The sequence below is a fragment of the Acetobacter estunensis genome (assembly GCF_019083805.1).
GTDB lineage: Bacteria > Pseudomonadota > Alphaproteobacteria > Acetobacterales > Acetobacteraceae > Acetobacter > Acetobacter estunensis_A.
Genome location: NZ_JAHRDV010000008.1, coordinates 56,017 through 113,372, shown reverse-complemented (window position 1 = coordinate 113,372; position 57,356 = coordinate 56,017). Strand labels below are relative to the sequence as shown.

52 protein-coding genes and 1 tRNA gene (2 of these 53 only partly in view) are annotated in these 57,356 nt (G+C 56.5%); 24 read left to right on the top strand and 29 right to left on the bottom strand.

From position 1 onward, the window contains the following. Both KUA11_RS11515 and KUA11_RS17865 read right to left on the bottom strand, forming a co-directional pair. Positions 1–51: the 5' portion of an outer membrane beta-barrel protein gene (locus tag KUA11_RS11515; protein ID WP_302480892.1), read on the bottom strand. 1,314 nt of this gene lie to the left of the window's left edge; the window shows 51 of its 1,365 coding nt (coding positions 1–51); its start codon is at positions 49–51; the stop codon falls past the left edge of the window. Between the two features lie 17 nt (positions 52–68). Beyond that, entirely contained in the window at positions 69–1,559 is a 1,491-nt protein-coding gene (locus KUA11_RS17865; RefSeq protein WP_217410430.1) for an O-antigen ligase family protein, read from the bottom strand. Between the two features lie 236 nt (positions 1,560–1,795). On the opposite strand from KUA11_RS17865, the gene KUA11_RS11505 reads away from it, so the two are divergent. Continuing rightward, a complete protein-coding gene (locus tag KUA11_RS11505; RefSeq protein WP_217410429.1) occupies positions 1,796–2,668 on the top strand; it encodes a glycoside hydrolase family 16 protein in 873 nt (290 codons plus the stop codon). After that, positions 2,665–3,540 (top strand): glycosyltransferase family 2 protein, encoded by an 876-nt coding sequence (locus KUA11_RS11500; protein WP_217410428.1) that lies wholly within the window; start codon positions 2,665–2,667, stop codon positions 3,538–3,540. Before KUA11_RS11505 ends, KUA11_RS11500 begins: the two co-directional genes overlap by 4 nt. A gap of 230 nt (positions 3,541–3,770) precedes the next feature. Here KUA11_RS11500 and KUA11_RS11495 read toward each other — a convergent pair whose 3' ends face one another. Further along, positions 3,771–5,765, bottom strand: a complete 1,995-nt coding sequence (locus tag KUA11_RS11495) for an AfsR/SARP family transcriptional regulator (protein ID WP_217410427.1) — start codon at positions 5,763–5,765, stop codon at positions 3,771–3,773. A 654-nt stretch (positions 5,766–6,419) separates the two neighbouring features. Between KUA11_RS11495 and KUA11_RS11490 the strand changes: the two genes are divergently transcribed. From KUA11_RS11490 to KUA11_RS11460, 7 genes are read left to right on the top strand one after another with little or no spacing between them, the layout of a single operon-like run. Beyond that, positions 6,420–7,094, top strand: a complete 675-nt coding sequence (locus KUA11_RS11490) for a sugar transferase (protein ID WP_254454878.1) — start codon at positions 6,420–6,422, stop codon at positions 7,092–7,094. Between the two features lie 9 nt (positions 7,095–7,103). After that, on the top strand, positions 7,104–9,335 hold the full coding sequence (locus tag KUA11_RS11485) for a GumC family protein (protein WP_217410425.1): 2,232 nt from the start codon (positions 7,104–7,106) through the stop codon (positions 9,333–9,335). Then, positions 9,292–10,470: a glycosyltransferase family 4 protein gene (locus KUA11_RS11480; protein WP_368041006.1), complete on the top strand. Its 1,179-nt coding sequence runs from the start codon at positions 9,292–9,294 to the stop codon at positions 10,468–10,470. The genes KUA11_RS11485 and KUA11_RS11480 overlap by 44 nt, the downstream gene beginning before the upstream one ends. Continuing rightward, entirely contained in the window at positions 10,467–11,747 is a 1,281-nt protein-coding gene (locus tag KUA11_RS11475) for a glycosyltransferase (RefSeq protein WP_368041005.1), read from the top strand. The genes KUA11_RS11480 and KUA11_RS11475 overlap by 4 nt, the downstream gene beginning before the upstream one ends. Before the next feature lie 15 nt (positions 11,748–11,762). Then, complete coding sequence (locus KUA11_RS11470) at positions 11,763–12,956, top strand: glycosyltransferase family 4 protein (protein WP_217410423.1); 1,194 nt, start codon at positions 11,763–11,765, stop codon at positions 12,954–12,956. Continuing rightward, entirely contained in the window at positions 12,944–14,527 is a 1,584-nt protein-coding gene (locus tag KUA11_RS11465) for a lipopolysaccharide biosynthesis protein (RefSeq protein ID WP_217410422.1), read from the top strand. The genes KUA11_RS11470 and KUA11_RS11465 overlap by 13 nt, the downstream gene beginning before the upstream one ends. A gap of 53 nt (positions 14,528–14,580) precedes the next feature. Beyond that, positions 14,581–15,357: a glycosyltransferase family 25 protein gene (locus KUA11_RS11460; protein ID WP_217410421.1), complete on the top strand. Its 777-nt coding sequence runs from the start codon at positions 14,581–14,583 to the stop codon at positions 15,355–15,357. A 40-nt stretch (positions 15,358–15,397) separates the two neighbouring features. Here the strand turns inward: KUA11_RS11460 and KUA11_RS11455 are convergent, their stop codons facing one another. After that, on the bottom strand, positions 15,398–16,417 hold the full coding sequence (locus KUA11_RS11455; RefSeq protein ID WP_217410420.1) for a glycosyltransferase family 8 protein: 1,020 nt from the start codon (positions 16,415–16,417) through the stop codon (positions 15,398–15,400). 599 nt (positions 16,418–17,016) lie between these two features. On the opposite strand from KUA11_RS11455, the gene KUA11_RS11450 reads away from it, so the two are divergent. The 5 genes from KUA11_RS11450 to KUA11_RS11430 all read left to right on the top strand — a co-directional run bounded on the left by KUA11_RS11450 (position 17,017) and on the right by KUA11_RS11430 (position 22,104). Next, positions 17,017–18,072, top strand: coding sequence for an NAD-dependent epimerase/dehydratase family protein (locus KUA11_RS11450; protein ID WP_217410419.1), 1,056 nt, complete (start codon positions 17,017–17,019; stop codon positions 18,070–18,072). 73 nt (positions 18,073–18,145) lie between these two features. After that, entirely contained in the window at positions 18,146–18,925 is a 780-nt protein-coding gene (gene rfbF / locus KUA11_RS11445) for a glucose-1-phosphate cytidylyltransferase (RefSeq protein ID WP_217410418.1), read from the top strand. A gap of 93 nt (positions 18,926–19,018) precedes the next feature. Beyond that, entirely contained in the window at positions 19,019–20,377 is a 1,359-nt protein-coding gene (locus KUA11_RS11440) for an NAD(P)H-dependent oxidoreductase (RefSeq protein WP_217410417.1), read from the top strand. Positions 20,378–20,384: 7 nt separating this feature from the next. Further along, the gene (gene rfbC / locus KUA11_RS11435; RefSeq protein WP_254454877.1) at positions 20,385–20,888 is read left to right on the top strand and encodes a dTDP-4-dehydrorhamnose 3,5-epimerase; all 504 of its coding nucleotides are present in this window, start codon (positions 20,385–20,387) and stop codon (positions 20,886–20,888) included. Between the two features lie 178 nt (positions 20,889–21,066). Further along, positions 21,067–22,104 (top strand): DUF707 domain-containing protein, encoded by a 1,038-nt coding sequence (locus KUA11_RS11430; RefSeq protein ID WP_217410415.1) that lies wholly within the window; start codon positions 21,067–21,069, stop codon positions 22,102–22,104. 51 nt (positions 22,105–22,155) lie between these two features. Here KUA11_RS11430 and KUA11_RS11425 read toward each other — a convergent pair whose 3' ends face one another. Beyond that, on the bottom strand, positions 22,156–23,364 hold the full coding sequence (locus tag KUA11_RS11425; protein WP_254454876.1) for an alpha-hydroxy acid oxidase: 1,209 nt from the start codon (positions 23,362–23,364) through the stop codon (positions 22,156–22,158). Between the two features lie 226 nt (positions 23,365–23,590). On the opposite strand from KUA11_RS11425, the gene KUA11_RS11420 reads away from it, so the two are divergent. Then, positions 23,591–24,064 carry an IS5 family transposase gene (locus tag KUA11_RS11420; protein WP_217410414.1) on the top strand — a complete coding sequence of 158 codons (474 nt, stop codon included), beginning with the start codon at positions 23,591–23,593 and terminating at the stop codon, positions 24,062–24,064. Positions 24,065–24,094: 30 nt separating this feature from the next. Next, positions 24,095–24,373, top strand: a complete 279-nt coding sequence (locus KUA11_RS11415) for a transposase (protein WP_217410413.1) — start codon at positions 24,095–24,097, stop codon at positions 24,371–24,373. A 536-nt stretch (positions 24,374–24,909) separates the two neighbouring features. On the opposite strand, the gene KUA11_RS11410 is transcribed toward KUA11_RS11415, so the two are convergent. From KUA11_RS11410 to KUA11_RS11385, 6 genes are all read right to left on the bottom strand, one after another. Beyond that, positions 24,910–25,000: transfer RNA gene (locus KUA11_RS11410), tRNA-Ser, on the bottom strand. A 59-nt stretch (positions 25,001–25,059) separates the two neighbouring features. Continuing rightward, the gene (locus KUA11_RS11405; protein WP_217410412.1) at positions 25,060–25,692 is read right to left on the bottom strand and encodes a phosphoribosylanthranilate isomerase; all 633 of its coding nucleotides are present in this window, start codon (positions 25,690–25,692) and stop codon (positions 25,060–25,062) included. Next, positions 25,692–26,402 (bottom strand): orotidine-5'-phosphate decarboxylase, encoded by a 711-nt coding sequence (gene pyrF, locus KUA11_RS11400; protein ID WP_217410411.1) that lies wholly within the window; start codon positions 26,400–26,402, stop codon positions 25,692–25,694. Before pyrF ends, KUA11_RS11405 begins: the two co-directional genes overlap by 1 nt. Next, positions 26,399–26,767: a LapA family protein gene (locus KUA11_RS11395; protein WP_217410410.1), complete on the bottom strand. Its 369-nt coding sequence runs from the start codon at positions 26,765–26,767 to the stop codon at positions 26,399–26,401. The genes pyrF and KUA11_RS11395 overlap by 4 nt, the downstream gene beginning before the upstream one ends. A 128-nt stretch (positions 26,768–26,895) precedes the next feature. Continuing rightward, positions 26,896–28,275: a glycosyltransferase family 4 protein gene (locus tag KUA11_RS11390; RefSeq protein WP_217410409.1), complete on the bottom strand. Its 1,380-nt coding sequence runs from the start codon at positions 28,273–28,275 to the stop codon at positions 26,896–26,898. Between the two features lie 68 nt (positions 28,276–28,343). Continuing rightward, entirely contained in the window at positions 28,344–28,883 is a 540-nt protein-coding gene (locus KUA11_RS11385; RefSeq protein WP_217410408.1) for a hypothetical protein, read from the bottom strand. 184 nt (positions 28,884–29,067) lie between these two features. Here KUA11_RS11385 and KUA11_RS11380 point away from each other — a divergent pair, with 184 nt between their 5' ends. Then, positions 29,068–29,451 carry a hypothetical protein gene (locus KUA11_RS11380; protein ID WP_166314335.1) on the top strand — a complete coding sequence of 128 codons (384 nt, stop codon included), beginning with the start codon at positions 29,068–29,070 and terminating at the stop codon, positions 29,449–29,451. A 55-nt stretch (positions 29,452–29,506) separates the two neighbouring features. Here the strand turns inward: KUA11_RS11380 and KUA11_RS11375 are convergent, their stop codons facing one another. From KUA11_RS11375 to KUA11_RS11360, 4 genes are read right to left on the bottom strand one after another with little or no spacing between them, the layout of a single operon-like run. Continuing rightward, a complete protein-coding gene (locus KUA11_RS11375) occupies positions 29,507–30,040 on the bottom strand; it encodes a 6-pyruvoyl trahydropterin synthase family protein (protein ID WP_217410407.1) in 534 nt (177 codons plus the stop codon). After that, the gene (gene queC, locus KUA11_RS11370) at positions 30,033–30,764 is read right to left on the bottom strand and encodes a 7-cyano-7-deazaguanine synthase QueC (protein ID WP_217410406.1); all 732 of its coding nucleotides are present in this window, start codon (positions 30,762–30,764) and stop codon (positions 30,033–30,035) included. Before queC ends, KUA11_RS11375 begins: the two co-directional genes overlap by 8 nt. A 2-nt stretch (positions 30,765–30,766) precedes the next feature. Further along, positions 30,767–31,399, bottom strand: coding sequence for a 7-carboxy-7-deazaguanine synthase (gene queE / locus KUA11_RS11365; protein ID WP_217410405.1), 633 nt, complete (start codon positions 31,397–31,399; stop codon positions 30,767–30,769). A 52-nt stretch (positions 31,400–31,451) separates the two neighbouring features. Next, on the bottom strand, positions 31,452–31,775 hold the full coding sequence (locus tag KUA11_RS11360) for a YnfA family protein (protein WP_217410404.1): 324 nt from the start codon (positions 31,773–31,775) through the stop codon (positions 31,452–31,454). A 229-nt stretch (positions 31,776–32,004) separates the two neighbouring features. Here KUA11_RS11360 and KUA11_RS11355 point away from each other — a divergent pair, with 229 nt between their 5' ends. Continuing rightward, a complete protein-coding gene (locus tag KUA11_RS11355; RefSeq protein ID WP_217410403.1) occupies positions 32,005–32,421 on the top strand; it encodes a hypothetical protein in 417 nt (138 codons plus the stop codon). Positions 32,422–32,499: 78 nt separating this feature from the next. Here KUA11_RS11355 and KUA11_RS11350 read toward each other — a convergent pair whose 3' ends face one another. Continuing rightward, positions 32,500–32,856 carry a carboxymuconolactone decarboxylase family protein gene (locus KUA11_RS11350; RefSeq protein WP_217410402.1) on the bottom strand — a complete coding sequence of 119 codons (357 nt, stop codon included), beginning with the start codon at positions 32,854–32,856 and terminating at the stop codon, positions 32,500–32,502. A gap of 187 nt (positions 32,857–33,043) precedes the next feature. Here KUA11_RS11350 and zapE point away from each other — a divergent pair, with 187 nt between their 5' ends. From zapE to KUA11_RS11325, 5 genes are all read left to right on the top strand, one after another. Continuing rightward, positions 33,044–34,285 (top strand): cell division protein ZapE, encoded by a 1,242-nt coding sequence (gene zapE / locus KUA11_RS11345; RefSeq protein WP_408744190.1) that lies wholly within the window; start codon positions 33,044–33,046, stop codon positions 34,283–34,285. A 291-nt stretch (positions 34,286–34,576) separates the two neighbouring features. Continuing rightward, positions 34,577–37,444: a 2-oxoglutarate dehydrogenase E1 component gene (locus tag KUA11_RS11340; RefSeq protein WP_217410401.1), complete on the top strand. Its 2,868-nt coding sequence runs from the start codon at positions 34,577–34,579 to the stop codon at positions 37,442–37,444. Positions 37,445–37,646: 202 nt separating this feature from the next. After that, positions 37,647–38,882, top strand: a complete 1,236-nt coding sequence (odhB, locus tag KUA11_RS11335) for a 2-oxoglutarate dehydrogenase complex dihydrolipoyllysine-residue succinyltransferase (RefSeq protein ID WP_217410400.1) — start codon at positions 37,647–37,649, stop codon at positions 38,880–38,882. Positions 38,883–39,069: 187 nt separating this feature from the next. Further along, positions 39,070–40,794 carry a dihydrolipoyl dehydrogenase gene (gene lpdA, locus KUA11_RS11330; protein WP_217410399.1) on the top strand — a complete coding sequence of 575 codons (1,725 nt, stop codon included), beginning with the start codon at positions 39,070–39,072 and terminating at the stop codon, positions 40,792–40,794. Positions 40,795–41,068: 274 nt separating this feature from the next. Then, positions 41,069–41,881: a mechanosensitive ion channel family protein gene (locus KUA11_RS11325; protein WP_217410398.1), complete on the top strand. Its 813-nt coding sequence runs from the start codon at positions 41,069–41,071 to the stop codon at positions 41,879–41,881. A gap of 167 nt (positions 41,882–42,048) precedes the next feature. On the opposite strand, the gene KUA11_RS11320 is transcribed toward KUA11_RS11325, so the two are convergent. The 5 genes from KUA11_RS11320 to KUA11_RS11300 form a co-directional block, all read right to left on the bottom strand. Further along, on the bottom strand, positions 42,049–43,440 hold the full coding sequence (locus KUA11_RS11320; RefSeq protein ID WP_217410397.1) for an NAD-dependent succinate-semialdehyde dehydrogenase: 1,392 nt from the start codon (positions 43,438–43,440) through the stop codon (positions 42,049–42,051). 65 nt (positions 43,441–43,505) lie between these two features. Next, positions 43,506–44,534, bottom strand: a complete 1,029-nt coding sequence (gene adhP / locus KUA11_RS11315; RefSeq protein WP_048883801.1) for an alcohol dehydrogenase AdhP — start codon at positions 44,532–44,534, stop codon at positions 43,506–43,508. Positions 44,535–44,604: 70 nt separating this feature from the next. Continuing rightward, positions 44,605–46,029, bottom strand: a complete 1,425-nt coding sequence (locus tag KUA11_RS11310; protein ID WP_217410396.1) for an NAD(P)(+) transhydrogenase (Re/Si-specific) subunit beta — start codon at positions 46,027–46,029, stop codon at positions 44,605–44,607. Then, positions 46,026–46,358, bottom strand: coding sequence for an NAD(P) transhydrogenase subunit alpha part 2 (locus tag KUA11_RS11305; protein WP_217410395.1), 333 nt, complete (start codon positions 46,356–46,358; stop codon positions 46,026–46,028). The genes KUA11_RS11310 and KUA11_RS11305 overlap by 4 nt, the downstream gene beginning before the upstream one ends. Further along, the gene (locus KUA11_RS11300) at positions 46,355–47,551 is read right to left on the bottom strand and encodes an NAD(P) transhydrogenase subunit alpha (protein WP_217410394.1); all 1,197 of its coding nucleotides are present in this window, start codon (positions 47,549–47,551) and stop codon (positions 46,355–46,357) included. The genes KUA11_RS11305 and KUA11_RS11300 overlap by 4 nt, the downstream gene beginning before the upstream one ends. A gap of 503 nt (positions 47,552–48,054) precedes the next feature. Here KUA11_RS11300 and KUA11_RS11295 point away from each other — a divergent pair. Then, positions 48,055–48,318, top strand: a complete 264-nt coding sequence (locus KUA11_RS11295; RefSeq protein WP_217410393.1) for a DksA/TraR family C4-type zinc finger protein — start codon at positions 48,055–48,057, stop codon at positions 48,316–48,318. A 44-nt stretch (positions 48,319–48,362) separates the two neighbouring features. Here KUA11_RS11295 and KUA11_RS11290 read toward each other — a convergent pair whose 3' ends face one another. From KUA11_RS11290 to KUA11_RS11255, 8 genes are all read right to left on the bottom strand, one after another. After that, a complete protein-coding gene (locus KUA11_RS11290) occupies positions 48,363–50,600 on the bottom strand; it encodes a TonB-dependent receptor (protein WP_217410392.1) in 2,238 nt (745 codons plus the stop codon). A 249-nt stretch (positions 50,601–50,849) separates the two neighbouring features. Beyond that, complete coding sequence (locus KUA11_RS11285; protein WP_217410391.1) at positions 50,850–51,359, bottom strand: DUF934 domain-containing protein; 510 nt, start codon at positions 51,357–51,359, stop codon at positions 50,850–50,852. Next, on the bottom strand, positions 51,346–53,058 hold the full coding sequence (locus KUA11_RS11280) for a nitrite/sulfite reductase (protein ID WP_254454875.1): 1,713 nt from the start codon (positions 53,056–53,058) through the stop codon (positions 51,346–51,348). Before KUA11_RS11280 ends, KUA11_RS11285 begins: the two co-directional genes overlap by 14 nt. After that, positions 53,048–53,386, bottom strand: coding sequence for a DUF2849 domain-containing protein (locus tag KUA11_RS11275; protein ID WP_217410451.1), 339 nt, complete (start codon positions 53,384–53,386; stop codon positions 53,048–53,050). The genes KUA11_RS11280 and KUA11_RS11275 overlap by 11 nt, the downstream gene beginning before the upstream one ends. Before the next feature lie 132 nt (positions 53,387–53,518). Continuing rightward, complete coding sequence (locus tag KUA11_RS11270) at positions 53,519–54,583, bottom strand: sulfate/molybdate ABC transporter ATP-binding protein (RefSeq protein WP_217410390.1); 1,065 nt, start codon at positions 54,581–54,583, stop codon at positions 53,519–53,521. Continuing rightward, positions 54,580–55,404, bottom strand: coding sequence for a sulfate ABC transporter permease (locus KUA11_RS11265; protein WP_217410389.1), 825 nt, complete (start codon positions 55,402–55,404; stop codon positions 54,580–54,582). The genes KUA11_RS11270 and KUA11_RS11265 overlap by 4 nt, the downstream gene beginning before the upstream one ends. Next, the gene (gene cysT, locus KUA11_RS11260) at positions 55,401–56,276 is read right to left on the bottom strand and encodes a sulfate ABC transporter permease subunit CysT (RefSeq protein WP_217410388.1); all 876 of its coding nucleotides are present in this window, start codon (positions 56,274–56,276) and stop codon (positions 55,401–55,403) included. Before cysT ends, KUA11_RS11265 begins: the two co-directional genes overlap by 4 nt. A 262-nt stretch (positions 56,277–56,538) precedes the next feature. Next, positions 56,539–57,356: the 3' portion of an alpha/beta hydrolase family protein gene (locus KUA11_RS11255; protein WP_217410387.1), read on the bottom strand. It continues 139 nt past the right edge of the window; the window shows 818 of its 957 coding nt (coding positions 140–957); its start codon lies beyond the right edge, outside the window — the gene reads right to left on this strand; it ends in the stop codon at positions 56,539–56,541.

Genomic DNA, 57,356 nt, shown 5'->3' with positions numbered 1-57,356 from the left:
AAAGGCAATTGTCCTAACCGGTCTGCGTGGAGGTTTTCTTGATTGGAGCATAAGGGGAGATCGTATTGTCACGGTGTGATCGCCCATGAATGCTGGAGAGAACGGTCCCGCGCGCGCGCGTCTACGGTTTGATGGCGTCTGGCGGGCGGTGGAAGATGGGTGGAAGATTTGGACAAAAATATATTTTCCGCTCGAGCGATGCCGGAAATTATTAGAGCAAGAAAGATAAAGAATGTAGCAGTGGTGATCGTCGGTGCGGAAAGGCAGGCCGTTGTGAGATAGCCCATGATGGCGGCACTACTTCCCTTGATGACCTGAATATCCTCCAGCTTCCGGCCCATCCGTCGCAATGGCCTGACGTGGGACATGATGCGCCATCCGAACCAGACGAGCCCCAGCATGCCGGGAACGCCGATGGCGGCCAGAAGGCCTGGGATCAGGCTTGATGAACGATTGTTTCCCCACCCAACACCAAAGCCGAATGTATCCAGTGCCGCCTGCAGACTGTCGAGATCGGTGGAACTGCGTGCATTATAGGAATCGCTGTCCTGTTTGTTCGTTACACTGTCAATTATTGTTCCAAGACTGTTGAGAATGTCGGGAACCATGACGATCACGAGGACAGAAAGGATTATACTGACGATGAGAAACTGGAGAGCCCGTCGTTTGATGATGGGCAGGAAGCGTTTCGCATGAATTGTGAGACCCATGAGGACCACGATCAGCGCCCCAATTCCCAGAGAGACGACACCAGTTGCTGATGTGGACAGAAAGACGCCCATGATGGCGGTTCCCAAAGTGATTTTGGCAAAGATTCCCGGGAAATCATTGAGGATCAGCCATCCTGAACAAAAGGCGCCAGCCGCCATGTAGCCGCCAAACGCGGATGGTTCTGAAAAAGTTGCATTGATTCGTGGAAGAGAACCGATTGTCTGTTCGGTCAGGATCGACCATCCCGGGTTCGAATAAAGTAAGTCGGAAGGAAATGGGACATGCGCGAGATGGTTCGCGAGTTGCCATATGCCGAAACCAAAGGCGAGCAGAACACTGGCCAGATACGTACGTAGAATGATTATGGGTCGAAAGGGACGCCCAGGAGATCCTTGCCGTGTTGTGTATAGCGCGACCATGACGAAAATGGTGATGTTGAGGATGAGGTAAAGATTCTGGTTGAGATTGGCCGAACTGGGAGAAAGAAGGGTGATGACGAAAGGTGGCGTTGATTTCTGCGGCCATACATAGGCACGCCCTTCAAACAGCCGAGGGCTAAGCCATGACGTCAGGATTGCCCACCCGGCGACGGCAATAAGTGGAATAGCAAGCGGCCAGACCCGCGCACGACCGGGATAGCGGGCGCCCAGAAGAAACTGTCCACCTATATAAGAAACCATGGTCAGGGCGGGCAGTGTGTTTGGCGCGATCCCGAAACCGCCGATAGTGATGGCAGCGCTGGCTTCGAAGATTCCCGTAATGACCATGAGTTGCATCAGTCGTTCCGGCCGGTTCATCCATATGAGGCAGAGAGGTGCCAGAGCCAGGAAGAAAAGTGTGATCCCCACGAGACTTCCTTCCACCGCGTTCCTGCGGCGTTGCACATTGGATGTTCAGATAGGACGAATCGAAAAGATAGACCGAATGCGTTGGATGTATTAGCAATCATTGTCTGCGTTTCGAACGCGAATCAAGTTCTTTTCAGTTTGTATCTTCCTGTCGGAAATGGATGGGAAGGCGATCTCTGATTGGCGATAGGGGGATGCCAGTCAGCAAGAAGCCTTCACCACCCGGAGGGGACACCATGAGAACGTTTATTTCCGCGATTGTTGGAAGGCAGATGCCACGTATTACGTTATCCATAGCAAGGAACTTTCTTGTTCTTGGAACGCTTTGGCACGTCGGATTTTGTGCAATCGCACGTGGAACGTCACAAAGTGATGTTCTTGATCTGACGGGGCGCTCTCTGATCTTTAGTGAGGAATTCGACCATCTAAGTGTGTCGCCACATGGGCCGGACACGATCTGGAGCGCCCATACTCCATGGGGTGGAGATTTCGGTGATGCCACCTTTCGTGACAAGGAACCGGGTCTGCCGTTCAATGTTCGAGATGGCATCCTGCGGATCGAAATGCGCAGGGCAGCGGATGGGAAATGGCAATCCGGTCTGCTGTCGTCTTCTTCTGGTTATGGTCGTGGCTTTACTGCTCCTTACGGCTATTTTGAGATGCGTGCGCGCCTACCTGCAGGCGAAGGGGTATGGCCCGCTTTCTGGCTTGATGAACTGACGCAGGCAGGAACGGGGAAACATTCTTTGGAAGTTGATATCCTTGAGCATTATGGAAAATTTCCTGCGGCTTATAACGTGACCGTTACGGAGCGGAATCCAGAAAACAGCCGTGAAAACCATTCAGTCATGCATATTCAGACGGTTCCAAGTGGCAGCCTGTCGAAGGCGTTTCACACCTATGGGGCGGAGGTGACGCCGCAATGGGTGATTGCCTATTTTGATCGTCGGGAGATTTGGCGCACTCCTACTCCTCCACGGCCTCTTGCAGGGTTGGATATACTTGTCGATCTTGGTTTAGGTGGCGGTTGGCCGATCGACAAGACGCCGAGTCCATCAATCATGGAAGTTGATTATATCCGTGTTTATCAGGGCAGGACGGTGCCATGAAGATTGTCGTCGGTATTGCGACCGCTGGGCGGGCCGCTGTTCTTGTGGAAATGCTTTGTAATCTTGGGCGCCAGATCCGTCAGCCTGAGGAGGTGGTGGTCTGTGCCCCGTCCGAAGAGGATATTCTGGGAGTGGCAGGGGTATGTCCCAATTTACGCACGATTGTGGGTCCGCGCGGGTTAACGCGGCAGAGGAATGCCATCATTGCGGCTGTTCCTGATGCCGATATCGTCATGTTTTTCGATGATGATTTTTTAGCGGAGGCGTCTTACCTTCAGGCGGTTGAGGCACATATGAGCGTGAACAACCGCACAGTTATTGTGACAGGCAGGGTTCTTGCCGACGGGATCAAAGGGCCCGGTTTAGGCGTAGCAGAGGGGCAGGCACTTCTGGCTGCCGGTGAGCAAAGGAAAATGTCATCGGAACCAGAGCCTGTTTTTACCGGATATGGCTGTAACATGGCGCTGCGTCTGGCGCCTATGCGCGTTTTCGGTCTTTCGTTTGATGAGCGGTTGCCGCTTTATGGATGGCAGGAAGATGTGGATCTGTCGCGTCGGCTTGCTGCTCATGGTGACGTCATGCGTCTGCCGGATGCAAAAGGTGTTCATCTTGGCGTAAAACGTGGCCGGAGTTCCGGGATCAAGTTGGGATATTCGCAGATTGCCAACCCGCTTTATATCGCGGCAAAAGAGCAGGGCTATCCGCGAGTGCGGGCATGGGAGCATATTGTTCGTAATCTGCTTGCCAATATTGTAAGAACCCTTCGTCCCGAACCTTATATAGACAGACGAGGTCGTCTTTTCGGAAATATTCTTGCTTTCTTCGACCTTGTGCGTGGACGGATGAGGCCGGAACGGGTGGCGGATTTATGACATGCAGTTTGCTTCGGTCTCCTTTCCCTCTGAATGATCGTGTAGGCGCATGATCCAGACAATACTTGCGGCGATAGGTGCCTATATCACACTCAGTTTTCCGATTGCCCTGCTGATTGGCCGCTGGATCAGGATTTCACGCAAAAAATGATTGCGCGGACAGCAAGATTGTTAGTGATATTTTGAGGTGATCTTCTGAACTGACAGGTGACTGTCTGATGGTGTCTTGATTATTCGGGAAGACCTGTCAGTCGCAGTGCCGCGGCGAGCTTTGCATGGGCTTTTATTGGTAGATAGGGATGACTCGCCAGCACGCGCCGGGTCGTGAAGGTTGGGTCGAGTGCCAGAAGTCGGGCAAGAATGTCAGAGCGTTCGGGCGTGTTTCCCTCGGTTGTCAGTGCCACGAGGTGGTAGACGAGTGCAGATGGAAGTTGTGGATAGAAGGCCGTGAACATCCGTCCAATCCGGCTTGCTTCCTTGGGCATGTCAGCCAGAAAAAGATAAAGGATCACACAAGGATCCATCGCGAGGCTCAGCGGATGCCCGTTTCCGGACACGCAGTAATGTTTAAGAAGAGCGCGCGCCATTTTCTCTCGCTCATTCAGCAAGGCGAGGCGGGCTTGTAATATCCGATACGGGGCGAGCCAAGCCTGAAAAGGGCTTTCATCGGTGATTTGAAACGTGGAGAGCAAGGCATCAGCCGTTTCAGCGTAACCGGGAATGTGAGAATATACGAAAGCAAGTAAAAAGTTACGGCTGAGGTTGTGTTGTGAAAGAACGGCTACGTGCTGTGCTGCGATCAGGGTGCGCGTTATGCCGGTTTCGTAGTCGTTCGAAAGGAAAGCATCGGTGCGTGTTATTTCCAGTATAGTGCGGGCGATGGCGACGAGTGGTTGGTTCGGGCCGAGCCATTCTGCGAATTTAAGAAGAGTTTCGGCTTCTTGTAGGGCATGAGGGTGTGCTTGTAAAAGTATGACCAATGCTCTGGCCGCCATTTGGTTCGGAGTCAGTGTCTGGATGCTGACTTTGAGAGTGCTTCGGGCATGACGTAAAATGATAGTCCATTGAGCCGATAATGCCGCTTGGGAAAGCAGGGAGTCTGCGAGAGCCGGGTTTTGCCGGGTACCCATTGGCAGGCTCGTGCGTATTATCCAGATTATTTCGCCTTCATTCTGCACGTCGATCAGTCGTAGAAGTAAGGCCATGTGTTCCTGTGTGCTGTTCGCATCGGGATGCAGGCTACCAGTCCAGAGAAAATCAACGTTTTTTTGGCGAAGGGTCTCGATCCAGTCGGTCGTCGTGTTCAATTCCTCGTGGGAAGAGCGCGTGACAACCAGTCTGAAAGCATCGGAACCGACGAATAATGCATGCAGTTGGCTTCCCAGTTCATCTGCGAGAGCTGTCAAAGACGGGTCTTTTGTCTCAAGTGGCATAAAAGCAAGGATCAGAGGGCCATCTTTGTATAGAGAAGAAGATACGGATTCGTTTTCTGTGTTTTGTGAAGACGGTCTGATCTCGGATGCCTCGCATGAATATGAGGGTTCCAAGATGGAAACCCCGTTCTTCTGTGAAGGAAATCCCGTAAGGTGCGGTAAATTGTGGTCGTGAAACGGTTTGAGGCTAGCCCATGTAGGTGGAAAAAGGGAAGGAGAAGCCACATCGCCGGAAGCGGAATTGTGTTGATGTGAAGATGATGTCGGAATCGATATGCATATTGGATCGTTTTCGGCTGTCTGCGCAGATTTCATGAGATGTTGAAAATGACGGGAAAAACGCTCCCGGTGGGTGTGGAGCCAGAGATCGAAGGCAGGATCTATTCCGTACAGGTCGGCAAACAGCATCTCTTCTGGTTCGGCTGAGTTATCCAACATGCTGATGTTTCCGGCATAAATCTCTTCGATATCGACGGATGCGCAACCCGGTTTAAGCATGAGTGTATGACGTCCGCACTCGATAATCTCTGGGCCTGAAGGTTGGAGAAGATCAAGCAGGCGGCGGATTTCCTGCCGCAAGGAAGCACGTGCGAGGTCGGTTGGGCGTTTGCTCCATAGAAGTTCAGTCAAGCGCTGACGTGTTACGGGCTTACGGTTCGATAGGGCGAGAACGGCCAGTAATGCGCGTGTCCGTCGCGCACCTGCGGGAAGAATGTTCTTGCTTGTCGCGGTCATGGCAACCGTGTGCCCGATCAGTCGGATGTGCAGGATATTTGACTGCGTTGTCGGCACGTCATGTTAACTCCTCGTTCACAGAGCCTGTTGTATTTTGGTCTGTGTAAAAATGATCTTTAGGTGAAAAATCACGATAGGTTATTGTTAAACGACCGTATTTTCTAAACGGCATGAAACGTAACGCTCACCATCGTGAGAAGACGCACAAAAAACTGATATCCAACACTTTATAGAATTACCAAAATTCATCGTTTCCCGATGTAACGAAATATTGCGTGAAAAAATGGTATTTTTCCGTGATATCCACCTCGGTCTCCTGTTTTCGATTCGCATCTACTCTCCATAATTCTCGCATTTACGTGATCGAAGGCACGTGCGACGGAAGGGACGCTTCCGTGGTTTTGTGGAAAAAAGAATGATTCCATGGAGAAAATTATCTTTTCGCAGTTACCTGGCGATGAGATACAAACGCGAGCGCGTTCGAAGAAAGAGTAAAAATACAGTATAAGTTGCTTTTATTATTGCGCGTCTATCCTACATACACGCAACATCCTCGTCATGCGGTCATGCCAGAGAGGTAGTGATATCTCATCGAGATCACACCGCTTCAACTTGCCTGCCAGCTTCATTCTTCGCTGATGACGAGGTGCTCGTATGTCTGGTCTGCGACAAGAAACATACATAGGGACGGCCTTTATCGCGGACGATGCGATGGCTGTCATTTCCAATCCAGGACTTGTCAATGTGCAAGTCGCCGGGTCTGATATGGCCGTACCGATCCGAGATCCGCGTAAACGTGCGGTGGATATCGTGATTGCGATAACGATGTTGTTTCTCGCTCTCCCTGTCATGCTGATTATCGTCGCTCTGATCCGACGTGACGGAGGGGATGCACTGTTCGGTCATGAGCGCATTGGCGAGAATGGACGGACTTTTCGTTGTCTCAAATTCAGAAGCATGGTCATGAACGCGGATGAAGCGTTGAAGACCCTTTTGGAACGAGATGAAGCGGCCCGAGAGGAATGGGTCAGCACTCGAAAACTGCGTCATGATCCACGCATTACCCGTCTGGGGCGTTTCCTGCGGGAGAGTAGCCTCGATGAGCTTCCGCAATTACTGAATGTTCTGTTCGGTGACATGAGTCTGGTCGGGCCGCGCCCGATCGTCCGTGACGAGGTTGAACGCTATGGCGATAATATTGCCTATTATTATGCGACCCGCCCCGGTCTGACCGGTTTATGGCAGGTCAGTGGACGCAGCGATACCAGTTATGAACAGCGCGTGGCACTTGATAGTGCCTATGTCATGAACTGGACGTTTTCAAAAGATGTATTGATCCTCCTGAAAACCATCCCCGCCGTGCTGCGGCACGACGGCGCACATTAGGAGGCACCGATGACGATGTTGTCTCTTCGTGACGAAGCCTTCGTCGGTCCGTCACCACTGCCGCTTGCGACCACAGTGGCGGAGCATGTGCCGCTGAGTCAGGGGCTGGGTGTCCTGCGACGCAGGCGTTGGACCGTGGCGCTGATTACGGCCGGACTGTTCATTCCCCTTGCGGCAGTGATCCTTTCCATTCCGCGCTATTACGAAACCCAGTCTTCGCTTCTTGTGGATACTGGGAAGACGGAGTTTACGGATCTTCAGGCTCATGGTGGTGCCGTGACCGGCGACACGCTCATGATTCACAGCCAGACCGACATTCTCCTCTCGCGAGACATGGCGGGAAAGGTGGTGGATCGCATCGATCTTGTTCACCGGCCAGAACTTCAGCGGTTGATCCATCCTCCCGCGACTTCCACGGGCGTATGGGGAATAATTGACGATGTGCGGCATCGGTTGGGTTTTGATCGTGTCCGTCCACCACCGCTTACAGCGGCGGAGCAAAGACAACTCGCGGTCGACTGGTTGCTGGGGCATGTTTCGATCCGCAACGATGGTCGTTCGTATACGATTGCGATCATTGCCAAGACGAACGATACAGCGTTGAGCGCCAAGATCGCGAATGCCTATGCTTCTGTCTATCTGGATTTTATGCGCGATCTCAAAATCACGACGTTGGATCATGCCCATGCGTGGTTGAACGGACAGATCGGCGTGTTGCAATCCCGTGTGGCCGAGGCAGAAGGCCGTGTCGAGGAGTTCCGGCGCGCACACGGACTGATTCTGAGTCAGGAGGTCTCGCGCGATGGCGATCAGACCACGTTGACGGGGCGCCGGATGAGTCGTGTCGATATTGCACTGACGGAGGCATCCAACAAACTGGCCGAGCAGCAGAGCATCTATGATCAGGTACAGGCAGCGCGACATGGCGGTTCGCTCGGCGCTTTGCCGGCTGTGGTGGCATCACCGCTTGTTCAACGTCTTTCGGGTGAACTTGCAGAACTGGAAAAACAACGGGCAGGCCTAGAAGCAACCGATATGTCGGAAAGCCCGCGTCTGGTTCGGCTTGCCTCCTCGATTGCCGGTCTTCGCGCTCAAATCGGCGCGGAAGAGAGCCATATTGCCGGAAGCTTGCGCGCTCAACTCGAAGCGACCCGTGCAGAGGTGGCTACACTGGAAGGGCGTGTGCATGACCTCAAGGGGGCGGTGGCGGGCGAAAATGTCGCTGAAGTGCAGCTTCGTCAGCTCGTCAGTGAGGCGGAGGCCGCTCGCGCGGTCTATCGCGACTATCTCACCCGGTTCGAGCAGACGTCGGCACAGGCAGCGATGCAGGAGCCGGATGCCGTGCTTATTTCGTACGCGCAGACTCCTCTCGGGCCTTCAGGACCCCATCGTGGGCAGTTGATTGGCGCAGGGGGGCTCGTGTCGCTCGCGCTGGGATGCCTTGGTGCGATCATGCTTGAGAGGCGGAGGCCCGGTGTACGCACGCTGGAACAACTTGAGCAGAGAACAACGCTGTTTCCGCTTGGCGTTGTCCCTTTCGCGGGGAGAGAGCGCCGGCCACTTCTGGAATCGCGGGTCTCGTCCTACACGCTTTCTATCGATCATATCTGCAACATGTTGCGTCATGGCGACGACCGTTTTCGTGCGCAGGTCGTACTTGTGACCTCCGCATTGCCGGGTGAAGGCAAGACGTTTCTTTCCGTAGCGCTGGCCGCGAGCACCGCGCGGAACGACGGCCGGGCTCTCATCATCGATGCGGATATTCGCCGCAATCAGGTCGGTGTGTCGATCCGACCAAACTTCCGTCCGCCGCAAGAAGGGGCGACGGGTGCGCCCGGGCTGCCCGGACTCACGCGGGATATCTTGAGCAATGTCGATCTCATTACACTGCGTGGTACGCGGACCAGCGGAAATGGGCGGTATCTTCTCGATCTGAAAAAACTCGGCGCGATCATCGCGGAAGCGCGAACTCTCTACGATCTTATTCTTGTTGATATGCCACCGGCATTGGTCATTCCGGATGCTGCGGCCGCAGGGCGTTTAGTGGATGGTGCCGTCATCGCCGTGCGGTGGCAGCGAACGGAAATGGATGCCGTCCTGACCACCATGCGCCGGCTGCATGCATGTGGCGTACGGGTGCTGGGTGGCATTCTTACTCAGGCGGACATGAACGACCTTGGGCGGGACAGCGGGATGCATGCTTATCTGGCACAGGAGCCGTATGGTTATGACAACGCATGACGAGCGGGTGCTTCCTGTTTATCTAAACGGACGCTTCTTGCGACAGACGCTGAGTGGTGTTCAGCGTTTCGCCACTGAAATTTCTGCCGGACTTGTGCGCCAAGGGGTGATCTCAGAGGTCGTGGTTCCTCCTGCTCATAAGGAAGAAAGGAGAGATATCCGAAAAAGTTTCGGAAATATACCTGTCAAAGAAGCTGGGTTTGCGAGTGGACATGTTTGGGAGCAGACCTCTTTGCCATGGGCAAGCGCTGACGGTCTTCTGGTCAATCTCGGCAATACCGCGCCATTGTTGGCACGACGACAGATTGTCGTGATCCATGACTGCGGGTGGGCGAGTGTGCCGGAAGCCTATTCCGCGCGCTTTCGGACGATTTATCGCGTGATGCAGATGGCTCTGGTTGCGAGAGGTGTGAGGATCATCACGGTGTCGGAGTTTGCTCGGAGTGAGATCATGCGTCATCTCGGCGCACGTCCTGACCAGGTCTCCGTCATTCCGGAAGGCGGCGAGCATATAAGATCCGTTCCGGCTGATGCGACGGTTCTTGCTGCCAATGATCTGCGACCGGGTGGTTATGTGCTTGTCGTGGGGAACCTCGTTGCGCACAAGAACCTGCGGATTCTGGCAGGATTGGGCGAAAAGTTGGAGGCACGCGGCCTGACGCTCGCCATCGTGGGGGCCTCGCGGGACGGGATATTCCAGCAGCAGGGGGTAGATAGCATGCCTCGGGCGGCACGCTATCTCGGTCGGGTATCGGATGGCGCTCTGCGGGCGCTGTATGAGCATGCGGCCTGTTTCGTGTTTCCCTCCCGTTATGAAGGGTTCGGATTGCCAGCGGTCGAGGCGATGGCGTGCGCTTGTCCAGTTGTCGCAAGTGATATTCCGGTTCTGCGCGAAATCTGCGGAGATGCCGCTCTTTTCGCTGATCCATGCTCGCAGAACGATTTCACGCGCCAAGTTCTACGCGTTTTTGATGAGAGCGGAGTGGCGGAGCGACTCCGGAGGGCCGGAGCAGCACGTTTGCTGCACTACAACTGGACGCAGGCCAGTTCGGCCATGGCGGATATCATTGCTACGGCCCGATGTGGCGCTCCAGCATCTTCCTGTTCGTCTTTTGGCATGGAGGCATCTAGATGATGCACATTGCAAAGACCCTATCGGGACAACAGGGTGCCGGAAGTAAAAAACCGGGGCTGAAGGTTGCCGTAATCCATGAATGGTTGGAGAAACATGCTGGGTCGGAGCGTGTTCTGGAACAGATTCTGCTCTGCTATCCTTCGGCCGATGTCTTCGTTGTCGCGGATTTCATGGTGGAGAAGCATCGTGGATTTCTAAAGGGGCATAAAGTAAAATCGTCATTTGTTCAGAAACTTCCCTTTGCACGAAAACATTTCCGAAAATTTCTTGGTCTTATGCCGCTGGCGGTCGAACAATTCGATCTGACAGGATATGACCTTGTGATTTCCAGTCATCATGCGGTCGCAAAAGGCGTTATCACCGGACCAGACCAATTGCATGTCAGCTACGTTCATAGCCCGATGCGCTACGCTTGGGATCTTCAGACGCGGTATCTGGAAGAGCGAGGACTGCGTTGGGGAATAATGGGACTCTATACGCGATGGCTCCTTCATCGGTTGCGGAACTGGGATGCGCGGTCAGCGGCGGGGGTGGATCTGTTCGTCGCCAACTCGCACTATATTGCACGACGGGTGCAAAAGGTCTGGCGGCGAGAGGCGTTGATACTCAATCCGCCCGTTGCTGTCGATAAATTTTGTCTTTCTCCCGAAAAACAGGATTTTTATCTCGTTGTTTCGCGGTTTGTTCCTTATAAGCGTATTGATCTGATTGCCGCAGCGTTCAGTAAAATGCCCGATCGTCGGCTCGTCATCGTCGGTGAAGGAGAGGGAGAGTCTGCGGTCAGAGCCGCTGCCCTTGGCTGCGCCAATATCGAAATTCGCAAGCCAGTGAGAACTGATGAGTTGATCGCTCTTATGGGGCGGGCGCGTGCATTTGTTTTCGCTGCGGCAGAGGATTTTGGAATCGTGATGGCGGAAGCGCAGGCATGTGGCACGCCGGTCATTGCTTATGGTGTGGGTGGTGCATGCGATATCGTGATTGACGACGGTGTAACTGATTCGACCGGCGTGCTGTTTTCCGAACAGACAGCAGAAGCTATTGTTGCCGCCGTACAAAGATTCGAACAGAATTACCACCGTATTCATTCTGAAACTTGTCGTGCCAATGCCATGCGTTTCTCGGAGGAGACATTCCGCCGGCGATTTATGGAAATTGTCGATGACGCCATAACCGCGCGCGCCGTCCAGTCTTCCTATGCAGCAGCTCCGATGAGGAGGGGGCAGGATATGGAAGCCATTACGGCCGATCGTCCGAGCGCACTGCAATATCAAGTATGATTGAGGGCAGGTTATATGAACGATTTATCGCAACCGCGCAGGACAATAGTTCACCTGTCAAAGCATTGCGGTCGTGGGAATGGCAATGTGCATGTGGCGGTGGATCTTGCGTGTGAACAGGCAAGAGCTGGACACACCGTCTATTTCTGTAGCGGCGAAGGGACATTTGTTCCGCTGCTGGAGCGAGAAGGTGTTCACTATCGGTTTTTCGCGCAAGATCAGAAGAAGCCTGCTGCGCTGTTGGGCTCCATGGTGGCGTTGACGCGGCTCTGTCGTACAGCCAGCGTGGATATTCTCCATGCCCATATGATGGGCGGTGTTGTAGTCGGTGCTGTTGCCTCACGCCTTGCGAATGTTCCATTGGTGGCAACGGTCCATAATTCTTTCGATCGCCATTCGGTCCTGATGCGGCTGGGAGACAGGGTTGTCGCTGTTAGCGAGGCGGATCGCAAAGCACTTGTCGAGCGTGGTTTTTCACCGGATCGCACGCGGGTGGTGTGGAATGCTCCTGTTGCGTCGGTCAGGAATGCGCATTCAGAGGAAGATGTATCCAGATCTGTACCCAAGCTTTCTCATCCTAATATTGTAATGATCTGTGGTCTTCATGCTCGAAAAGGGGTGTTCGACGTTATTGAAGCGGCCACGATGCTTTTGCCTTCGATGCCTGAGTGGACGCTCTACATAGCCGGAGAAGGCCCTGATCGGGTCTATCTCGAGCAGAGAGTTATGGCTGCAGGGCTGACTGACCGGATTGTTTTTCTTGGTTATGTGGAACATCCGGAGGCTCTTTATAGCCAGACCGATATCTTTGTTCTGGCCTCCTATGCCGACCCAGGCAGTCTGACGATTGGAGAGGCGCGTGCAGCAGGATGCGCAATCGTTGCGACCTCGGTTGGCGGCACGCCAGAAATGCTGGAGTTCGGGGCGGCTGGCTGTCTGATCCCGCCGGGACGCTCCGATATTCTGGCGCGTGAACTTGGTGTGATTATGCGAGATCCATCCCGGCGTGAGACCATGAGAAAAGCGGCTCGTCGCGGAGCGGAAATTTTCGATGTGAAACGACTGGTGCCTGATTATATGCGCATCTACGAAGAAGTTATCAGGAGGCCCCGTATCAAAACAAAGCACCGGACTGCAGCTTCGGACACGAATATGGGCCGTGCGTTCAAGACAATGGCGGGGCAGCAGGAGGGCGCATGTCCGAAATAACGCAATCTGCCAATATTGGCGCGCGCGCGGCAACTGGTGCGGCGCTGATGGTCGTGGCGCGTCTGCTGACACGGGCGATTGATCTTGGCAGCATGCTGGTTCTGACCCGTATCTTGCTTCCTGCTGATTTTGGTCTGGTGGCGATTGCGGGCAGTCTCTGCGCCATGATGGAAACGATCCTGGAACTTCAGATCAATCAGGCGCTCTTGCGTTTACCGGTTGTCGGCCGTTCGTATTACGACACCGCTTTTACAATTGGCCTGATCCGCGGTGCGGTTCTTATGGCCATTCTCGTGCTCAGCGCAATTCCTCTTGCACGTTTCTATCATGACGTCCGTCTGTTGCCGCTTGTGTGCTTTCTTGGGCTAAGTCCAGTCATGCGAGGGATTATGAGTCCCCGCATGGTCGTGTTCCAAAAGAATCTTAGTTTCTACCGTGATTTTGCCATTGAGATTTCCGGAAAGAGCATCAGCTTCATTTTCGGTACCGCAATGGCGCTTCTCACGCATAGTTACTGGGCCATCGCACTGAATACGGTAATGTATTCTGGAGCCATGATGGTACAATCCTACTGTTTTGCACCTTACCGACCACGCTTGACGCTACGTGAATTTCACGTTTTTACGGGTTTTATAGGATGGCTGACGGTCGCACAGATTGTCAGTGCCCTTAACTGGCAGTTCGAACGTCTACTGCTGGGAAAGGTCATGAGTCGGTCTGGACTAGGTATGTTCTCGACTGCGGTCGATATTACGAATATCCCTTTTCTAGCCCTATTCGGACCGATGTCGCGGCCTTTGCTGGCGGCGTTCTCCCATCTTGCTGACAACAGGGAAAAATTGGCTGCCAGTTATCAGAAAACATCGATTGCAATGGCGACGGTGGGACTGCCTCTGTTGGTTGGGGAAAGTCTGGTTGCAGACAGCGCTGTTCGTGTGATTGTGGGGCCTGCCTGGATGGGAGCTGCTCCAATGGTCCGCTGGCTGGCTTTGAGCCTTACACCGGCAGTGTTCACACTAGCAACCTGGCCACTATTGCTGGCGTTTGGACGAACGCAAGCTCTTCTGCGACGCAATCTTTTGGAATTCGGTATCAAATTTCCATTGGCAGTTTGTGGTGTCCTGTGGATAGGATTTTCGGCTATCATTGCTGCACGTTTCGCGTCAGAACTCGCTTCCGATATTTTCGGCCTCTTTCTTGTTCGTAGTCTAACCGATCTCGGCGTATGGGAGCAGGTGCTGGGGTGGAAACGTAGTGCCGGTGCGGTCCTGTTTATGGCGATGGTGGTGGAAGGATTGAAATGGTTTCTGCCACCTGTCGATACACTGGCGCATGCTGTGATTGATCTCTTTTCTTGCAGTGTATGTGGGATAGTTGCTTATGTGGGAGGGCTTTATGCGCTCTGGTTTGCCGAGGGTCGCCCGAATAGCATCGAGAAACTGGTTTTTGATCGTTCTTGTATAATACTGTCTTCTTTGAAGGAACGAAGAAGTGTCATGTCACGCAAGAACGTATCATTTTCGATTGGGAAGCCTGCTGTGGAGCATGGTTCTCAAGATACTTTAAACTGAAAATCTGTTGATTTTCTTTTGTACCGAAAAATCTATTCATGATTGAGGAAACGATGACCAAGACTCTCATTCGTGTGATCAGTATTGCAGGTAGTGTCAGGCGCGACACGTTTCACTGTCCGCCAACCGGTGTGGAATGGGAGTTTTTTGATGCTTCACGAGGGCTTGAAGAAGGATTTGAATATAATACGGACGTTACCTGGGCGCATATAAAGCGTGGTCTCGCCCCTGGGGAGATTGGGTGTTATTGCAGCCATGTTCGGGCTTGGCGTTCATTTCTCTCTGACCCTACGGCAGATCAGATTCTGATCGTTGAGGATGATGTTTATGTCGATTGGCCCGTTACACTGCACCTCACGGAAGTGGACTGGGCATCGAAAGGGGTACATTTCTTGAAATTTTTTGGACGATTTCCAGCTAGACTTCATGTAGCAAAATGGAATTATCCAATATGGGATCGTCATGTAGTACAATATGAGACACAGCAATTCGGCACACAAATCTATCTTCTAACCCGTCATGCTGCAGAAGTCTTTGTGCAGAATTTCCAGCGGATCTCCCGACCGATTGATGTCGAGATGGAGCGTCCTTGGGCAACTGGCATCCCTGTTGCTGGGATCGTGCCACCTACCGCGCTTGAATTGTCGGTGCCGAGTTGCGTAATGAATAGGCACGCTGATCGACAGGCCACATATCTTGAAATGCTTCGTTATTATAGTAACCGTGTCTTCGAACGTATTCGTGGGGGGATGTATCGGACTCTTGGTCCTCGTGTGAAGATAAATGAGATAGACCTTTCTCGCTCAGTATTTGACTATCGAAACCAATAATATATCTTTCGAATTTTGAGAGGAAATCATTGAAGCATAACTAAATTTCGATGGTGTGTCGCCTATAGAATTTCGTCTGCTTCAGATCCTGTTCATACGCTAGAATACGGCGTCTTTTCGCGCCAAATCCCCATGTAATCATAGCGTGCACACGTTTGTATTGTTGTTGTAGGTGATAACGTATCCAAGTCGTTCGTTTCATGCTGCGCCAATAACGTGCTATCTCCGGGTATACTGATGCGACCTCACCATAGGCTGCTGAGACTTCAGCATTCCAAGGGGGAAAAGTGCCTTCCCATGGTTTCGGTCGCGACATGTAATGAATGATTCGTGGCTGAATTATAGATGCTACACGAATATTATTCATATATACGGGGAAGTTCCATGCCAGAGACATGGAGAGGCAATGTGGCAAGCCCACGAGATTCAAAACATCCTGATCAGGGAAGCGGGATTCCTTTGATTGATTGGAAAACATTTTCCACGCCTCGATGCCAATGCGTGCCCATCCCTTGCGTTCCGCATAGATTACACCGGAATTGAAATAGCGTGTTGCCTCACTGGATGAAAGGCCGAGTGACGTAAAGTGTGAGGTTATGGTGCGACTCAATCGATCCGTGTCATCACCCACGAATGTCATTGGATCAGGAGCGCCATAGAACATTCCTGGTGGAATCGGCATGTGTAGAAGATCATCCAGTGGGCCATGAATCTGGGTATCGCCGTCTACATAGAGAAAATAATCATAATTTTTCGGGAGAAGGTCCGCTAGAAACAGACGTGCCAACATGGCGGGCGCTCCGCCGATATCAGCCTCGCTTCGACTTAGGAACACAATATCGGCGCGTGCGCAGGCTTCAGAGAAAGCAGCTTCCGCACAGGGATCGATTCCAAATGCGAGAATGACGATATCAGCTAGACTGCGTGATGTGAATCGTCGTGCCTGTAAGGCACTTACAAAACTCGGAAAAAGATAAGACTGATCCGGAGTGTAACAGATGCAGATCTTCTTCTCGCTTCGATATATTTCTTCGATACAGGCTTGCGCTCTGCTCTGCATGGGATAGGCCTTTCTAAGGGTATTCAATTATATCTTCGAAGGAGACATCTTTTTTCTCTCGAAGTTTGCATTTAGACGCTAACGTATGCAAGGCAATTTGGATTCATAGAAATATAATAATTTCTCGTTGCAATAATGATATTTCATATTTTTGTTGCGTATGTTTCTGCATGAAATGCTTTCAATCGAAACGGGTTGATATGTCCTCGGAGTAGCTCGTTTGTGCTAGTTAAATGGGTAGCGGCTAAAGCGACAAGCGTTCATCGGAGCGGGTTCATTCCATAGGTGTCATCTTTGGATAATTGCCAGATAAATTTAAGCACACTTGGATTCGCAATATAGCGTAGTCGCCTGCCCATGGCATTGTGAATAATCGGAAATTTTTTTCTTTCAAGTAACGCAACTTTTTTCTTTCTTCTTCCTTAATATGATCGCTAGGATGCATGGAGAATTCATGAATTTTGTAACTGGAAATACGCAGTGAAGTGGGCGCAGTTGGATGCGGCTTTCCTCGCGTGTTATGGCGATGCTCCGTTACAAAAAACATATTCAGTACGTCGCAGATTGATAGCCTCAGTTCTGATAAGGAAAAGGTAGCGATGAAAATACTGATTTCTGGAAATTTGGGTTATGTTGGAGCGACTGTTTGTAAGTATCTAAGGCATGAGCATCCGCATGCTGTTCTACATGGCCTCGACAATGCTTATTTTGCTTATTGTCTTACCGGTGTTACGCGCTTGCCGGAGCAATATCTTAATGCGCAGTTTTATGGTGACGTACGCTCCATCACATCTGAACAGCTTGCCGGATATGATGCTGTTGTTCAGCTTGCTGCCGTTTCGAATGATCCAATGGGAGCTAAATTCGAGAAAGTTACTGAGGAAATCAACAGAGATTCAACGATTATGATGGCACGAATCGCTGCTAGCGCAGGTGTGAAAAATTTCGTTTTTGCATCGAGTTGCAGTATATATGGCATAGCGGACGGCGGTCCGCGTCAGGAGAGTGACCCGGTTAATCCCGTAACAGCCTACGCTCGTTCCAAAATCGGCGCTGAAATGGCGCTGTCACAGATGAATACGAATATGGTGATAACCAGCCTTCGTTTCGCCACTGCTTGCGGCATGTCCGATCGGTTGAGACTTGATCTCGTATTGAATGATTTCGTTGCTTCCGCGATGATTGCCCGTAAACTCAATGTAATTTCTGATGGAACTCCATGGCGACCGATGATCGACACTACCGATATGGCGCGTGCGATTGACTGGGCAGTAGATCGTTCAGCGGATGTCGGAGGACGTTATCTCACGGTCAACGTTGGCAGTGATGACCGTAATTATCAGGTGCGTCAGATCGCTGAAGCCGTTGCTGAGGCATTGCCCGGGACTGAAATTAGCATCAATACTGAGGCTCCGGTCGATAGTCGGTCTTATCAGGTCAATTTCGGACTCTACAAGTCGCTTGCGCCGGCTCATCAGCCGCAGGTGACTCTACGTGATTCAATTGGAGATTTGCGGAACGGATTGACGCGTATGATGTTTAAAGAACAAGATTTCCGAAATTCATCTTTGATACGGCTAAAAGTTTTGGAGAAACATATGGCAGCGGGACGCCTTAATTCGGCGCTAGTCTGGCAGAAAGCTGCCTCTGGATGAGGGGCACATTATTGTGCGCTTTATCTACTACAACATTAAATCGGCCGATAACAATAGCAGAGGAATCTGGTAAATGAAGGTCGCGATACTTGCTGGTGGCTTTGGAACCCGCCTAAGTGAAGAGACAATGATCCGTCCCAAGCCTATGGCAGAGATTGGTGGTAGGCCAATACTTTGGCATATCATGAAAATGTATGCTCATTATGGATTTTCAGATTTTGTTGTTCTTGGTGGATACCGAGTCGATTTTATACGCGATTACTTCATGCGTTATCGTGCATCATGTAATGACTTCGTTATAGATTTAGGTACTGGAGAAGTAAATTGGCTGCAAGCGCAAAATGAAAACTGGCGTGTGACAGTTCTGGATACCGGCAAAGAGTCTCTTACGGGTGGACGTATACGACGTGCACGGCAATATCTGGAAGATGAGACGTTTTGTCTGACGTATGGTGATGGTGTAAGCGACGTCAACATCAATGATCTTGTAGCATTTCATAAATCTCGCGACTCATGGTGCACATTGACGGCGGTGGTCCAACCCGGACGCTATGGCGCGCTTCAATTGAGTGACAATGGCGCTGCAGTAAGGGGGTTTGGCGAAAAGCGCGCGGGAGATGGAGGGTTGATCAATGGCGGCTTCTTCGTGTGTGAGCCTGAAATATTTGATTTGATCGATGACGATCTGACAACGTGGGAAGCAGAACCCATGGACCGATTGATTGAGCGCGATAAGCTTTCGAGTTTTGTCCATGATGGTTACTGGCAAAGCATGGACACATTGCGCGACAAGCAAGTTCTTGAAGCGGCATGGTCAACTCGGGCTGCACCGTGGAAAGTATGGCCTGACTGATTGTCGTCAAACAAGGTACAGGATGGATGTCAGAAAAGGTGTCTGACACGACGCAAGAATGTTGAACGCAATAAAATTGGCAGGATCTAGGATATGATCATCGTCGATGCAGCATTGAAAAAGCGTGAGGCAGTGGGGTGTCCCGTGACTGTCGCTATTGTTGGAGCGGGTACACAGGCAAAAGCCATTGCACGCACAATTGAAATCGCGACACCGGGTATGAGGGTTGTGGCGGTAGCCAATCGCACTCGTGCGAATGGTGAAGCAGTATTCACGGAACTTGGACTTGACCCGGTATGGTGTACAGATGCTCCCAGTCTTGAGACTGCTATCGCCTCTGGAGCTTGCGCGGTTACGAACGATCCGCAGCTTCTGGCGGAGGTGAGTGGTATTGATGCTGTAATCGAAGCGACCGGGTCGATGGAATATGCTGCCCGTGCGGCATTGGCTGCAATTGAGGGAGGCAAGCATCTGATTCAGGTGAATGCGGAACTCGATGGAACCATCGGGCCAATCCTGAAGATGAAGGCCGATAAAGCCCGTGTTGTTTATACCGCTGGTGACGGTGATCAGCCGGGCGTAATGATGAATCTCGTTCGTTTTATGGAGGGTATTGGTGTACGTCCCGTGCTCTGCGGCAGCATCAAGGGGCTTTACGACCCGTATCGTACACCAGACACACAGGTTGCTTTTGCGCAAAAGTGGGGACTAGACCCGGCCATGGCGGCTTCATTTGCCGATGGCACGAAAATCTCTTTTGAACAGACGGTTATTGCCAACGGAACCGGTATGAAAGTGGCAAGGCGTGGTATGATTGGTCCCGATTTTTCGGATGGTAATCCGTACGCGCCGCTGATTCCTTTGGAGGAAACCACCAGTGCTTTTGCCGCCCATCTTGATGCTCATCTTGCCGCGGGAGGACCTGGTATTGTCGATTATGTAATTGGTGCACGACCGGGACCAGGAGTTTTTGTTATTGGGACAATGGAAGATTCGCGCCAACGGCATTTTCTGAATTATTATAAAATGGGATCTGGTCCCTATTATTGCTTCTACACCCCTTTTCATCTGTGTCATTTCGAGGTTCCTGGATCGGTCGCGAGAGCGGTTCTGTTTGGTGACGCGACATTAACCCCGCGCGCAGGACCAAGCGTGGGCGTTATCGCGCTGGCTAAGAAAGATCTTGTGAGTGGGGATGTTATTGATTCTCTTGGTGGGTTTGAATGCTATGGAATGATTGAAAATATTGAGATAATACGGAAAAAAAATTTGATACCGTTAGGCCTCGCTGTTGGTGGTCGGGTGAAGAGATCGATTTCCAAGGATCAACCGCTCACATTTGCGGATGTTGAACTGCCTGAAAAGCGGACGATCGATCGTCTTTATGCCGAGCAGGAAGGTGTTTTTGGTGCCTCTCTGATGAGCGGAGATGCGGTTTATGATTTTTCATGAAACTAGCATGAAGGGTGCGGTACTGATTGATCCTGAACTTCGAGGAGATGATCGGGGTTTTTTTACCCGTATGATGTGCAGGAAAGAGTTCGCTGAGCACGGATTAATCACCGATTTTGTGCAGCATAACATGTCTTTTTCACGTAATAGGGGGACAATCCGTGGGTTGCATTTTCAGCGTGGTATTCATGCTGAGGCCAAACTTATGCGCTGTACGAAAGGAAAAATAATAGATATAATTGTTGATTTGCGTGAAGAATCACCAACGTATTTACAGTATGAAAAGTTTTTACTTTCCGACGAAAATCACCGTTTACTTTATGTGCCACCAGGATTTGCTCATGGATTTCAGACGCTGACTGACAATGTAGAAGTCTTTTATCCTGTTAGTGCCATGTATGCACCTGATGTGGAGGGGGGATTACGTTACGATGATCCAAGGATCGGGATTTCATGGCCTTTGGAAGTAAGTGATTTGTCAGAGAAGGATGCATCATGGCCTTTATTGTGATGTGCAATACCATTGATTTTTTGAATATCGCTTGACTGTGTAATACGTTCCCTAAAAAAGGGAGGTGTTTTTGTTTTATTATTATATATATTTATCTGAGTCATATTTTGTTCAAGATCGCTACCCGTTTTTCGCAGTCTAGATGAATCGTGAGTTTTGCGTTTAGGGAGCAATTCAGATGAAACAGGAGCCGGAATATCTTTCCAAGAATAGGCGTTTCCTGGTCCTTGCCCGTGTCGGTGATAATTCTCTGCATCATAGCTGGATCGCTGACAAAACGGTTACACGAACTTGGGATCTGCAACTGAATGCTTATGCTACAGATGTTTTGCGTTGTCAGGATGGAGATCTGCCGCCCGTATTCGATTATGGCACCAAATGGGACAGTATCGTACGCCATTTTATGGCGAATCCTGAATTGTTGGATCGTTACGAGTATATCATGCTTCCCGATGATGATCTGTTGATGGAGGTAAAGGATATTAACAGACTGTTTGCTATCGCTGTGCAATATGATTTGACGATGGCGCAACCTGCTATGACGGTCGAAAGCTACATGTCACATGCCATCGTTTTGCAGATGCCTGGTTTCCGTTTTCGTTACAGCACTTTTCTTGAATCTATGGCCTGTTGCATAAAATCATCATATCTACGGACGCTCTTGCCAATCTTCGAGCAGCATTTCACCGGGTGGGGCACGGACATGATCTGGGCTCTTCTGATGAAGGATCCCACCTACCGTGCTGCAATTGTGGATGAGGTGCCGATGACCCATACAAGACCACTCTACAGTGGGCCGATCTACAATACCTTCGCAAAAGACAAGATTGATCCACATGAAGAGGTGCGTGAGTTGATGTCTGCTTTCGAGAATCATCCTGGCAGCATGCAGGTTTATGGCGGATATTTGAGAAATGGCAGGAGAGTTAGTGCCTTTGAGGCGCGTATGCGCAATGCGATCGGATTGTTTGCAGTCGCAGGAAATTCGAAGCTTCCTTGGAATACTTTTCGCATGGGGTGTGCGATGCTGATTCGTGCATTTACTAAAATGAGATATCGCCCCGAACAACTTCGTCCCCTTACAGGGACGAAAATGGCTGCATTTGGAATGGGCGCTTCATCACCTGAAGTGGAAATAAGTCTGCCCACTGGGAATATTGTTACACAGATTTCGCCTGTGGTCGGTCAATCTTTCTCTGAAGGCGCAAGCGTCTAAAGGCCATTGTCTTACAGTACGTGGCTAAGGTGGATAGGAAGTCTGTATTCGTTATCTGTCAGGAATTTGCACGGCTGTGAATTTTCGCACATGAGCGGGGGAAAGTTCACTGATAGTGTTCACGCCCAGCATCGCCATGTCGCGCATGATTTCTGCCTGTATCAGTCGTAGTGCGTGACGCACGCCGATCCCGCCGGCTGCGACTGAGGCGTAGAGAAACGGCCGACCGATGAAGACAAAATCTGCCCCAAGCGCCAGAGCTTTGAGTACGTCGGTGCCTCGTCTTATGCCGCCATCAATCAACACAGCCATTTCGCCCGCTTCGCGCGTGACCTCCTGCAGTACGAGCAGGGGAGCAATTGCGGAGTCGAGTTGGCGTCCGCCATGGTTGGAGATCCAGACGCCGTCAGCACCTGCATTGCGGGCGAGTACGGTATCCTCGGAAGAAAGAATCCCCTTTATAATAAAGCGGCCTTTCCAGTTGTCGCGTATGAATTTGACATGTTCCCAACTGAGACGCTCACGTGTTCCAATATTACGCTCAGCGGTGCGCGAAAGAATTGCCGGACCTCGAAATGCGTCCATGTTTTCGAAATGTGGCATGCCGCTTGCTAAAGTGCGAAGAAAAGTTCCACAGGACCAGCGCGGGTGGCACACGCCATCCCACAAAAGACGCGGACTGGGTCGGAGAGGTATAGAAAAACCGTTGCGAATATTGTTCTCGCGGTTGGCCGGAACCTGTACATCCACGGTAAGGACAATCGTTTCGAACCCAGCATTGCCGACCCGGCGAAGCATCGCTGCGATGCGTTCCCGGTCACCGGGCAGATAGGCTTGAAACCACCGTGTTGCGCTATCGGCGGCCATTGTTTCAAGCGGAGTGAGGGACGTGGCGCTGGCCACCATTAGCGCACCTTCTTCAGCCGCAGCCCGTGCCAAGGCAATATCGCCCCGAAACGACGATAGGGCTGAGAGGCCCATGGGTGCGATTCCGACTGGCTGTGTAAAGGATTTACCGAAGAGAGAAGTCACCGTCGAACGAGCATGAGTATCAATAAGCACGCGTGGCATTAGGGCAAGTTCAGCATAGCTCTCTCGATTTGCTCGTAGGGAACGGCCGGTTTCTGCTGCACCAGAATAGTAGCCATAGAGTTGCCGAGGCAATCGACGGCGTGCGACAGTTTCGAAATCGTCGAGACATAGGAAACGATTAAGATAGCGGAGCATGAACGGCGTTGTCTGAAAAGGGGGAGACGTCATGATGTGCCTGACGATGAAGTTACATTTAGTCTTCTAAAATTATCAGATTTTGTATTGAAGTTCTCGGGGATTTTCTGAAGGGAGATGTTTTTGTGAGATCACGAGTTTGGCATGAAATGGTAAGGTCTATGCAGTGTGCTTAGGCCATGTTGACAAAAGATCTATACGGTCTGCCTGAGTTCTGCTTCACTTCCTGGCTGTGGGATAACGGGCAGAGAGAACAGGCATGACACGAGGCGATCTGACGGATCAGGAATGGGCGATGATTGGTCCGCTTCTGCCGCCTGAGCGTGGACGTTGGGCACGTCCATCTGGAGACAATCGCCAGTTTCTCAATGGTATGCTGCATGTTCTACGAACGGGTTGCCCCTGGCGGGACATGCATGAGCGCTACGGCAAGTGGAACTCGGTCTATGTCCGGTTCCGGCGTTGGGCTGAACAGGGTGTTTGGGATACTCTTTTACAGACCTTGGTAGATCTGGGGCTGACTGATAACTGGCAGCATATGATCGACAGCACCATAATCCGTGCCCATTCACAGACCACTGGGGCAAAAGGGGGGCTTATTCGGAGGCTTTTGGTCGGTCACGCGGCGGCTTTACGAGCAAAATCCATGCCCGATGTGACAATCAGGGACGCCCTCTCGGCTTTGTCCTTACCGGAGGCCAAGTCTCGGATTACAAAGCCACAGACGCCCTGATGAAGCTACCTGTCCCGAACCCCAAAGCCATTGCTGGCCGACCGGGGCTATGACAGTGACAGTTTCCGCCGGGAGCTGCTGGTCCACGGGATCCTGCCGGTCATTCCATCACGCAAAGGCCGTAGCGCTCCACAGAAAACAGACTGGCGGCGTTACAGGGATCGCAACTGCATAGAGAGGATGTTCAACAGGCTCAAGCAGATGCGCCGTATCGCGACCCGCTACGACAAGACCGCCTTATCCTTCAGGAGTTTCCTCAATATCGCAGCCGCAAGACTCTGGATTGAGTCTTTTGTCAACATGGCCTAAACAGGGCATGGCTCGTTGAAATGTCCTTGATGATTTCATGATCAGTGATGTTCCAAGGAAAAGCTTATTTGTCGTGCGGTGACGTTAGGCTCGCTTGCACAAGAAATGGTCAAGTTCAGTTTTCTTCGAGTGCTTGCCAATGCAAAGGGAGAGCGGTTGGGGTGCTGTTCCAAGGGAAGGGTGTCGAGAGGCTGTATCTTTATCTGGGAGATGAACTAATTCGTTTGTGGCGTTGTCTTGGGTCCTCCATCATTATTGGGAAGACCCGTGAAGGGATGTCTTGTAACAGGAAGGCTGTGTCAGTGATGCTGATGGAGTTCTGAACGGCACTATTAAAGGCGTCCTACGTCTTGTCAGCAGTTTTGGAGACGTTGAGGTGGCCTGAGTAGGTTTTGCCGCCTATGAGCTTCAACCCGGCAGGTCCGAGATGCCTTCTTGATCATTGAAGTGCGACCGACCGACTACTATCGCTGGGATAGCCGCGTGCCTCTTTATTTGGTGCGCAACTCATTGAATTGTAAGGGTTTTGCCATCTCTGGCGGAGAGAGTGGGATTCGAACCCACGGTACGCTATTAACGTACACACGCTTTCCAAGCGTGCGCCTTAAGCCGCTCGGCCATCTCTCCAGGCGCTGGAGGTCTTCATACCAGTATCGTGCGGGTGTTCAAGAGGAAAAACGCACCGATCACACGGCACGGGCAGCAGCGATGAAGCGGGCGATGGCGTCCGGGTCCTTGACGCCGGGCGCGCTTTCCACGCCAGATGCCACATCAACAGCGTTTGCCGCGCTTTCACGGACAGCCTGCGCTACGGTCTCGGGCCGCAGTCCACCTGCCAGCATCCATGACGCAGGAGCCTGCCAAGCGCGGGTAAGATACCACGGAAAGGCCCGTCCGTTGCCGCCGGGACGCGTGGCGCCTTCCGGGGGGCGTGATTCGATCACGAAGCGGTCTGCCAGAGCGGTTGTCGGAAGGTCGCCCTTCGTCGAGACAGCGACGGACAGCCATACCGGAAGACCGAATTTCTGGCGGATCACCTGAGCACGCTCAGGCGTGGTGTAGAGCTGGAGGATGTCGAGCGACACATTGTCCAGCGTTTCGGCAATCTGCTCATCGGTCGGGTTTACGAACAGGCCGACACGACCCGGTTGGACAGGAGCGGCTTCGATCCGTCGGATCAGCTGTGCCGCCTGCGTCGTTGTGACGTAGCGGGGAGAGCGGGCGAAGAAGTTGAATCCCACCCAGTCGGCCCCGTATTCCAGACAGGCATCAAGACCGGCTGGTTCCGTCAGCCCACATATCTTGGCGCCTACGCGCATCAGGGAGCGACGAGTTCGGCCGCAATTGCGGCGGCGGCGGCGGCGGGATCGGCGGCTTTTGTGATGGGACGTCCGACCACGATCCAGTCCGCGCCAGCCTGTCGGGCTTCGGTCGGGGTCATGATGCGTTTCTGGTCGCCTGCGTCCGCACCGCGGGGACGAATACCGGGAGTGACGAGCACCGGCCTCTCGCCAAACTCTTTCCTCAGCGCGGTCAGTTCATGCGCGGAACAGACCAGGCCGTCCGCGCCATTACGCAGCGCCAGTTCGGCCAGACGCAGCACCTGCGCGCGCGCGCCACCCGGCACGCCGGTTTCCGCAAGGGCTGCATCATCGAGGCTGGTAAGGACGGTTACGGCCAGCAGCAGCGGACGCTTGCCTTCGGGAAAGCTGTCGTCGCACGCTTGTCTTGCCGCCGCGACCATAGCGCTTCCGCCGCTGGCATGGATGGTCAGCATGGCGGGTGAAAGACGATTCAGGCTACCCACAGCCGCCCCGACGGTGTTGGGAATGTCGTGCAGTTTAAGGTCGAGAAACAGTTCGCGTCCCTCTGCTACCTTCGCGACGGCTTCAAACCCTGCGGCATAAGCGAACTCGAGACCCAGCTTGATGGCATCGACATGGGGGGAGACGGCGTTCGCCCGGCGGGTCGCTTCAGCCGGATCACGGGTGTCGAGGGCGGCAATCAGGCGCGTGCGACGTGTGGTCATGCGATGGGCTGTGGCGGAATGGTGGAGACTGGAGAGACTGGCGCGGTTGGGTGGGGAGTGACGGACGGATCCACATTCACAAGACCCCGCAAACGGTTCAGTTCCGTGACCTGTGCGGCAACGGTGCCTTCCAGTTCCTTCACGCGGGCTTCCGCCTTGCGGGCGCGACGTCCCTGCCCAAAGGCGCTGAACCACATGCACAGAGCACCCATGGCCAGCGAGATGACGGAGATCAGCAGCGCCATGACGCCGATCGAGCTGGACCAGCTATAGGTCAGCAACCACATCTGGGTCGATTCCTGATTGCTGGCGGCAAACAGGATCACCACGAGAAGGAGGGGGACAAGGAGGATGAGCCGGATCATATTTAGGTTCGTAGCCTGCCCGGATAGGGAAGAGCAAGAAAGGTATATGAACCCTTTACGCGCCACCTTTTATTCGGTGATGGCAGTCTGCCGTTTCGATCGGATCCGATGGGGCAAAAAAACGGGCGTTAATGGAAGGCGGAGAGCAATTGCTGAGCCGCTATGGACCAAGGCGTAGGCTGAAACGTCGTGGCAATGCGCGAGCGCAGGCGCGCCAGTTCCTCAGGAGCGTGAATCACGCGCTCGACGCATGCTTGCACGTCATGAAGATTGTCGGGGTCGAACAGCGGAGTCAGGCCACCACCGGCTTCTGGCAGAGCGCCACGATTGGCGATGAGGCAGGGCGTTCCGTGGGCGAGGCTTTCGGTGACAGGCAATCCCCAGCCTTCGTGCAGAGAGGAAACAAGAGTGAAAAGGGCATGGTGGTAGAGCGCCTCCAGCAAGGCGTCGGAAGGGGCATGCACGAGGGCGATATGCCCATTGAGGAAGTTGCAGTTCCGGATTTGCTGCATCAGGTCTGAGGCCAGCCAACCGGGTGATCCGGCCATGACAAGACGCGGTATGGTGGCGCGTGGATGGTCCGCGAGAAGCTTCCTCCACAGGTGGAAGAGCAACGCATGGTTCTTGCGGACTTCGATGGTTCCCACCACCAGTACGAACGGCGTCTGCAAGGAGAGCGGAAGGTCTGTGTGCCCCGTGATGGAACGGGATTTTGAAAAGCCGGTGCCCATACGGATGACGGAGGCTGCCTTGCCGGGAAAAAGGCGAGCGATATCGTCGCGTGTGCTGTGTGAGACAGCGAACAGTCGGTCGATGGCCGGTAACGTAGACTCGCACCATCTGCGAAACACGCGCGGCAGACCCGGACGACACCATTCCGGTGCGATCAGTGGGACAAGATCGTGTACGAGCAGCCCGGTGCGCACGCCCTGATCGCGCACACGCTCCAACAGGGTGCCGTACGCGGTGTGTGACCATGGTGCGCCAAGGGCAAGCAGGATGTCGCCTGCGCGTGGAGATGCGATGTTCGCTTCTTGAGAGGTATGGCGTTCCGTCCATGTCTGGCGGAGAGTTGTGCCGGTTGCTCTCAGAAGGGCGGAGAGGTCCCGGAACGCCGCGCTCTGATGAGACACCAGTTGTCCGAGCGGCACGCGCAGGCTGGCAGGCAGATGCCGGGCAAGACGCCGGGCTGAAGAGGCCTTCTGTTCGCCTTCGTTGCCAGTCTCAATATGGGTGGTGGCGGAGAGGGCGTGGCTGCACAGACGATCATGCAGTGCCCGTACACTTTCAGGTTGGACGGGAGTGAAGCCCCGTCCATCGGTGGTGTGCCGAAGAAACCCCACACGTGTTCCCTGCATTTCCGGCAGGGCCTGCATGGCGGACTGAATTTCGAAGGCCACGCGCTGGATTCCACTGGGGCGCGAGCCGGTACGGGCATATTCGAACAGGTCTTCCACATCGAACCACACACGTGGCTGCGGAGAGGAGGAAAGTGGCAAGGGTGGCATCGGCGGCCTGCTGTGGTCCGGAAAGAACCGAATACCCGAGCCGGTCCGACGATGCCAATTTGGGGAACTCAGTTGGCGGAAAGACCGCGTGCGATGATGGCCTGGGCCTCTGGCGCGGACAAGCTGGTGGAGGAGGTGGACACCGCGCCGATTAGAGCGGCGAGAGCCGGAAGAAGGGCGGCCACGGCCTGAACCATGACGTTGACGTTGGCTGGAAGGAGGCTTTGGAGACTCTCCAGCACCGTGAGGGCCGCTCCCGCTGCGCTTTCGGCGGTTGTGACCCAGTCCTTCGCCACAGTGACGCTCACGGAAGAGGCGGCGTTGGCAGCGATCTGGGCTGTGACCTGGCTGACGGTGGTGATGGCAGACGTGAGCTTGGCCGAATCGGTTGCGCCAAGCACGCTGGTCACAGTGCTGGAGGAGGCGATCTGGGTCAGGCCGGATTCCACGCTGCTGATGAGGGAGAGGATCTTTGTCACATCCACGGCGTAGGTGGTTGTGCCGTTGCTTGTCGTGGTGGTGCAGGCGCCAAGGGCCGTGGCAGCGCCAAGAGCGCCTCCGGTTACGAGAAGCGAGCGCAGGAAAGTCCGGCGTGAGGAGAATGTCATGAAAATTTCCGACTGCAATGAAGTGTGAGGAATGCGGGCGCGTGCTGCGCAAGCGCGAAGGGAACTGTAAGTGTCCTCACGCAGCGCGTGCCGGAAGGAGCTTTCGTGAGGAGGTGTTGAGCGATAAGATGAGAACGATGTGCACGCGCAAAGTCGCGTCTGAATGGGTTATCGGAGATACTACGTGAACGTCCGTCTGTTGCTGCCCTGTCTGGTTCTGTCCGTCATGGGAGCGTCAGCGGCCATGGCGCAGGCCGCCCCGGAAAATGTGCCGGCGGCCCAGCTCAATAAGGAACTCGACGTTCTTCAGGTGAAGCCGGACGAGGCCAGCGATGCGTGCATCAGCGCGATGAGGGAACTGCACGACACGCAGAAGAAGATGCCGGACGAGGAGGATGCGTCCTCGCGCGATGCCTCCGATCTGGCGGTGGCGCATGATGTGCTGGAATCGAATTACGAGACGGCGATCGAGATGTGCGGACCAGATGCCCGGCGTCTCTGCACGACGCCCCAGCCTTCGGAGAAATTGGTGCATGCGTGCGGCATCCTGAATGCCGAGGATGACTGACTTGTCGCGTCGTATGAAAAGTAACGAAGTATTCTGAAAAACCCGTGGGTGGGTTTCAGGATTCCAGATCCGAAATGCTCATATCCGCCCGTCTCCACCAGCACTGTTCCGGCGGACGCGGAGAGGGAAGCATCGGCAGCGGATCGCCGGAGAACTCCACCGTATTGGTGGGTGTTTCTTCCAGCGTGATGGTTGTGCACCGCAAAAGCGCGCCATCGGCCTGAAGCAGCGCGTCGAGCTTGGCTTTCATCAGGCAGATCATCATCTCGGTGGTTGGATCGCCGGGTGTGACGATGATGCGTTTCGCCCGTTCGGGCTCATGGGCGCGAAACCACGCCAGAAGGGGGTCGTCCTCTGCCAGTTGCAGAGCGTGGTCGAGCCGTTCGTCCACGAAACGGTGCCACGTGCTTTTGGCTCGCTGGAACGAGACGGGCATATTCGCCACGCCATCGAGCGGCGCCACATTCACGGGTGCGAGGCGAACCGTGACGAATTCGTTGTGGCCATGCGGCAGGGCACAGCTTTCGCTCGCGCCGTGAATGAGGCGGTGCCCCATGGAAAAGCGGCGGGTGAAGATCAGGTCAGGCATGAGACGGCCCCGTGAGAGTCGCTTGATACTGCTCCCATCCATGACGCCGCAGCTCGCAGGCCGGACAGGTGCCGCAGCCATGGCCCCATGGATGCAGGGTGCCGCGCGTACCGAGATAGCAGCTGTGGCTTTCGTGATTGATGAGCGTAACGAGCGCTTCGCCGCCTAGTGACGCCGCTAGCCCCCATGTCTGCGCCTTGTCGATCCACATCAGGGGCGTGTGCAGTACAAAGCGCGAATCCATGCCGAGATTGAGGGCAACCTGAAGCGCTTTGATCGTATCGTCGCGGCAATCGGGATACCCGGAGTAGTCCGTTTCGCACACGCCCGTGACGATGTGGCGCAGACCGCGTCGATAGGCCAGTGCGGCGGCAAAGCTGAGGAAGATCAGGTTGCGGCCGGGCACGAAGGTGGAGGGGAGGCCACTCTCCGTCATGCTGATTTCCGTCTCGCGTGTCAGGGCCGTCTCCGAGACATGCCCAAGCGCTGCCAGATCTAGTGTGTGATCGGGGCCGAGGCGCGTGGCCCAATCGGCGTTGAGCGCGGCCATGCCCTTGCGAAGCGTGTCGCGGCAGGTGAGTTCCACGGCGTGGCGCTGGCCATAGTCGAAGCCAAGCGTTTCTACCCGCTCGAAGCGATTTAGTGCCCAGGCAAGGCATGTGGCGGAATCCTGACCGCCGGAAAACACGACGAGCGCGCCATTGCCGGAAGATGTGGTCGTCATGCTCAGGGAATCCCGATCAGCTTGTGGGTCTGGAGCGAGAGCCGCCAGCGTGGATGCTTCAGGCAGTATTGCACAGCCGCTTCCGTGTTGGCGTCCCGATCCGGGCCGTCCATGGGTTGCAGCCAGAATTGCTCGAAATCGAGATGCGCCACGCTTTCCGGCATGAGGTCGGGCTGAGGAAAGACGAGTTTGAGTTCCTGCCCGCGCGTCTGTGCGAGCGGCGCGCTGGCCTTGGGGCTGATGCACAGCCAGTCGATGCCTGGAGGGGCGGAAAGTGTGCCGTTGCTTTCCACAGCAATGGTGAAGCCTTCCGCGTGCATGGCGTCGATCAACGCTGCATCCAACTGGAGCAAGGGTTCGCCACCGGTAAAGACCACGAAGCGTTCGTCACGCCCGGCTGCCCATGTGGCGGTAATGGCGCGGGCGAGGGATGTGGCGTCAGGAAAGCGTCCGCCGCCTTCACCGTCCGTGCCGATGAAATCGGTGTCACAGAAACGGCAGACGGCCAGCGCCCGGTCGCTTTCGCGTCCGGTCCACAGATTGCACCCGGCAAAGCGGCAGAACACGGCCGCTCGACCGGCCTGTCCACCCTCGCCCTGCAGGGTGAGAAAGATTTCCTTCACGGAATAGCTCATGGCCGGTCATGTCGGACATGGCGGCAGGCTTGGCAAGAGGTTTGGGCTGTTTTCAGCCCTTGTGCGGCCCGAAGAGAATGACGCTCGTGCCCGCCAGCGCCAGCACGACGCCAATAAGATCCATACGGTCCGGGCGTACGCCGTCCACGGCCCACATCCAGATGACGGCCATGGTGATGTAGATTCCGCCATACGCGGCATAGGCGCGGCCGGAGGCGTCCGTGTCCACCAGTGTGAGAAGCCAAGCAAAAAGGACGAGAGACGCGCAGCCCGGCACGAGCCACAGGGGAGTGCGTCCGAGACGCAGCCACGCCCAAAAGGAAAAACAGCCGCCGATCTCGGCCAGAGCGGCAAGGGTGTAGAGAGCGATGGGCATTCGGTCATCCAGTGTGGAGTGGTAAAGATTAATATTATCAATATGTTATATGAATCGATGTCGCAATGGTAGTGGCAATGACGATTCATTGTCGATGCATTGATGAATAAATGACACGAGGCCCCTGAAATTAACGCTCTATTATCTGGGGATGAGGCAGGAGTGTCTGGTAATTCGGTTCTCAAGAAATCGATCAGAAGAGAGCCTGATCCGGAGAAGGAAAGACCAGATGTCTACCATGCGTGAACTTACGATTGCTGAACTCGACATTGTATCCGGTGGGTGTGGTGGCTGGCAGCCGCAGCACAGTGGGGGGTGCCATCCGGCTCCGTCTTGTGGTTCGCAGGTTTCCCTCTCCGGTATGATCGGTGCTTATGCCGGTTACCTCGCTGGAATGTATAATGTCGGTGCTGATTACTTCAATCACGCCAGTTGCTCGACCATCGCCAGCGCGTGGCAGAATGTGGGCGCTGACATGAAGCTCGGTTATTCCACCACGGCCAGCATGTCGGTGAAGGATGCGATGAGCTTCCTGCAGAGCACCATTTCGTCCATTCAGGGCGCGCAGAGCTGGGGCAATTGTGGCTGTCTTCTGGCTGAAAACACCATTTCTTTCCCGGCTTCGTCTGGCGGCGGTTTCGGCTGATCTACGTAGATTCGATTTAAAAAAGGCCGGAGCAGCGGTGCTCCGGCCTTTTTTGTGCTTTGAGCAGAGAGCCGTGTCTTACTTTTTCCCCGCAACAGCGGCGTCGAAGGCGTCCATGATGCGGGTGGAATAAACGAGCGCCGCGCCCGCATTGAGCGCAATGGCGACGCTCAGCGCTTCCCCGATTTCTTCGCGTGTGGCGCCAGCTTTGACGGCTTCTTCCGCATGGATGGTGATGCAGCCGTCGCAGCGTGTTGTGGCCGCCACGGCAAGGGCGATCAGTTCGCGTGTCTTGCCATCCAGATGGCCGCTTTTCTCTCCCGCGCCGTTTAGAGAGACGATTGCCGACACCGTATCGGGCGAGACAGAGGCGTAATTGCCGATGGCTTTTCCCAGATGCGCACGACGCTCGTTCCAGTCTGTCCAGTCGCTCATGAACATATCCTTGAATTACATGGGAAATGAGGAGGAGCGTCCGGCTTGATGGCCGCACTCCAATGCCGTTGTGGTAACGCGAAAGGGAATGGAGGCGGTTTCACCACTGCGTGAAACGTCGTCACGAGCCGGTGTGAAAAGGCGGCTTCTCTTGCTGGTGCGCCAGCGCCCGGCTATCGGCAGAATCATGAATGCCATGAATGATGCCACTCCTGATCGTGCCCAGCTCCGTGGAACCGCCACCGCAGGAACAAAAGGGCCTTATGCGCTGTATGAGGAGCGCGTGGCGGCGGGAACGCTCCGGCGCGATCCCGATCAGGAGCGCGTAGCGCGACGGTTGGACCGTCTGTGGTCGGAGTTGTCTGTCTGGCATCCTGAGAAGGCGGCGCCACCCGTGCCGAAGCGCAAGGGATTATGGGGCTTCGTCAGCGAAAAGCTCCCTGAGTTGTTCGAAAAAGGTGGGGCAAAGGATCAGGAGCCGCCCCGGGGTGTGTACATCGTGGGCCGCGTGGGCCGCGGCAAGACGATGCTCATGGACCTGTTCTTCTCCTGCGCGCCGGTGGCGAAGAAGCAGCGCATCCATTTCCTGACCTTCATGCAGGAAGTGCATCAGCGGATTCGCGCTCTCAAACAGGCGAATCCGGGCATCAGCGACCCGATTCCACCTCTGGCCCAGACCATCGCGCAGGACGCCAATCTGCTGTGTTTTGACGAGTTCCAGATCAACGATATCGCAGACGCCATGATTCTCGGCCGGCTGTTCGAGGCTTTGTTCGCGGCCAAGGTGGTGATTGTGGCCACCTCCAACACCGTGCCGGGCGATCTGTTCCAGAACCGCCCGGGCGCGGACGCTTTCAAGCCGTTCATCGCGATCATCCAGCGGCATCTGGACACGGAAGAACTCGATTCGGAGACCGATTACCGACGCGGACGCGAGCAGGATGACGCGACATGGATCGTGCCGGCGGACGAGACGGCGCGCAGGCGGCTCGACAACATCGTGGCGCGTTATGGGCAGGGACATACGCCTCAGGCCGTCACTCTGGAGTTCAGTGGACGGAGTCTGCCCATTCCGCACGCACAGGGACCGGTTGCACGGTTCGATTTCACGTCACTGTGTAGTCGCCCTCTTGGCCCCAACGATTTTCTGGCCATCGCGCATCGTTTTCCCGTGATCGTGATCGACGACATTCCCGAGCTTGGGCCGGACGACGCCAACGTGGCGCGGCGATTCATCACCTTCATTGATGCGCTCTACGACAACGGAAATCTGCTGTTTGTCTCGGCGGATGCGCGCCCCGACGATCTTTTCCCGGCGGGAGAAGGTGCGGACGCCTTCGCGCGCACGGCCTCACGTCTGATGGAGATGAGCAGCGAGAGCTGGCTGGCCCGTGCGCACGCGCCGGGAGGGTGCCTCTCCAGACCGTGACAGCCCGTGGTCTTGTTCCCCCTTCCGGCGCGGTCTAGCTGATCTTTCAGGCGACCCGGCATCGGCGGGTTGGAACCGGGTCCCTCGATCCGGCGGAAACGAAGGCGTGCGGGTCATGACGACAGTCACGGCAAAAAACGACGGATCAGTGCACGACGCCTCTGCAGGCGTTACCGGTTCTTCAACATCTGAATCAACAGTCATGCGGGAACGGCTGACGGGCCGGTATCCGGCGGTGGCATGCCACGCCACTCCCGCAGGCCACGGACGAGACAAGGGAGTGTTCTGAAGATGGCGGGCAGCGATCTCCTAACGGCTGCGCTCAACGGCAGCAACATCGCCTACGTGGCGGATCTTTACGCACGATGGGCACAGGATCCCAAAAGCGTCGATCCCTCTTTCGCGGATCTGTTCGCGTCGATGGACGACGAGAGCGCTTCAATCCTCAAGGATGCGGCGGGGGCCTCCTGGGCGCCGCACCAGTCCATCATCACCGGAGATGAACCGCCAGCGGTTCCCGCCGGCGCCAAGGGGACTGGGAAAGCCGCAGGTCTTTCGGCATCCGATAGTCTGGCCGTAGCGCAACTCGTGCGGGCGTTCCGTGAGTTTGGTCATCTGGAAGCGCGGACCGATCCTCTCGGGTTGAAGGTTCCGGCTCCCGCCGTTGAGCTTGATCCGACGACCTATGGCTTTGGCGCCAAGGATCTGGACCGCCCCGTCTATGTCGGCAGCCTGCTCTCACCGCTGCTCAAGGGGCGCGATACGGCTACAGTCAAGGAGATCGTGGCGGCCCTGCGCGGCGTGTATTGCGGTCCGATCGGCGCGGAATACATGTATGCCCGCAACGAGGAGCAGCGCGAGTGGTTCCGGGCGCGGCTTGAAGGCGACAACTGGCAGGCTAGTGTCACGGTCGAGGAACAGAAGGCAATCCTCGCCAATCTGACGGAAGCGGAAGGTTTCGAGTCCTTCTGCCAGAAGCGGTATGTCGGGGCAAAGCGGTTCGGTCTTGAGGGGGGCGAGGTCTCGATCCCGGCTCTTCACGCTGTCATCGATCAGGTGGCGCAGCAGGGTGTGAAATCCGTAGCTATCGGCATGGCGCATCGTGGCCGTCTGAACACCCTCGTCAATGTGGTGCGCAAGCCGTACGTGGCGATCTTCAACGAATTCGCAGGTGGGTCGTTCAAGCCCGATAACGTGGCGGGGTCAGGGGATGTGAAATACCATCTTGGCTCCTCCACGGACGTGGAGATTGGTGGTCACCCGGTCCATATTTCGCTCCAGCCCAATCCTTCGCATCTGGAAGCGGTCGATCCCGTGGTGTGCGGTAAGGTGCGCGCGGCGCAGGACGATGACGGCGACACTGAGACGCGCCTGTCGCATATGGCGATCCAGATCCACGGGGACGCGGCTTTCGCCGGTCAGGGCGTGGTGTACGAGACGCTGTCGATGTCGCAGCTTGAGGGCTATCGCACCGGTGGATCCGTCCACATCATCGTCAACAATCAGATCGGCTTCACCACCAACCCGGTAAACGGCCATTCCGGCATCTACGGTTCCGACATGGCCAAGGCCATCGAGGCCCCGGTACTGCACGTCAATGGCGATGACGCTGAAGCGGTGGTCTATGTCTCGCGTCTGGCAGCGGATTACCGGCAGAAATTTGCCAGCGACATCGTGCTCGATATCGTCTGTTACCGTCGCAACGGCCATAATGAGACGGATGAGCCGGCCTTCACGCAGCCTGTGATGTACAAGGCCATTGGTGCGCATGCGACGCCGCATACGATCTATGCCGAACATCTGGTGAAGTCGGGCGTGTTGTCCGAGGACGAGGTAAAGGCGCAGTGGGATGCTTTCCACGCCAAGCTGGATGAGGACTTCAAGGCGGCCCAGTCCTACAAGGTGAACAAAGCCGACTGGCTGGAGGGAGGCTGGACCGGACTGACGGCGCCACCCAAGGCGGGAGAAGTGGCCAAGGTCGAGACCGGCATCTCCAAGGATGCGCTTCTGAAAATTGGCGCGGCCATCACGAAAGTGCCGGAAGGCTTCGATCTCAACAGCAAGATTGCGCGTCAGCTCAAGGCTAAGACAAAAGCCATCGAGACGGGTGAGGGCATCGACTGGGCCACGGGTGAGGCGCTGGGCTTGGGCTCCCTCCTGCTCGAGAAACACCGCGTGCGTCTGTCGGGTGAAGACGTGCAGCGCGGCACGTTCAGTCAGCGTCATGCCGTGGTGTTCGATCAGACGACGCAGGCGCCTTACACGCTGCTCAACCATATCGATGACGCTCAGGCGAAAATCGATATCTGGAACTCGCATCTTTCCGAGTTCGGTGTGCTGGGCTTCGAGTATGGCTACACCATGCACAACCCCAACACGCTGGTATTGTGGGAAGCGCAGTTCGGTGACTTCGCCAATGGCGCACAGGTCATCATCGATCAGTTCATCGCCTCGGGTGAGACGAAGTGGCTGCGGATGTCCGGCCTCGTGATGCTGTTGCCGCATGGGTATGAGGGGCAGGGACCGGAGCATTCCTCCGCCCGTCTGGAGCGCTATCTCCAGCTTTGCGCCGAAGACAACATGTTCGTGTGCAACATCACGACGCCTGCGAACTATTTCCATGCGCTGCGTCGTCAGCTCAAGCTGCCTTACCGCAAGCCGCTGATCCTGATGGAGCCGAAGTCACTGCTGCGTCACAAGCTGGCGGTGTCCGAACTGTCCGCATTCGAGACGGGTACGAGTTTCCTCCCGGTGATCGGAGAGATCGATGCCCTGACCGACACTGCAGTCGAGCGTGTCGTGATCTGCTCGGGCAAGGTCTATTACGACCTGCTTCAGGAGCGCCGCGACCAGAAGCTGGACAAGGTGGCGATCATCCGTCTGGAGCAGTTCTATCCGTTCCCCGAGGCCGAACTGGCGGCGGAACTGAAGCGCTATCCCAATGCGAAAGACATCGTGTGGTGCCAGGAAGAAACCCGCAACGGTGGTGGTTGGCACTTTGTGGATCGTCTGATCGAGGGCGCGCTGGACAAGGCCGGACACAAAGTCGGGCGTCCGATCTATGTCGGTCGTGCGGCGGCGGCCAGCCCGGCGACGGGTCTGGCCAAGACGCATGCGGCGGAGCAGGCGGCTCTCGTGAAAGACGCGGTGGGGCTGTGATGGAGAGAGGGGGAGCCGGGCTGCCATGATGGGGCTCCGGTTCCCAAGGTATGACCGCTCGCGTAGCTGTCTCGCAGACGTGATGACAGGTGCCGGGTGCGTGAATTCCGATGACTGCCGGATGGCGGCATAACGCGAGGACGCCGGGTTGCGGGTTGAAAGAGCTGCAACACGTGGATTCGAAAAGGGAAGTGGAAGCGAGATGTCAGTCGAGATCAAGGTGCCGACGCTGGGCGAGAGTGTCACGTCGGCGACTGTTGCGAAGTGGCTGAAGAAGGCGGGCGATCAGGTCGCGGAAGACGAGCCCGTTGCTGAACTCGAAACAGACAAGGTCACGGTCGAGGTTCCGGCCCCACAGGCCGGAGTTCTCGGGCAGCCCGCAGTCAAGGAAGGGGACGAGGTCGAGGTTGGCACGGTTCTGACCACCCTTGAGCCCGGTGCTTCGGGCAAGACGGCCGCCAAGCCCGCTCCGGCTCCGAAGGCCGAAGCACCCAAGGCTCCGGCCCCTGCCGCGAAAGCCGCACCAGCCCCGGCGACGAAATCTGCGGCTCCCGAGGTCGATGCCGCCGCCGCTCTTCCGTCTGCCCGCAAGCTGATGGCGGAGAACAATCTCTCGGCACAGCAGATCGGCAGCGGTTCCGGCAAGGATGGTCGTATCACCAAGGGCGATGTGCAGGCGTTTCTGACACAGCCTTCTGTTGCTACACAGGCTCCGGCCAAGCCGCCGCGTCAGGACGATCCGCGTGAAGAGCGTGTGAAAATGACGCGCCTGCGTCGTACGATTGCGCGCCGTCTGAAAGACGCGCAGAACACGGCGGCGATGCTGACGACCTTCAACGAGATCGACATGTCGGCGGCCAAGCAGATGCGCGTCGATTTTCAGGATCTCTTCGTCAAGAAATACGGTGTGAAGCTGGGCTTCATGTCGATTTTCTCGAAGGCCGTGATCGCGGCTCTGGCTGAGTTCCCGGCGATCAATGCCGAGATCGATGGCGAGGACGTCATCTATCGCAACTTTGTCAATCTCGGCATTGCCGTGGGCGGCCCGAACGGTCTGGTCGTGCCGGTGATCAAGGACGCCGAGAAGCTGAGCCATGCCGAGATCGAGAAGAAGATCGCGGGCTTTGGCAAGGCAGCGCGGGAAGGCACGCTTAAGATCGATGATCTGGCAGGCGGCACCTTCTCCATCACCAATGGTGGCATCTATGGCTCCATGCTGTCCACGCCGATCCTGAACGCGCCGCAGTCGGGCATTCTGGGGATGCACAACATCGTGGATCGTCCGGTCGCCGTGAACGGCAAGGTCGAGATACGCCCGATCATGTATGTGGCGCTGTCCTATGACCACCGCATTGTGGACGGAAAGGAAGCGGTCAGTTTCCTCGTGGCGGTGAAGAAGTATGTTGAGGAGCCGCGCAGCCTTCTGCTCGGACTCTGAAGTTAAGGCAGAGGGCGTGTCTGCGGTCCGTTGGACCGGAGGCGCGCCTTTGTCTGTTGAGGGGAAGTCATCGGGCTTTCCACGTTCCGGCGCCGTCAGGGCCGGGGCGCACCATACCTGACGATGGACGCGCATGCGCCGTGCTGACACGACGGGCGTCGATCGGTTTCAAGCGGGACGGAGAAACATGGCTATCGAGATCAAGGTTCCGGCACTCGGCGAAAGCGTCACCTCGGCCACGGTTGGCAAGTGGCTCAAGCAGCCGGGAGACGCGGTTGCGGTGGACGAGCCGGTGGTCGAATTGGAAACCGACAAGGTGACTGTCGAGGTTCCGGCTCCGGCTACGGGTGTGCTGGAAAGCCACGTTGCCAAGGAAGGCGATGAGGTCGAGGTCGGTGCAGTGCTGGCCACGCTGTCGGAGGGCGCGAAGGCCGCATCCAAACCGGCCGCCGCTCCGGCCCCGAAGGCCGAGGCTCCTGTGGCCGCGAAAAAGCCAGCTCCCGCCGCTTCCGAAGCGCCGTCCGAGACCGATTACGATATCGTGGTGATCGGTGCTGGTCCCGGCGGTTATGTCTGTGCCATCCGCGCGGCTCAGCTTGGATTCAAGGTGGCGTGTGTTGAGAAGCGCGCGACACTTGGTGGCACCTGCCTGAACGTGGGCTGCATTCCGTCCAAGGCGCTGCTTCAGTCATCCGAGAACTATCACGCGGCCAAGACCGAATTCGCCACGCATGGCATCGACATCGAAGGCATCAAGCTGAATCTGGCCCAGATGCAGAAGCGCAAGTCCGGCATTGTCGAAGCCAACGTCAAGGGCGTGGAATATCTCTTCAAGAAGAACGGCATCACCTGGCTCAAGGGTGAAGGCAAGATTCAGGGCACGGGTAAGCTGACCGTTGCGGGCAAGCCTGTGACGGCAAAGCACATCATCATTGCTTCGGGCAGCGACAGTGCGGGCCTGAAGGGTGTCGATGTGGACGAGAAAACCATCGTCACCTCCACGGGTGCGCTGGAACTCTCGGCGGTGCCGAAGAAGCTGGTCGTCATCGGCGGTGGCGTGATCGGCCTTGAGCTTGGCAGCGTGTGGCACCGTCTGGGCGCCGATGTCACGGTTATCGAGTTCCTCGATCGCTTGATTCCCGGCACGGACAATGAGATCGAAGCGGCGTTCCGCAAGATCCTGACCAAGCAGGGTCTCAAGCTGAAATTGGGTCACAAGGTCACGAAGGCGGAAAAGACCGGGAAAGGCGTGAAGCTTTCGGTGGAGCCGTCGGCCGGTGGTGCAGTGGAGACGCTGGATGCGGATATCGTGCTGCTGGCCATTGGACGCACGGCGGCCAGTGAAAACATGGGGCTGAAAGAAGCGGGCATTGCGCTCGACAACCGTGGTCGTATTGAAGTGGACGATCACTTCGCGACGAGCGCTCCCGGCATTTACGCCATTGGCGATGTGATCCGTGGCCCGATGCTGGCGCACAAGGCCGAGGAAGAGGGTGTGGCAGTTGCCGAAATTCTCGCCGGTCAGGCTGGGCATGTGAACTATGACGCCATTCCGGGCGTGATTTATACATGGCCGGAAGTGGCGACAGTGGGCTTCAGCGAAGAGCAACTGAAGGAAAAGGGTGTCGCTTATAAGGTCGGCAAGTTCCCCTTCATGGCGAACGGACGTGCGCGTGCATTGGGCATGACGGACGGCTTCGTAAAAGTCATTGCAGATGCCAAGACAGATCGTGTTCTGGGTGTACACATCATCGGGCCGTGTGCGGGTGAACTGATTGCTGAATGCACGATGGCGATCGAGTTTGGGGCATCGTCCGAGGATATCGGTCGCGTGTGTCATGCTCATCCGACGCTGAGCGAGGCGGTGAAGGAAGCAGCACTCGGTGTGAACGGTGGATCGTTGAATATCTGAAGACAGAAACTATCGCGTCCTGAATGATATTTCGGAGAGGCGTACAGTTTGTGGAGCGGAGATGGCGGAAACGCTGTCTCCGCTTTTTTTGTTGAACGGCGTTTGGTTCTGTTTTGCCGAAAGTGGCCGGAGGCGAAGGGCGGGACGCACCTCTGCAATAATCCCGTAACAGCGGAATGGTGACGGGCAGCACAGAAATATCCTACGATGTTTCGAGAAGGCGAACGTTGCGCATTGTGGCGCGACAAACGCAAACGATACTTCAGGGACGGTTATGGGAAATCAGGTTTATTCCGTCTGGTCACAATTGAATGGGCTTTTGCCTGTCGTGCTCGGATATGTGGGGCAGTTTATACTGGCCTTGATTGTTCTTTTTATCGGTTGGAAACTTGTCAACGCAGTGACCCGCGCAATGGGCCGCATGATGTCAGCAAGTCATATAGAGCCGACACTGCGTGGGTTTTTGCTGAGTGTCGTCGGGCTGTTTCTGAAAGCTCTTCTGCTGATCAGCGTGGCGTCCATGGTCGGCATTGCGACGACGTCGTTTGTCGCGGTTCTCGGTGCTGCGGGTCTGGCGGTCGGCATGGCATTGCAGGGTAGTCTTGCGAACTTTGCTGGTGGTGTTTTGATTCTTCTGTTTCGCCCATTCAAGGTGGGAGATTCAATCACGGCAGGGGGAAGCTCCGGTACGGTGACATCGATCGAGATGTTCCGCACTGTTCTGCTCGATGCGAATAACGAAATAATCTTTATCCCCAACGGAACATTGTCGAACAACATCGTCGTCAACAGTTCGGAGTCGGAAAGGCTTCTGGGGTCTGTCAGTTTGCTGATCGATTACAATGACGATCTCGACAAGGCTCGCGCGCTGCTTCTGGGGTTAACGGAGCAGGACGAACGGGTGCTTAAAGATCCAGCACCTTCGGTTTCCTTCCTTCCGAAGCCTGCAAATATTCAGGTGACGCTTGGGTTCTGGTGCGCTCCGGGCGATGTTTCATCACTGGTTGGAAAATATTCCGAGGAATCCATCAAAGTGCTTCAGAAAGCTGGCTATCGTCTTGGCGTAACGGCGCGAGCGGCAGCATGAAGCATGCTGGGTCGGGTTTTAGAAAAAAGGGTGAAGAGATAACCGATCATTGATCTCTCTGCCTTCCGATGTGGGTACATAAAAAAGGCCCGGTTCCGCAAACTGCGAGACCGGGCCTTTTTACATTCAGAGTGGAGCGACCGAAAAAGTCGCTCCCGTCACCGCAATCAGAACGGCGCGTCGATATCGACGACGTCGATCAGCTTGTGGTTGACGAACTCCTTGATGCCGAGGTCGATCAGCTCACGGCCGAAGCCGGAACGCAGCACACCACCGAACGGCAGGTCTGCCTTCACCATTGTCGGATGGTTGATGTAGACCATGCCGGTCTCGATCTGCTCGGCCACGCGCTCGCCGCGGGCTTCGTCCTTGGTGAAGACCGAACCGCCAAGACCATACGGGCTGTCATTGGCCACGCGGATCGCCTCGGCTTCGTCCTTCACGCGGAACAGCAGCGTGACGGGGCCGAAGAACTCTTCGCGCATCGCCGGGTTGTCGTCCTTGAGGTTGGTGAGGATCACCGGACGGAAGAACGCACCCTGATTGGGCATTTCCAGCGGGATTTCTTCCGCTTTCGCACCTGCGGCAACCGCACCTTCGACCTGCTTTTTCAGATCGTCAGCAGCTTTCTGCGAAGACAGCGGAGCCAGCGTCGTGGCGGGGTCCATCGGGTCGCCCATTTTCAGCTTGGACACGCCCTCGCGGTAGCGCTTGACGAACTCGTCATAGACACCGTCCACGACGATCAGGCGTTTGGAGGACACACAGACCTGACCGGCGTTCCAGTGACGTCCGAAGACGGCCCAGTTTACGGTCTTCTCCAGATCGGCATCTTCCAGCACGATGAAGGCGTCTGCGCCACCCAGTTCCATGGTACACTTCTTCAGCGCCTGACCGGCTTCGGAAGCCAGACGTGCGCCAGCACCTTCGGAGCCTGTCAGAGCCAGACCGCGCACGCGGTGGTCGGCAAGGATGCGCGAGACCTGATCGTGCGTGGGGTAGAGGTTCTGAAACGCGCCTTTGGGCAGACCTGCCTTGATCATCAACTCGTCCATGGCGGCAGCACACTGCGGCACGTTGGAAGCGTGCTTGAGGACGACCGTGTTGCCGGCGGAGAGCTGCGGCGCGATGATGCGCGCGACCTGATAGAACGGAAAGTTCCACGGCTCGACGGCCAGTAGCACGCCCAGCGGCTGATGGATCACTTTCGCGCGGCCTTCGTCCTTGCTGGCGACGGGCAGATCCTGCGGGACCAGCAGCTTCTCGGCGTTCTTGGCATAGTATTCGAAGATCGCGGCAGACAGTTCCGTCTCGGCCTTGGATTCTGCGAAGATCTTGCCCATTTCCAGCGTCAGCAGCTTGGAGTAATCGTCGATGTTGGCACGCAGGATGTCGGCAGCGTTCTGCATGACCTTCGCGCGCTCGGCGAAGGAGGTCGTGCGCCACGACAGGAAAGCGCTGTGGGCTGCATCCAGTGCCGTGTTGATCTCGGCATCGGTCGAATTGGGGAACACCTTGATCTGTTCATTCGTGAACGGATTGGTTGTTGCGTAGGCCATCCTCTGTTCCTTTTTTCTTCTGCGCGAGGGGAAACCCGTGCCTGAGGACAGGCACGGTAAGCACGTCAGTTCCGGAAGTCGAGCACCACGCGTCCGTCGATGCGACCATGTTCGAGGTCGTCGAAGATGCGGTTGATGTTCTCCAGTTTGTCGGGCTTCACAACGCTGTGAATCTTTCCCTCAGCAAAGAAGGACAGCGCCTCGATCATGTCGAGACGCGTGCCCACGATGGATCCGCGGACCGTTGTTCCCGTCATGACCATGTCGAAGATCGACACCGGAAATTCACCCGGCGGCAGGCCATTGAGAACAATCGTTCCACCGCGTCGTGCATAGCCCATGGCCTGTGAAAAGGCGATACGGGAGACGGCCGTCACCAGCGCGCCATGCGCGCCGCCGACTTCCTTTTGCACGAAGGCCGCGGGGTCTGTGTCCTTGGCATTTACGGTCAGCGCCGCGCCCAGTTCCTTGGCGGTCTTCAGTTTTGTGTCATCGATATCGACGGCGATCATGTTTTTGCCCATGGCCACGCCGTACTGGATGGCCATCTGGCCCAGACCGCCCACGCCTGAGACCGCCACCCAGTCACCGGGCTTGGTGTCGGTCATTTTAAGACCTTTATAGACTGTCAGACCCGCGCACAGCACTGGTGCGATCTGGATCGGGTCTACGCCTTTGGGAATGTGTGCCACGTAGTTCGGGTCGGCCACGACATATTCCGCGAAGCAGCCGTTCACGGTGTAGCCCGTGTCTTGCTGCTTTTCACACAGCGTTTCCCAGCCGCCCAGACAGTGCTCGCAATGACCGCAGCTCGAATACAGCCACGGGACGCCGACCACATCGCCTTCCTTGATCCAGTTGACGTTGCTGCCAACCTGCACGACGTGGCCCACGCCCTCGTGGCCGGGGATGAATGGGGGTTTGGGTTTGGTGGGCCAGTCGCCACTCACGGCGTGCAGGTCCGTGTGACAGACGCCACAGGCGTCAACCTTCACCAGAATCTGGTTCTGATTGATCGTGGGAATGTCCAGCTCTTCGATTGTCAGCGGTTTGCCGAATTCGTGGGCGACCGCCGCTTTCATCTTGCCTGCCATGTCCCTTTTCCTTTCTTTTGTCCGATCCCTGAAATGAAAAACCCTGCCACCGGAGTGGCAGGGGCAGGGATCAGTTGGTTCCCAGTGCCTTCACGGCTTCGACCATCTTGCTCAGCACGGCTTGTGCGTCACCAAAGACCATCGAGCAGTTCTTCGCGAAGAACAGCGGGTTCTGCACGCCCGAATAGCCCGTGCCCTGACCACGTTTGATGACGAAGACCTGATGCGCCTGATCGGCGTTGAGGATCGGCATGCCGTAGATGGGGGAGGACTTGTCCGTGCGTGCGGAGGGGTTAACCACGTCGTTGGCGCCAATCACGAGCGCAACGTCAGTGGATTTGAAGCTGTCGTTGATGTCGTCCATGTCGTAGATCATGTCGTACGGCACGCCGGCTTCGGCGAGCAGCACGTTCATGTGACCGGGCATGCGACCCGCAACAGGGTGGATGGCGAACTTCACGTCCACGCCCGCTGCCTGAAGCAGCTTCACGAACTCGTAGAGCTTCTGCTGCGCCTGAGCCACCGCCAGACCGTAGCCCGGAATGATGATGACGCTCGACGCATAGCGCATGGTGGTGGCGGCATCGGCCGGATCGACCGATTTCATCTCGCCCTGCGGTCCCTTGGCCTGCTGGGAAGCCGCGCCGAAGTTGCTGAACAGCACGTTGGTGATCGAACGGTTCATGGCTTTCGCCATCAGCACCGTCAGCAGTGTGCCAGCCGAACCCACGACCATGCCCGCAATCATGAGCGCGGGATCGGCCATGACATAGCCTTCGAGACCCACGGCCAGACCTGTAAAGGCGTTGTAGAGCGAGATCACCACCGGCATGTCCGCGCCGCCGATAGGCACCGTCATGCACAGTCCGAAGAACAGCGCGCCAGCAAAGAACAGGAGAGCGTACAGGCCGCCTTCCGGCGCTCCGTTCATCTGCGCGATGACGGTCATGATGCCCAGCACGATCGTGCCAAGGAAGATGGCCAGGTTGAACACCTTCTGCCCACCGAAACGGATGGGATTGCGCATCTTGCCGTCAAGCTTGGCCCACGCAATCAGCGAGCCGGTCAGTGAGATACAGCCGATCAGCGCGCCTGTGACGGTCACGCCCAGATGCAGGGCCGAGCCGCCCGCGTGGTGCAGAAGTGCCACCGCTGCCACGGCTGCGGCCGAGCCGCCGCCCATACCGTTGAACAGCGCTACCATCTGCGGCATGGCCGTCATGGGGACCGTCCGTCCCTTGCGGCCCGCCCACAGGCCGCCCAGCAGAAGCGCAAGGACAGCCAGTCCGAGGTTGACGGGAAGATGCGGCAGCACATCTTCGGGCAGGTTGAAGACCTGAAGGAAGCTGGCCACGACCACGAAGGCCATGCCCCAGCCCGCGATGACGATGCCTCTGACGGCCGTGACCGGCGAAGACATGCCCTTGAGGCCGTAGATGAACAGTCCGGACGCAACCAGACCGCTCAGGGCCACAATGTATTCGAGCAGATTCATGATGCGCTCTTTTCGTCAGACTTGTTCGCCGGCTTGGTGGTGCTGGGCTTGAACATGGCCAGCATCCGGTCGGTCACGACATAGCCGCCCATCACGTTGCCCGCGCCGAACAGAACACCCAAGAAACCGATGATCTGTTCCGCCAGCGTGGTGGCCGAGAGCAGGGCGCTGAGCGCGCCCACCACGACGATACCGTGAATGAAGTTCGAGCCTGACATCAGCGGTGTGTGCAGGATCGACGGCACCCGGCTGATGACCACGTAGCCTGTGAACGCCGCCAGCATGAAGATGTAGAGGGCGATGATGAAAGTCATGGATGTGATGATCATGACGTCGGTCCTTTCGGCGCAGCAGGGGCCGGCGAAGGCTTCGGAGCCGCAGGTGCTGGGGCAGCCGGTGTGCCCTCGACCACGGCACGCACGCCATCATTGGTGATCTTGCCGTCATGGGTGACGAGTGTCTTGGCGATCACTTCATCCGTCAGATCCAGTGTCAGCTTGCCATCCTTGATGATCTGTTCGAGCAGATTGAGGATGTTCTTGGAATACAACTCACTGGCCTGCTCGCTGAGATAGGACGGCAGGTTGGTCGGACCGATAATGAGCGCAGGACCGACCTGAAGCGTCTCACCCGCCTTGGTGCCTTCGCAGTTGCCACCGCCTTCCGCGCCCATGTCCACGATGACGGAGCCGGGTTTCATGCGGGCGATCTGATCCGCGTCGATCAGGCGCGGCGCATGACGGCCCGGGACGGCAGCCGTGGTGACGATGAGATCGGCACGCGCGATATGATCGCTCAGCACCGACTTCACCTTGGCTTTTTCGGCGTCTGTCAGTTCGCGGGCGTACCCGCCCTGACCGGTGGCGTCCACGCCCGTATCCACGAATTTCGCACCCAGCGAGTGGGCTTCATCCTTCGTTTCCGGTCGGACGTCATAGCCTTCCGTCACCGCACCAAGACGGTGGGCGGTCGCCAGCGCCTGAAGCCCGGCCACACCAAGGCCCATGACCAGCACCTGCGCGGCCCGAAGGGAGCCGACGGCGGTGGTCATCATGGGGAGAATTTTGGGCATGTGCACGGTGCCGAGCAGCACCGCGTAGTAGCCCGCGAGTGTGGCCTGACTGGACAGGGCGTCCATGGCCTGCGCGCGGCTGATACGGGGGATCTGCTCCATTGCGAAACAGGAAATCTTCTTGTCCCGCAGTGCCTTCACCAGATCGGGATGAGTGCGCCCGTAGATGAAGGAGATGAGGATGGCTCCCGGTTTCATGACCTGCACAAGGTCGGGAGAGGGAGGATTCACTGCAAGGACGATATCGGCGGAAGCGACGAGGGATTTCTCGTCTTCCACGATGGAGGTGTCCTTGTAGGTGGCATCGGGAAAATAGGAAGTGAGACCGGCTCCGGCTTCGAGGGCGACGGACGCCCCCAGACGCTTGATGCGCTCCGCAACGACGGGCACCAGCGCAACGCGCCGTTCTCCTTCGTCCTTTTCCCTGATCGCGGCGATCGTAAGGCTCATGATCAGTTGTCCATGCTGGGTTGTGGCTATCTGCGGTCGGCAAGTGCTGACGTTGCCAGTGGGCTTGCCCGCCGAACGCCCGAGGACGCTAACGACTCTGTTATCAACCTGTGCGGCAAGGCTCCTTGACGTGTGTCAACTTCTGCAACGAAGGCAGGATTGCGTAGTTCATCCAGTTTCCCTGCACAGGAAAGACATTCGGCCTTCACGTTGGCCAAGTGACACTTTTTCATGTGCGATTTTCGACTGATATGAAGATTTCATGTCGGTGAATGGGGAAGGGCTTCCGGCTGGAAGGTATTTCCTCATTCGGACGCATTGGAACATGACCGCTGTGTCATATTCCCTCTTCTTGCTCTTTAAAGGGGGAGAGGGAAAGAAATGCCCTTGGCATAAGAAACGGATGGAAGGACGCTCTGACGCAGTATTATGTCGTATCGAGTGTGGAATATTTCCGGCAAAAGACGCAATAACAGGAATTGCATATATTAGGAGAAACGCAGATGGCTACCGGCTGGGCTCCTGACGGAGCCGTTCAGGATCAGATCGACGACACCGTGGCAGACGCGGTCAAACGCGCGCGGGCGCATATCCCCAAGGGAGAGAGCGCCATGCAGTGCGTGGAGTGTGGGGAAGACATTCCCCAAGCCAGACGACAGGCCGTGCCGGGTGTGAAACTGTGCATCGAATGCCAATCCGAGCGTGACAAACGGCCTGTATTCAGTGGGATCAACCGACGCGGCAGCAAGGACAGCCAGTTGCGCTGATTGCCCCTCTCTTTGTTGCGAAAAAGAGGGGCAATCCATTGATCTTACAGGTCCATTGAGAGCGAAAACTTGAAGGTCTGAGGTTCACCCATTGTCAGATAGCCTTGATAAGCGGATGCCCAGTAGCGTTGGTTATTGATGTTCTCGACACTGAAGCGTGCCGTCATCGGCTTTTTATCGACAAGGAAGACATAGCGAGCGCCGAGATCAAATCGGGTCCATGCGGGAAGATGCATGGAGTTGGAGACCGTAACCTGCTGTTTGCCTGTGCTGACCACACGCCCGATAACGGTCAGTCCTTTGAGGAAAGGCACATCGTATTCGAGATTGCCGTTAATCATGTAGTTCGGCACACCGATGGCGGTTTTTCCGTTATAGGGGCCGCCTCTGGTGTTGGCATCGATCAGCGAGATACCACCGTTGTAGCGAAGGCCGGGGAGAATATCTCCATTGAAGGTGAGTTCCATGCCTTTGGCGCGTTCATTGGCGATGGTATAGATTGATTGTCCAGTGGTTCCATAGGCCTCGGCTACGCCATAACGGCGCGTAAGCTGATAGAACGCAAGTCCTACGGCAAAGCGGCCGATGTCGTATTTGGCACCGACTTCGTATTGAGTGCTTTGGTAAGGGGCGAATGAATAGCCCGCGTTTACATAATTCGCGCCGACAAGATCGCCTTTCTGAAGACCTTGAATACGATTGAAATACAGTGCGAAGTTCTTGATGGGATGGATGACAAGCCCGATGACGGGAGAGAATGCGTGTTGATCGTAGCTTGCGTTCTTATTCCCTGTTCCATAATCATAGTTATTGGCAAGGATGTTCTGGAATCGAAAGCCGCCTGTGAGCGCGATGCGATCTCCCCAGAACTTCATCGTGTCGGACAGGACAAAACTGTAGAGCTTGTTGAAACCCACGCGGCCCGGATTTTTTAGACTTCCTCCCGAATAGTCTTCGATATGATTTTTAATCGCCTTTGTGTCGTAAATATTTCCAGTGTATGTATTTGCCCAGTTCATTGAGTAGGCCGAATCAATGTCCTGCCAAATGGCGTCCGCGCCAGCGTTGATCTCATGTTTGATCGGGCCTGTCGTATAGTTTGCCCGCACGCCAGCTTTGACGCTCTCGTTCATGAAATTATAGGCATCGGACATGGCGCCGATGGTGGCATCGCCCGTGCGGGCATTCGTAAGGGTCGGCGTTGAATAATCTCCCATTTCATTGCCGCTCTGAGCACCGAATGAGCCATAAGCGGTAATGTGTTTATCAAAATCATGTTCGACGTTCATCATGCCGAACAGATATTTGAGATTGGAATACGCCCATTTCTGTGACCAGTTATGGGAGGGGCTTGGCGCGCGAGGAGCCTTGATAACGCCGTCCAGACCGGATGTCAGAATGCCAGCGCGACCGCCGTAAATATCCTGCTGCTGATAGGCCATATCGAGATTGATGCGCGTTTTCTCATCGTGCCAGTCGAATGCTCCGCCAAGGGCAATGTCGTCACGCTTTTCAAAATTGATGGCGTCGTAACCATCCATGCCGGCCGCATTGAAACGGAAGCCGAACTGGCGCTCGTCACCAAAGCGCCGACTGATATCAACGGCCCCACCACCACGTCCGGGGCTTGTGTAATCGCCTGTAATGCGCGTCAGATCTTTTTCGCGCGCATGTTTGAATTCAAGATTGATGTTGCCACCCACACCGGAGCCACCCGGAGCCGCGCCGAAGAGAAAGCCGTTCGCACCGTTGAGCACCTGCACATTGTCATAAAGCTGCGGTGAGACAAGCTGACGCGGCGTAATGCCATACAGACCGTCAATCGAGACATCGTCGCCATAGAGCACGTTTCCGCGGATTTGGAAGACCTGCGCAAAATTGCCGTAGCCGGTGGTGGTGCGCACGGTCGGGTCGTTGTCGAGCACTTCCCCAAGCGTTTGCGCTTGCTGATTTTCGATCAGAGAGGATTTGTAGTTGCGAACGCTAAAAGGAACGTCAATGCCGCGCTTTTTTCCAAGAATGCCAAGGTTGCCACCACTGCTGACATACATCCGGTTTCCTCGTGCCGCCGTGACGATGATGCGTTCGACACGTGTCGCTTCCGTTTCCGCCGTAGGAGTTTTGGAAGGGCGCGTTTTAGAGGGAGTGGCAGCGGTGTCCACACTGCTCTCGGCAGCATGGGCTGGGTGTATCCTCAACGACAAGAGGAGGGCTGTTGCCAGAAGAAATGTTGTGCGGTTCGACAACTTTTCTTTCAGCCCTGATGTGATGTGGCCAGTCATGGTGACATCTCTCTTCGTGTCAGACGGGCGCATATAACGATTCTAAGAATCAATTGCAACAATGGGGCTGGGCTACCCATGTGTCGTGATGGTGTGCCTCACTCAGAGTTGGCTTTGCAGAAAAGGCTATTGATTATAGGGCTGAAGAATCAGCATGAACGCACGAGTTCTGTATTTCAGTGCATTATGGTTCTGAAGAACAGAAGAGGTTTTTCCTGTTGTTGTAAAATGGCAAAGAAAAAGCGGGCTTCAGCCCGCTTTTTCCGTGACCCGGTCCAGCAACCGCCGCAAGGCGAAGCCGGTAGGTTTCTCGTCCAGCACAGGGGAGGGCTGCATTGCCACATCAAACTGATCCAATGCGCGTGCCCACACGCTCAGATCGGTCTCATCGGGCACCTCCACCGTGCTCACGCCGCAGCGGATCAGCATTTCGTACTGATCGGGCAGTACATGCCCTGCAGCGCGGATGTCACCTGTGAAGTGCAGGTGTTCACGCAGGGCGCGCGCCTGACTGAAAGCACGGCCATCACGGAAGATGGGAAAGGTTACAGCAACAAGAGCCAGTTTCGGGAGCGCTTCTTTCAGTGCCGACACTTGTGCATCTGCCGGCAGCAGCACGCCAACGCGCCCGCCCGTATGTGTCAGCCCTTCCGTCAGGCGTTCCAGTGGCACGATGATGTCACCTGTGCCCAGCGCCTCGCCCTCGGCCACATAACGCCACGTGTTCTGGACCGGACGTCCATTTTCAAGCAGGGGCATAGACAACATCCTTGAACGTGGCGGTGCCGAGGCGGCGATAGGTATCGAGGAACCGCTCGTCATCCTTGCGGTTGACAAGATAGAAATCGATCAGGCGTGCCGCCGCTTCGACCGTGTCGTCCTCGCTCATGGCCGGACCGAGGATCTGACCGATGGAGGCATCTTCCTCGCCTGAGCCGCCAAGCGTGATCTGGAACGCTTCCTCTCCGCGCTTGTCCACGCCGAGGATGCCCAGATGCGCGACATGGTGATGGCCGCAGGCATTGATGCAGCCCGAGATGTTGATCCGCAGTTCCCCGATGCGTTCCTGCAACTCCGGGTCCGCAAAGCGTGAACTGATCTTCTGCGCGATGGGAATGGAGCGGGCGTTGGCCAGTGCACAGTAGTCGAGACCGGGGCAGGCGACGATATCGGTGATGAAGCTGATATTCGCCGTGCCGAGACCAGCAGCGGAGAGGCGCGTCCACACCTCATGCAGCTTGTCCTGACGGACATGCGCCAGAACCACGTTCTGAAGATGCGTGGCACGGATTTCGCCAAAGCTGTATTCGTCCGCCAGATCGGCCAACAGATCCATCTGATCCGCCGTCACGTCACCCGGAATACCGCCCGCAGGCTTGAGAGAGATGACGACCGAGATATAGCCCGGCGCCTTGTGCGGGTTCGTGTTGGTGCGCACCCATGCGTCGAACTTGCGATCGGCAGCACGTGCTTTGGTAAGCTCTGCGGGCGCGCCGCCTTCTGAAGCGAAATCTGGTGTGCCGAAGCGGGCGCGGATGGCCGCGATCAGATCCGGCTCGAGGCGATAGCGCGAACGATCCATGGCCGCGAATTCAGTGTCCACGCGACTGCGGAACTCTTCCGCACCAAGCGCCTGCACAAGGATCTTGATGCGGGCCTTGTAGATGTTATCGCGGCGGCCGAATTCGTTGTACACGCGCAGGATGGCTTCCTGATACGCGAGCAGGTCTTCTTCCGGCAGATCGTCGCGCAGCAGCACACCCACGATGGGGGTGCGGCCAAGGCCGCCGCCCACATACACCTCGAACACCGGGCGACCATGCGGGCCGGGCTTGGCGATTAGCCCGATATCGTGGAAGCGCGCTGCCGTGCGGTCATGCGGGCTGCCGGTGATGGCGAACTTGAACTTGCGCGGCAGGAAGGTGAACTCTGGATGCAGCGTGGACCATTGCCGCAGGATTTCGGCGTGGACACGCGGGTCGAGCAGTTCGTCCTGCGCGGCTCCGGCGAACTCATCGGATGTGATGTTGCGGATGCAGTTGCCACTGGTCTGGATGGCGTGCATCTCGGCTTCTGCGAGCACTTCCAGTGCAGCGGGCGTGTCTTCCAGCGCCATCCAGTTGAACTGGATGTTCTGGCGTGTGGTGAAGTGTCCGTAGCCACGGTCGTACTCGCGCGCGATGCGGGCGAGGGCGCGCATCTGTGCGGAATCCATCGTGCCGTAAGGCACGGCGACGCGCAGCATATAGGCATGAAGCTGGAGGTAGAGGCCGTTCATCAGGCGAAGCGGTTTGAACTCGTCCTCGGTTAGCGCGCCACTGACGCGGCGTTTTACCTGATCACGGAACTGTTCGATGCGCTCGCGCAGGAACGCACGGTCCACTTCGTCATAGCCATAGCGGCCGACGGGGAGTGTGCGGGGAGCGGTTTCGTTGCGGATCATGGTGTCAACCGACATGCTGCGCCTCCTTCTGGGGCGAGAACTCGGGGTGTACGGACGGCCCGAAGGCGCGGATGCGTTCGCGCGCCGTAACGGGGACGATGCCGTGGCCCGGCTCCTCCGTCACCTGCACGCCATAGACACCCACGAGACCGAGTGACTGCGCCTGCGTCTTCAGGTCGGACAGCAGGCCTTCGACCTCGGTGTTGGAGATCAGGGCAGCTTCGGCAATGTGCTCGCGCCATGAGCCATCGGCGGCGTGCCAGACCGTGATACCGTCCAGCAATCGGTTGGCGGTTATGACGCTCTGTCCGTCGGCATCGCGCCGATTGCTCCTGATATCCACCACTTCGAAAACACTCTCCCGCTTGCGCCCGCATATGGCGGACTATCGTTGCTAATTTTACGTCCAAGGAGCCATGAATACAACAGGAAAGCGATATTGAACGATCCTGCTTCGTTGAATGTAACTATCTGCTCAGGCCCAGCCGTCGCAGCGTTCTTCCACCATGCGCCCATTCCTGAACAGACGCGCGGCGTCGATATGCAGTTCCACGCTCTCACCCACATCCCACGGTGTGGCGCTGAGGATGTCCACCACGCGGTCGCCCATGTCCACGGCCAGCCGCGCAAAGCCGTAACGCAGCCCCACCTTGCGGGCAGGTGCACCATCGACGGCGGAGGTGATGCGCACCTCATGCGGACGGATAAGGGCCGTGATCTCCCCATCCGCAACCCCCGGCACGGAAAAACGCGCCACATGCGGGTCAGCAGGAATGAACATTCCGCCTGAGACCTGTCCCGAGAATTTCAGGGTTTCGCCCAGAAACTCCATCACAAATGGCGTGGCGGGACGTGCTTCCAGCGCGTCGGGGCCAGCATCCTGCACGATACGACCGTCCTGCATCACCACCAACCGATCCGAGACGTCCAGCGCCTCTTCATGATCGTGGGTGACGAGGATGGTGGTCAGACCAAGCTGGTCGTGCAGGGCGCGGAGCCATTCGCGCACCGAACGGCGCACGACTGGGTCCAGTGCGCCGAAGGGCTCATCCAGCAACAGATGACGCGGGCGGGTGGCAAGCGCACGGGCCAACGCCACGCGCTGTCGCTGGCCGCCTGAAAGCCGCTGCGGCCACACGCCACCCATGTCGGGCAGATGGATAAGATCGAGAAGTTCCTGCACGCGACGGTCGATTTCGGCCTGCGGAGGACGCTGCGAGCGCGGCATCACGTCCAGTCCGAACGAGATGTTGCGGGCTACCGTCATGTTGCGGAACAGGGCGTAGTTCTGGAACACGAAGCCGATATTGCGGTCGCGCGCGGACAGGCCGGTGGCGTCACGCTCATCGATTACCACGGAGCCGGATTGGAAAGCGTCCAGTCCGGCAATGGCGCGCAGAAGCGTGGTCTTGCCTGCGCCCGATGGGCCGACGAGGGCCACGAACGAGCCGTCCGGCACGTCCAGCGACACGCCATCGAGCAGCACCTTGCTGGCATTGCTGGGGACTGTGCGCACGAGGTTTTCGATCCTCACGCTCATGGCGCGGTGTCCTTTGTCTGAAGGCTGGCTCTGGCGCGGGCTTCGAGCAGCGAACGCAGGCCCACCGTCGCCATGGCCATCAGGGCGAGAAGGGCAGCCATGCTGAAGGCAGCGACGGTCTGATAGCCGTTATAGAGGGTCTCGATGTGCAGGGGCATGGTCTCGGTCATGCCCGGAATGTGGCCCGAGACGACCGAGACCGCGCCGAACTCGCCCATGGCGCGGGCGGTAGTGAGCAGCACGCCGGAAAGCAGCGCCCAGCGTGCCTCCGGCAGCGTAACGCGCCACAGAATCTGGAAGAACGACGCGCCGAGCAGCATGGCGGCTTCTTCCGCGTCACGTCCCTGCTGTTCCATCAGCGGCGCGATGGTGCGGGTGACGTAAGGGAAGGTAACAAACAACGTGGCCAGCAGGATGCCGGGGGCTGCGAACGCAATGTGAATGTTCATCCGGTCCAGTGCCTCTCCCCACCAGCCCTGCGTGCCGAAAAGCAGCAGCCACACGAGGCCCGCCACCACGGGCGAGACGCTTATGGGCAGTTCGATCAGCGCCACGAGAAATCCACGCAACGGGAAGCGGTATTTGGAGATCACCCACGCCGCCAGCACGCCGAAAACGGTGTTGATGAGCACCGAAAGCGCCGTCATCACCAAGGTCAGGCGGATGGCCGAAAGGGCATCCGGGTCCGCCAGAGACGCAATGGCGGCGCCCGCGCCGTTGCGCAGCGCCTCGGTCATGACAAGGACGGGCGGCAGGATGAGAATGACGGCGATGATCGCCCATGTGAGCGCGGCCAGCCCCCAGCGTGACGATCCGCTCATTCGTCCGCTCCCACGATCAGACCGCGGGCCACGCGGCGGCGCAGCCACGCCACGGCGGCAAGGCAGAGCGAGGAAATCACCAGCAGCACGAAGGCGATCGAGGTCGCGCCCGCATAGTCATATTCCTGAAGGCGCACCACCACGAGCAGCGGTGCGATCTCGCTGTGATAGGGCTGGTTGCCCGCGATGAAGATGACCGAGCCGTATTCCCCGATCCCGCGCGCAAAGGCGAGACCAAAGCCGCTTACGGCGGCTGGCAGCAGGGTGGGGAGAATAACTCGCCAGACGGTCTGCCACGGTCTCGCACCGAGCAGGCCTGCGGCTTCTTCCAGTTCCGGCGGCAGATCGCGCAGAACAGGCTCCACGCTACGAACGATAAAGGGCAGCCCGACAAACATCAGCGCCACGACGATACCGGTTGCGGAATAGGCAATCGAAAGACCGAGTTTCGCTAGCGGTGCCCCCAGCCAGCCCTGCGGCCCATAGAGCGTGGCCAGCGTGATGCCTGTTACCGCCGTAGGGATGGCGAATGGCAGGTCGATCAGCCCATCGGCGATGCGGCGTCCGGGCAGGCGCCCGCGCACCAGCGCCCAGGCGAGGATCAGCCCGAGTGGAACGTCGATCAGAGCGGCGAGAAGGGCTGTAGTGAAGCTCACGCGCAGGGCGGCGAACATGCGCCCGTCATGCAGGGCAGCCAGCATGGCGCTTGGGCCTTCCTGCCATGGTCGGACGATGAGGGCGGTCAGGGGCAAGGCCACGATCAGCCCGACCCACAACAAGGTTCCCGCGAGCGCAAGCCGGAATCCGGGAAGGGGATCGCGCGCCCGGCGGGATCGCAATGAAGCCGCGACAGTCGGAGCTGTGACAGTCATTGGGCAGGGTTGCTTGCATGAAGCGAGACCAACCACTCCTTCGGGAAGGACGCTGGATGGGAAGAGCCAATCGGTGCAGGGGCCACGTGGGCTGTCCGATGAAAGCAGACGCCGTGGAGCGCAGAAAACGGAAAGCTGGCCGACATCAACGGGTTCCCGGGTGATATATAACGCTCGTCAATCGTTTATTTTGACAAACTCACGTTAGGGCTTGCGCGTTATTCCCGCAAGGCCCTCCGTGGAACCCGATTTATCAACTATTTTATTTTGTGTTTTTTCCGGTTGATGCGGCCTTCGGTTTGTCAGAATTGCTGCTCCCCGGCGGGAGATAGCGTGGGTCCACCACCTGTGATGGCAGGCCAACTCGTGCCAGCAGGGCGTCCGCCTTGTCCTGCCAGGGTTTCAACCCGTGGGCGTCGAGCAGCATGGCGTGCGAATCGTTGCCGAATTTCTTGATGTCCAGAAGCTCGGCCTTGTCGTTGCCGTCGTGATACGCGGCGAACATGGCCTGCCATACATCGGTGGGCGCCTTGGAATCGTTCTCGCCCTGCACCCACAATGTGGGCAGTTCGCTGCGCTCGCCAAAGACTCGCGCGCCTTCCACCAGTGATTGTCCGTCATCGTGGCAATCGGATTCGTGCATCAGGGGATAGAACAGAAGTTGGGCTTTCATGCCCGGCAGGGGTGTCGTGCCGAATGCCATCTGCACCCATCCGCCAAAACTGATCCCCGCTGTTACAATGCGGGTGCCGTCGAGTTCAGAGCGCTGTTCGAGCACGGTCTGAATGACGGTGCGGATGTCTTGTGCATCCGACCAGCCCACACTCGCCAGATCGCAGCCGCCCGTGATGATGTGCCCGCCCGAGCCGCCAAAGCCGCGCGGCATGGGGCGCAGCACGGCATAGCCTCGGGCCAGGAAATAACCCGAGAGATAGTCGTAGCGGTCGCGCTTGCCGCGTGCGTCTTCCGACACACCGGACGCTCCGCCACTGACGATGGCAAGGGGCAGAGGCTTCTTCGCGCCGCGAGGGACGAGCAGCGTGGCTTCCAGTGGAGTGCCATCCTCCACGGGAATACGGA

Excerpts from the sequence above, each read along its gene's own strand:
- KUA11_RS11505 (WP_217410429.1), top strand. The coding sequence starts at position 1,796 with ATGAGAACGTTTATTTCCGCGATTGTTGGAAGGCAGATGCCACGTATT.
- KUA11_RS11500 (WP_217410428.1), top strand. The coding sequence starts at position 2,665 with ATGAAGATTGTCGTCGGTATTGCGACCGCTGGGCGGGCCGCTGTTCTT.
- KUA11_RS11490 (WP_254454878.1), top strand. The coding sequence starts at position 6,420 with ATGGCTGTCATTTCCAATCCAGGACTTGTCAATGTGCAAGTCGCCGGG.
- KUA11_RS11485 (WP_217410425.1), top strand. The coding sequence starts at position 7,104 with ATGACGATGTTGTCTCTTCGTGACGAAGCCTTCGTCGGTCCGTCACCA.
- KUA11_RS11480 (WP_368041006.1), top strand. The coding sequence starts at position 9,292 with ATGCTTATCTGGCACAGGAGCCGTATGGTTATGACAACGCATGACGAG.
- KUA11_RS11475 (WP_368041005.1), top strand. The coding sequence starts at position 10,467 with ATGATGCACATTGCAAAGACCCTATCGGGACAACAGGGTGCCGGAAGT.
- KUA11_RS11470 (WP_217410423.1), top strand. The coding sequence starts at position 11,763 with ATGAACGATTTATCGCAACCGCGCAGGACAATAGTTCACCTGTCAAAG.
- KUA11_RS11465 (WP_217410422.1), top strand. The coding sequence starts at position 12,944 with ATGTCCGAAATAACGCAATCTGCCAATATTGGCGCGCGCGCGGCAACT.
- KUA11_RS11460 (WP_217410421.1), top strand. The coding sequence starts at position 14,581 with ATGACCAAGACTCTCATTCGTGTGATCAGTATTGCAGGTAGTGTCAGG.
- KUA11_RS11455 (WP_217410420.1), bottom strand. The coding sequence starts at position 16,417 with ATGCAGAGCAGAGCGCAAGCCTGTATCGAAGAAATATATCGAAGCGAG.
- KUA11_RS11450 (WP_217410419.1), top strand. The coding sequence starts at position 17,017 with ATGAAAATACTGATTTCTGGAAATTTGGGTTATGTTGGAGCGACTGTT.
- rfbF (WP_217410418.1), top strand. The coding sequence starts at position 18,146 with ATGAAGGTCGCGATACTTGCTGGTGGCTTTGGAACCCGCCTAAGTGAA.
- KUA11_RS11440 (WP_217410417.1), top strand. The coding sequence starts at position 19,019 with ATGATCATCGTCGATGCAGCATTGAAAAAGCGTGAGGCAGTGGGGTGT.
- rfbC (WP_254454877.1), top strand. The coding sequence starts at position 20,385 with ATGAAGGGTGCGGTACTGATTGATCCTGAACTTCGAGGAGATGATCGG.
- KUA11_RS11430 (WP_217410415.1), top strand. The coding sequence starts at position 21,067 with ATGAAACAGGAGCCGGAATATCTTTCCAAGAATAGGCGTTTCCTGGTC.
- KUA11_RS11425 (WP_254454876.1), bottom strand. The coding sequence starts at position 23,364 with ATGACGTCTCCCCCTTTTCAGACAACGCCGTTCATGCTCCGCTATCTT.
- KUA11_RS11420 (WP_217410414.1), top strand. The coding sequence starts at position 23,591 with ATGACACGAGGCGATCTGACGGATCAGGAATGGGCGATGATTGGTCCG.
- KUA11_RS11405 (WP_217410412.1), bottom strand. The coding sequence starts at position 25,692 with ATGCGCGTAGGCGCCAAGATATGTGGGCTGACGGAACCAGCCGGTCTT.
- pyrF (WP_217410411.1), bottom strand. The coding sequence starts at position 26,402 with ATGACCACACGTCGCACGCGCCTGATTGCCGCCCTCGACACCCGTGAT.
- KUA11_RS11395 (WP_217410410.1), bottom strand. The coding sequence starts at position 26,767 with ATGATCCGGCTCATCCTCCTTGTCCCCCTCCTTCTCGTGGTGATCCTG.
- KUA11_RS11390 (WP_217410409.1), bottom strand. The coding sequence starts at position 28,275 with ATGCCACCCTTGCCACTTTCCTCCTCTCCGCAGCCACGTGTGTGGTTC.
- KUA11_RS11385 (WP_217410408.1), bottom strand. The coding sequence starts at position 28,883 with ATGACATTCTCCTCACGCCGGACTTTCCTGCGCTCGCTTCTCGTAACC.
- KUA11_RS11375 (WP_217410407.1), bottom strand. The coding sequence starts at position 30,040 with ATGCCTGACCTGATCTTCACCCGCCGCTTTTCCATGGGGCACCGCCTC.
- queC (WP_217410406.1), bottom strand. The coding sequence starts at position 30,764 with ATGACGACCACATCTTCCGGCAATGGCGCGCTCGTCGTGTTTTCCGGC.
- queE (WP_217410405.1), bottom strand. The coding sequence starts at position 31,399 with ATGAGCTATTCCGTGAAGGAAATCTTTCTCACCCTGCAGGGCGAGGGT.
- KUA11_RS11360 (WP_217410404.1), bottom strand. The coding sequence starts at position 31,775 with ATGCCCATCGCTCTCTACACCCTTGCCGCTCTGGCCGAGATCGGCGGC.
- KUA11_RS11355 (WP_217410403.1), top strand. The coding sequence starts at position 32,005 with ATGTCTACCATGCGTGAACTTACGATTGCTGAACTCGACATTGTATCC.
- KUA11_RS11350 (WP_217410402.1), bottom strand. The coding sequence starts at position 32,856 with ATGAGCGACTGGACAGACTGGAACGAGCGTCGTGCGCATCTGGGAAAA.
- zapE (WP_408744190.1), top strand. The coding sequence starts at position 33,044 with ATGAATGCCATGAATGATGCCACTCCTGATCGTGCCCAGCTCCGTGGA.
- KUA11_RS11340 (WP_217410401.1), top strand. The coding sequence starts at position 34,577 with ATGGCGGGCAGCGATCTCCTAACGGCTGCGCTCAACGGCAGCAACATC.
- odhB (WP_217410400.1), top strand. The coding sequence starts at position 37,647 with ATGTCAGTCGAGATCAAGGTGCCGACGCTGGGCGAGAGTGTCACGTCG.
- lpdA (WP_217410399.1), top strand. The coding sequence starts at position 39,070 with ATGGCTATCGAGATCAAGGTTCCGGCACTCGGCGAAAGCGTCACCTCG.
- KUA11_RS11325 (WP_217410398.1), top strand. The coding sequence starts at position 41,069 with ATGGGAAATCAGGTTTATTCCGTCTGGTCACAATTGAATGGGCTTTTG.
- KUA11_RS11320 (WP_217410397.1), bottom strand. The coding sequence starts at position 43,440 with ATGGCCTACGCAACAACCAATCCGTTCACGAATGAACAGATCAAGGTG.
- adhP (WP_048883801.1), bottom strand. The coding sequence starts at position 44,534 with ATGGCAGGCAAGATGAAAGCGGCGGTCGCCCACGAATTCGGCAAACCG.
- KUA11_RS11310 (WP_217410396.1), bottom strand. The coding sequence starts at position 46,029 with ATGAATCTGCTCGAATACATTGTGGCCCTGAGCGGTCTGGTTGCGTCC.
- KUA11_RS11305 (WP_217410395.1), bottom strand. The coding sequence starts at position 46,358 with ATGATCATCACATCCATGACTTTCATCATCGCCCTCTACATCTTCATG.
- KUA11_RS11300 (WP_217410394.1), bottom strand. The coding sequence starts at position 47,551 with ATGAGCCTTACGATCGCCGCGATCAGGGAAAAGGACGAAGGAGAACGG.
- KUA11_RS11295 (WP_217410393.1), top strand. The coding sequence starts at position 48,055 with ATGGCTACCGGCTGGGCTCCTGACGGAGCCGTTCAGGATCAGATCGAC.
- KUA11_RS11290 (WP_217410392.1), bottom strand. The coding sequence starts at position 50,600 with ATGACTGGCCACATCACATCAGGGCTGAAAGAAAAGTTGTCGAACCGC.
- KUA11_RS11285 (WP_217410391.1), bottom strand. The coding sequence starts at position 51,359 with ATGCCCCTGCTTGAAAATGGACGTCCGGTCCAGAACACGTGGCGTTAT.
- KUA11_RS11280 (WP_254454875.1), bottom strand. The coding sequence starts at position 53,058 with ATGTCGGTTGACACCATGATCCGCAACGAAACCGCTCCCCGCACACTC.
- KUA11_RS11270 (WP_217410390.1), bottom strand. The coding sequence starts at position 54,583 with ATGAGCGTGAGGATCGAAAACCTCGTGCGCACAGTCCCCAGCAATGCC.
- KUA11_RS11265 (WP_217410389.1), bottom strand. The coding sequence starts at position 55,404 with ATGAGCGGATCGTCACGCTGGGGGCTGGCCGCGCTCACATGGGCGATC.
- cysT (WP_217410388.1), bottom strand. The coding sequence starts at position 56,276 with ATGACTGTCACAGCTCCGACTGTCGCGGCTTCATTGCGATCCCGCCGG.